The organism is Streptomyces sp. NPDC059567, assembly GCF_042735655.1.
In the GTDB taxonomy this organism is placed as follows: Bacteria; Actinomycetota; Actinomycetes; order Streptomycetales; family Streptomycetaceae; genus Streptomyces.
This window is the reverse complement of the sequence record NZ_JBHWBS010000002.1, coordinates 1-56230: the sequence shown is the minus strand read 5'-3', so window position 1 is coordinate 56230 and position 56230 is coordinate 1. Positions and strand designations below refer to the sequence as shown.

Here is a 56230-nt window from a genome sequence, read left to right as displayed (position 1 = left end):
GGGACGCCCCGGAGCGGTTTCGCGGCCGCCATGTCCACACCGGACAACGACACACCCCCCAACACTCCCGATCGGCGCATGCCCACGCCCCTCCCCCGCGCCTAGCCTGCGGAAGAAACCCACAAGTGCGTCCAGAACACCCCCAGGAGCCCCGCATGAACGCTGTCCCGCAGGAGCGGCGCGTCGTCACCGCCATCCCCGGTCCGAAGTCGCAGGAGCTGCAGGCCCGCCGCCTCGACGCCGTGGCCGGCGGCGTGGGCTCCGTGCTGCCCGTCTTCACCGCGAAGGCCGGCGGCGGCATCATCGAGGACGTCGACGGCAACCGCCTGATCGACTTCGGCTCCGGCATCGCCGTGACCTCCGTCGGCGCCTCCGCCGAGGCCGTCGTCCGCCGCGCCGCCGCGCAGCTCGCCGACTTCACGCACACCTGTTTCATGGTGACGCCGTACGAGGGTTACGTCGAGGTCTGCGAGGCGCTGTCCGAGCTGACCCCGGGCGACCACGCCAAGAAGTCCGCGCTGTTCAACTCGGGCGCCGAGGCCGTCGAGAACGCCGTCAAGATCGCCCGTTCGTACACCAAGCGCCAGGCCGTCGTCGTCTTCGACCACGGCTACCACGGCCGTACGAACCTGACGATGGCGCTGACCTCGAAGAACATGCCGTACAAGCAGGGCTTCGGCCCGTTCGCGCCCGAGGTCTACCGCGTCCCGGTCGCCTACGGCTACCGCTGGCCCACCGGCGCCGAGAACTGCGGCCCCGAGGCCGCCGCCCAGGCGATCGACCAGATCTCCAAGCAGATCGGCGCCGAGAACGTCGCCGCGATCATCATCGAGCCGGTCCTCGGCGAGGGCGGCTTCATCGAGCCGGCCAAGGGCTTCCTGCCGGCCATCGTGAAGTTCGCCAACGACAACGGCATCGTCTTCGTCGCCGACGAGATCCAGTCCGGCTTCTGCCGCACCGGCCAGTGGTTCGCCTGCGAGGACGAGGGCATCGTCCCCGACCTGATCACCACCGCCAAGGGCATCGCGGGCGGTCTGCCGCTCGCCGCCGTCACCGGCCGCGCCGAGATCATGGACTCCGTCCACGGCGGCGGCCTCGGCGGCACCTACGGCGGCAACCCGGTGGCCTGCGCCGGTGCGCTCGGCTCCATCGAGACCATGAAGGAGCTCGACCTCAACGCCGCGGCGAAGAAGATCGAGTCGGTCATGAAGGCCCGTCTGGCCGCCATGCAGGAGAAGTACGAGATCATCGGCGACATCCGCGGCCGCGGCGCCATGATCGCGATCGAGCTGGTCAAGGACCCGGCGACCAAGGAGCCGAACCCGGAGGCCGCGGGCGCGCTGGCGAAGGCCTGCCACGCCGAGGGCGTGATGGTCCTGACCTGTGGCACCTACGGCAACGTGCTGCGTTTCCTGCCGCCGCTGGTGATCGGCGAGGACCTGCTGAACGAGGGTCTCGACGTCATCGAGAGCGCGTTCGGCCAGATCTGACGCCTCTTCGGCACAGGGTGTGAAGAAGGTGTGGGGGGCCGATGGCGGGATGGAGTTCCGGCTGTCGGTCCCCCTTTCTCTGCCGTACGGTTTCTGCAGATGAGAGAAACACCTCGCTCACAGGAGACTGCGGGCGACAACAGGGCGGAGCCTCCCCAGCCCCGCCTTGATCGTGCCTTCGCGCACACCACTGGAGCCTCCGGCTCCGGAACTCCTCACCGATCGGATGGCCGCTCGCCCCACACCCCCCGGGGCGCGCGGTGGCCCGGTCAAGCCGGCCTCCCCGGAACCACCCCCCCTGTTCCGGGGAGGCCGGCTGTCTTCTCGGCGGTCGTGGCCCTCGCCCTCGTCACCTGGCAGGTCCTCGTCGGGGGCCCTCTCGCCCGGCTCGACGAACGCCTCTCGCGCGCTCTCGTCGACACCGTCCCCCGGTGGCTCTCCGAACTCGGCGCCGATCTCGGCAATCTGACGGTCGCACTCCCGGTCCTCGTGTGCGCGATGACGTACGCGATCCTCCGCGGCCGGCGCGCCCAGGCCCTGTGCGCGGGGGTCACCATGGCCCTCGTACCGGCCCTCGTCATCCCCTTGAAGGAGTGGACGGCCCGCCCGGGCCCCCTGGAGCCCTGGGCCGCGGGCTATTACCCGTCGGGCCACACGGCGACGGCGATGGTGGCGTACTTCGGCGCGGCGTTCCTGGTCTCGAACCGCCTCGTCCCGGTCGCCGCCGTCCTGACGGCGCTGACGGGCATCGGCCTGATCCTGCGCGGCTTCCACTGGCCGCTGGACGTGCTGGCCTCGCTCGCCCTGTGCGTACCCCTGCTCACCTGGCCTGTCGTAGCCGAACGGTACGGTCGCCCTTCACGTTCGTGACCGACGATCCGGAGAGCGGGATGACGATTCAACGGCCGGGACTGCCAGGAGACTTGCCGTCCCCGGAGCTGCTGTGGGCACGCTGGGCCCTGGTCGCCGTACTGGAGGCGACCACCGCGGCGGAGGAGAGCAAGAGGTACCGGACCGGCCACTGGATCGACGAGGAGGGCCTCCACCTCGACGACTGCGGCTGCACCTGGTGGACGTTCTCCCGCGTCGGCGAGGGCCGGTACGTGCTGTTCGGCGAGGACGAGTCGAGCGGCGTCAAGTGGCACGAGACGCCGATCGACATGCTGGCGGGCGGCCCCGACTGGCTCCCCTACGAGGAGCTGCGCGAGCGGCTCGCGGGGAACGAACTGGGCTGCGTCTACTGGTACGAGAACGGCGCCTGGGCCCGCGCCCCGTACCCCGACGACCTGGACGACGACGGCCTCGACTGCGGCATGAGCCGCTTCGTCGACCGGGAGGACGCCCTGCGCCTGCTGAACGATCACATCCGGCACGACGGCCCGGATCCGGAGCTCCTCATGGAGCACGCCGAAGGGTACCGGCTGACGCCTGAGCTGTTGGAGTCCTACGCCGCCCCCGAGGACGGGAGCGCCCCGGACCTGCCGGCCATGGGCCGTGCCCTGCGCCGGGCCGGGCTGGAACCGCGTACGGCCACGGCCGGCTGACGGCGTGACGCAGCCGGGGGGGGGGGGGGGGGGGCGCGGGGGGGGCGCGCGGGGCGCGGCGCCGCGCGGGGCGGCGCGGGGCGCGCCGGGCGCGCGGGGCGCCGCGTGGCCGGCCGGGCAGGTCGTCGACGGGCGCGGCATCGCCGGGCGGGTCGTCGACCGGCCGTCAGCTCCAGCCGTAGGAGTCGAAGTTCCGGCTGAACTCCCAGCCGTTGAACCGGTCCCAGTTGATCGACCAGGTCATCAGGCCGCGCAGCGCGGGCCAGGTGCCGTGGGTCTGGTACGTGCCGCAGTTCGTCTTCTTCGTCAGGCAGTCCAGGGCCTTGTTCACCTCGGACGGTGTCGTGTGGCCGTTGCCCGCCTGGGTGGAGGCCGGGAGGCCGATGGCGACCTGTTCGGGGCGGAGCGCCGGGAAGACGCGCTCGGTGTTGCCGGCGACCGGGAAGCCGGTGAGCAGCATGTCGGTCATCGCGATGTGGAAGTCCGCGCCGCCCATGGAGTGGTACTGGTTGTCGAGGCCCATGATCGAGCCCGAGTTGTAGTCCTGGACGTGGAGCAGGGTGAGGTCGTCGCGCAGGGCGTGGATGACCGGGAGGTAGGCGCCGGCGCGCGGGTCCTGGCCGCCCCACGGTCCGGAGCCGTAGTACTGGTAGCCGAGCTGGACGAAGAACGTCTCCGGCGCCATCGTCAGGACGAAGTCGGAGCCGTACTTGGCCTTCAGGGACTTCACCGCCGAGATCAGGTTGACGATGACCGGGCTTGTCGGGCTGCGGAAGTCGGTGTCACCGGTCTGGAGCGAGAGGGAGTGGCCCTCGAAGTCGATGTCCAGGCCGTCGAGTCCGTACTCGTCGATGATCTTCGACACGGAGGAGACGAAGGTGTCGCGGGCGGCCGTGGTGGAGAGCTGCACCTGGCCGTTCTGGCCGCCGATGGAGATCAGGACCTTCTTGCCGGCGGCCTGCTTGGCCTTGATCGCCGCCTTGAAGTCCGCGGCGGACTCCACGTTCGGGCATTCGGTGGCCGGGCAGAGGGAGAAGCGGATGTCGCCGGAGGTCACCGAGGTCGGCTCGCCGAAGGCGAGGTTGATGACGTCCCAGGAGTCGGGGACGTCGGCCATCCGGGTGTAGCCGGAGCCGTTGGCGAAGCTGGCGTGGAGGTAGCCGACGAGCGCGTGGGCGGGGAGGTCGCCGCCGGGGTTCCCTCCGCCGCCGGACGTCGTGGTCGCGGAGACGGCCGCGGACCTGGCCGACTCGCCCGCGCTGTTCACGGCCGAGACCTGGAAGGAGTACGAGGTGGAGGGCGCGAGGCCGGTCGCGGTGTACGAGGTGCCGGTGGCGGTCCCCGCCAGGGTTCCGCCGCGGTAGACCTTGTACGACGTGGCGCCCGCGACGGCGGGCCAGGACAGCGGCACGGAGGTCGAGGTCGGGGAGCCCGCGGTCAGACCGGTGGGGGTGGCCGGTATCTGGACGGGGTCTCCGCCGGGGCCGATCAGGGAGACGTCGTCGGCGTGATAGACGCCGGTGCCGTACCAGCCGTGGGTGTAGATCGTCACCGAGGTCGTCGAGGCCCCGGTCGTGAAGGTGGTGTTCAGCTTCTGCCAGTCGGATGCGGACTGTGTCCAGGTGGAGACGTCGCTCGTGCCGGTGCCGGACGCGCCGAGGTAGACGTAGCTGCCGCGCACCCAGCCGCTCAGCGTGTACGCGGAGTTCGGCTTCACGGTGACGGTCTGGGAGCACTTGGCGTGGTCGCTGCCTGCGGGGGTCGCCTGCAGCGCCTTCGTCCCGCTGCGCACGGGTGATGCGACGACGGCTCCGCTGCCCGCCGTACAGCTCCAGCCGTCGAGCCCGGATTCGAAGCCTCCGTTGCGTGCCAGTTCGGTGTCGGCGGCCTGGGCCACGGGGGTGAGGGAGACGAGTCCGCCGGCGGCGAGGACGCCTGCCAGCAGAAGCGTGAGAGGTCTGGTGCGGTCCACAACTGCCTCCGGGGGTGGGGGAATCGAGGTGGAGCGCGCCACAGCATGGTCCAGACCAATCAAGTGGTCAAGACCTCTGTTCCCCTTCCCTCCGGGCCAGTTGGCCCGCCGCCTCGTGCATCGCCAGTTCCAGGAGCGAGGCGTCGTTGAGCGTCCCGCTCCCGTCGGGCGGGATCAGCCAGCGCACGCCCCCGGTGGCCCGTCCGGGGTAGGGGACGACGATCCAGGTGCCGCGACCGGCGCTGCGTACCCCCGTACCGAGCCAGCGCGTGGCCGTGCCGGGCGGCACGAAGAATCCCGTACGGGCCTCGCCGAAGTCGGCGAGCACCGGCCCGGGCCGCGCCACCAGTCGGGTGAGCACGTCGAGCGTGGGGCAGCCGAGCTCGCCCGGCAGGATCAGCACGTCCCAGCGCCTGCCCGCGGGCAGCAGCGCCACCCCGTGCGGGTTGCGCTCCCATTCCCAGCGGCAGGCGTCGGGGTCCGGTGCCACCGATGCCAGCCATTCCACTGCGGTCCTGGCCCCCGAACCGGTCATTGCCTTGGCCTCCATTCCGTGTGCGGACGCGACGTCCACACGCAGAGAGCGGGGTCGGCGACGATCATTACGCGGGTTCGGGTCACGGATCGGTAGTGAACTGGGTCACATCGCGACCGACTGGTGTGCACGGGGGGCGCACACCCGGCGCGCGCCCCGCGGTCGAGGGCGGCCGGGACGCAGCCGATCGAGTGGACGGCGGCGGGCCGGGTCGACGGCTTCCGCCGCTCGCCCGCCCCCGCGTGTTCGTATGGGCCTCCGCGCCACGCTCACCACGGGAGTCCCCATGCCCTTCCCGCCGTCTTCGGGTCCCGCACCCGGCAGCCGAAGCACCGGCAAGAAGGGGCTGCTGCGACGGATGGGCGAGTGGTCGGCACGTCATTTCGTCATCGTGCTGGTCGCCTGGGTCGTGGCCCTGGCCGGCCTGACCGCCCTTCAGCATGCGTACGGCGGTGAGTACTCCGACAACTACTCGCTGCCCGGCACCCAGTCCCAGGAGGGGCTCGACGTCCTCCGGGAGCACGAGCCGGCCGCCGGCGGATACAGCGCCCAGGTGGTGCTCTACGACTCCGCGAAGCCGCTCACCGAGGTGAGCGACCAGATCTCGTCGGCGGTCACCTCCCTCGGGAAGCTGCCGCACGTCCTGAGCGCACAGAACCCGCTGCCGCCGCCCGGCACCACGCCGCCGACCCCACCCGCGGGCACCCCGAACGTCGGACCGCTGTCGACCGACGGCAAGACCGCGTACATCACGGTCCGCTTCAACGTCCAGCCCAGCACGCTCGGCGACGACTACCTGGACGGCGTGGACACCGCCGTGGAGCCGCTGCGCGCCGCCGGTGTCCAGGTCGAGTACGGCGGCACGCTGGGCGAGCTGGCACGGCCCGAGCCGAACGACATGCTCAGCGAGGCGATCGGCTTCGGTGTCGCGATCATCGTGCTCCTGATCGGCTTCGGCAGCCTGCTGGCCGCCGTGCTGCCGCTCGTCACCGCACTGGTCGCGACGGTCTGCGGGCTCGGGGTGCTCGGCCTGCTCGCCGCCGTGTGGACCTTCGCGACCGTCTCCCCCACCCTGGCCACGATGATCGGCATCGGCGTCGGCATCGACTACGCGCTCTTCCTGATCACCCGCCACCGCCAGCTGCTGATGAACGGCCTGGACCCGGTGACGGCCGCCGGGAAGGCCACCGCGACCAGCGGCCGGGCCGTCCTCGTCTCCGGATGCACCGTCATCATCGCCCTGTCCGGGCTGTGGGTCTCCGGGCTGACCTTCATCGGACTGCTCGGACTCGCCGCGACCGCCACCGTCGTCACCGCCGTGATCGGCGCGCTGACGCTCGTACCGGCGATGCTCGGGCTGATCGGGCGAAAGATCGACCGGCTGCATGTGCGCAAGCCGATCGCCGAGACCGATGTCGAGTCGGGCGTGGAGCACGGGACCTGGCACCGCTACGCCCTCAGGGTCGAGCGCCGGCCGTGGTGGTTCCTGGCCTCGGGTCTCGTGGTGCTCGTGGTGCTCGCCATTCCCATGTTCTTCATGCAGCTCGGGCACATCGGCGACGGCGCCGACCCGAAGTCCTTCACCGACCGGCGCGCCTTCGACCTGATGTCCTCGGCCTTCGGCCCCGGCTCCAACGGTCCGCTGACCCTGGTCATCGACCAGACCTCGGTACCCGCCGCCGACCGGTCCGCCCTCGCCTCGCAGGCCCAGAAGGCCCTCACCGGCGTGCCGAACGCCGTCCTGATCACCCCGCTGCAGCCGACCTCGGACGGCGACGTCCTGCTCGGCACCGCCTACTCGGTCGCCGCGCCGCAGGACGAGCGGACGACGCAGCTGGTCAACGACCTGACCGGCACCGTCCTTCCGAACGCCGTCGCCGGGACCGCGGCCACCACGTACGTCACGGGAACCACCGCCGCCCAGGTCGACTTCCTCGACATCGTCTCCAGTCGGCTGCCGCTCATCATCGCCGTGGTCGTGGCCCTCGCGTTCCTCGTCATCCTGGTCGTCTTCCGGGGGCCGCTCGTCGCGGCCAAGGCCGCCATCCTCAACCTGCTGTCGATCGGCGCCTCGTACGGAGTGGTGGTCGCCGTCTTCCAGTGGGGCTGGGGCGGCCCGGCTCTCGGGGTCTCGGGTGACGTGCCCATCGAGAGCTACGTGCCCATGATGATGTTCGCGATCGTCTTCGGTCTGAGCATGGACTACGAGATCTTCCTGCTGTCCCGCGTCCACGAGGCCTGGCTGCGCACCGGCGACGCGAAGGCGAGCGTCGCGCACGCCCTGGAGATCACGGCGCGCGTCATCACCTGCGCGGCGCTCATCATGGTGAGTGTCTTCGCCGCCTTCATCATCAGCGACAACATCGTGGTGAAGATGCTGGGTCTCGGCCTGGCCGCGAGTGTGCTGATCGACGCGACGGTCGCGCGGCTGCTGCTGGTGCCCGCCGTGATGACGCTGCTCGGGCCGAAGGCCTGGTGGACCCCGCGCTGGCTGGACCGGATCCTGCCGCACGTGGACACCGAGGGCGAGAGCGAACTGGCGGATGCGGGCGCGAACGGCGCGGCGGGGCCACGGCAGACGCCGTGACCCCGCCGGCCGGACCGCCTGACCGGGGCTAGCTGTCGAAGCCCAGGCCCAGGCGGTCCATCGCCTTCAGCCACAGATTGCGGCGGCCGCCGTTCTCGTCGGCCCGCGCCATCGACCACTTGGTGATGCCGATGCCGGCCCAGGCGATCGGCTCCGGCGGGAACGGAAGCGGCTTGGAGCGGACCATCTCCAGCTCCGTACGCTCCGTGCGCTCGCCGGCCAGCAGGTCCAGCATCACATCGCCGCCGAAGCGGGTGGCGCCGACGCCGAGGCCGGTGAAGCCCGCCGCGTAGGCGACCTTGCCCTGGTACGCCGTACCGAAGAAGGCGGAGAAGCGCGAACAGGTGTCGATCGCGCCGCCCCAGGCATGGCTGAAGCGGAGCCCCTCCAGCTGCGGGAAGCAGCGGAAGAAGTGCTCGGCGAGCTTCAGATACGTCTCGGGGCGGTTGTCCATCTCGGCGCTGACCCGGCCGCCGAAGCGGTAGATCGCGTCGTAGCCGCCCCACAGGATCCGGTTGTCGGCGGTGATCCGGAAGTAGTGGAACTGGTTGGCGCTGTCCCCGAGTCCCTGGCGGTTCTTCCAGCCGATGGCGGCGAGTTGCTCGGGGCTGAGCGGCTCGGTCATCAGGGCGTAGTCGTAGACCGGGACGGTGTAGTGCCGGACCCGCTTGACCAGCGAGGGGAAGACATTGGTGCCGAGCGCGACCCGGCGGGCGAGGACCCTGCCGTACGGGGTGCGCACGCCCATGCCCGCGCCCACGGAGACGAGGTCGAGGCCGGGGGTGTTCTCGTAGATCCGCACCCCGAGGTCGGCGCAGGCCCGCTTCAGGCCCCACGCCAGCTTGGCGGGGTTGAGCATCGCGACGCCGCGCCGGTCCCACAGGCCGCCGAGGAAGGTCGGGGAGTCGACCTCCGCGCGGACCGCGTCGCCGTCGAGCAGATCGAGGCCGTCCGCGAGACCGAGCCGCTCGATCTCCGCGTACACCTCGTGGAGTTCGTCGACCTGGTACGGCTCGGTGGCGACGTCGATCTCGCCGGTGCGCTCGAAGTCGCAGTCCAGCGCGTAGCGGGCGACCGCCGCCTCGATGGCGTCGAGGTTGCGCTCGCCGAGCTCCTCCAGCTTCGGCAGCTCGCCCGGCCAGCGGGCGAGCCCGTTGCCGAAGCCGTGCGTGAGGGAGGCGGCGCAGAAGCCTCCGTTGCGGCCCGAGGCGGCCCAGCCCACCTCGCGGCCTTCGATCAGGACGACATCCCGGGAGGGGTCGCGCTCCTTGGCGAGGAGCGCGGTCCACAGTCCGCTGTATCCGCCGCCGACGACGAGAAGGTCGCACTTCTCGGTGCCGGTGAGGGCGGGCAGGGCTCCGGGCTTGCCGGGGTCTTCCAGCCAGAAGGGGACGGGCTGGGCGTCGGAGAGAGATTGTGCAGCGAGACGCATGGCGACTGGGGCCATGGTTTCCAACTCCTTCAGGGCTTGCTCAGGTTGTCGCTGTTTTCTTGCGCCGGTTCGTGATGATCTGTCCGGCTACCACCACCAGTACGGCAATGATGAACATGGCCGTGCCGATGACGTTGATCTGGACGGGCGTGCCACGCTGTGCCGAGCCCCAGACGAACATGGGGAAGGTGACGGTCGAGCCCGCGTTGAAGTTGGTGATGATGAAGTCGTCGAACGAGAGCGCGAAGGCGAGCAGCGCTCCGGCGGCGATTCCGGGGGCGGCGATCGGCAGCGTGACCCGTACGAACGTCTGCACCGGGCCGGCGTAGAGGTCGCGCGCGGCCTCCTCCAGCCGGGGGTCCATCGACATCACCCGTGCCTTGACCGCCGTCACGACGAACGACAGGCAGAACATGATGTGGGCGATCAGGACGGTCCAGAAGCCCAGCTCGGCGCCCATGTTCAGGAAGAGCGTGAGCAGGGAGGCGGCCATGACGACCTCGGGCATGGCCATCGGCAGGAAGATCAGCGAGTTGATCGCGCCGCGCGCCCGGAAGCGGTAGCGGACCAGCGCGAAGGCGATCATCGTGCCGAGGACCGTGGCCCCGAGGGTGGCCCAGGCGGCGATCTGCAACGACAGGGTCAGCGAGCCGCACAGGTCGGCGACGCCGCAGGGGTCCTTCCAGGCGTCCAGGGAGAAGCGCTGCCAGGCGTAGTTGAAGCGCCCGTTCGGCTTGTTGAACGAGAACACCATCACGACGATGTTCGGCAGGATCATGTACGCGAGCGTCAGCAGGCCCGCGATGACGACAAGGTTCCGACGGATCCAACGCATCAGACCAGGTCCTCCGTTCCCGCGCGGCGGATGTAGACGGTGACCATGAGCAGCACGATCGCCATGAGGATGAAGGACAGCGCGGCGGCCGTCGGATAGTCGAGGACCCGCAGGAACTGCGACTGGATGACGTTGCCGACCATCTTGGTGTCGGTCGAGCCGAGGAGTTCGGCGTTGACGTAGTCGCCGCTGGCCGGGATGAACGTGAGCAGCGTGCCGGAGACGACGCCCGGCATGGAGAGCGGGAACGTCACCTTGCGGAAGGTGGTGGCCGGGGAGGCGTACAGGTCCTTGGCCGCCTCGTGCAGCCGGCCGTCGATCCGCTCCAGCGAGGTGTAGAGCGGCAGGATCATGAACGGCAGGAAGTTGTACGTCAGACCGCAGACCACCGCCATCGGGGTGGCGAGCACCCGGTCGCCCTCGGTCCAGCCGAGCCAGCTGGTCACGTCCAGGACGTGCAGCGCGTTCAGCGCGTCGACCACCAGGCTGTCGTCGGCCAGGATCGTCTTCCAGGCCAGGGTCCGGATGAGGAAGCTGGTGAAGAAGGGGGCGATGACGAGCACGAGCAGGAGGTTGCGCCACCGGCCGGCCTTGAAGGCGATCAGATACGCCAGCGGATAGCCGAGGAGCAGACACAGCAGCGTGGCCGTACCGGCGTACAGCAGGGAGCGGACGAACTGCGGCCAGTACTCCTGGAAGGCGTCCCAGTACGTCTGGAAGTGCCAGGTGACCTCGAAGCCCTTCTCCAGCGAGCCCGTCTGCACCGAGGTGGAGGCCTGGTAGACCATCGGCAGTGCGAAGAAGACGAGCAGCCAGACGATGCCGGGCAGCAGCAGCCAGTACGGGACGAGCCGCTTGCGGGTGGAGGGCTTGCGCGTCACCGGTGCTCCGGCCGGCGCGGTCTCCTCCTCCTTGGTGAGGGTGGGAGTGCTCATCCGGCGTCCTCCACCGTCTCCACGCCCGCGTCGATGTCCTGATCGGCGTCCAGGCCGAAGGTGTGGGCCGGGTTCCAGTGCAGGACGACCTCGGCGCCGGGCGCCAGACGCGCGTCCCGCTCGATGTTCTGCTCGTAGACCTGGAGCTCCGCCCCCGCCGGCGAGTTCACCACGTACTGGGTGGAGACGCCGATGAAGGAGGAGTCGGCTATGCGGCCGGTGACCTTGTTGCGGCCGTCGGCGATCTTCCCCGCGTCGTCGGCGTGCGCGAGCGAGATCTTCTCGGGGCGGACGCCGACGAGGACCTTGCCTCCGGTGCGTACGGTCGCCGAACAGCGGTCCGCGGGCAGCCGGAGCTTGCCGCCGCCGGCCGTCACGACCAGGTCGGAACCGCCGTTCTCGACGACCTCGGCCTCGATGAGGTTGGAGGTGCCCAGGAAGTTCGCCACGAACGTGGTCCGCGGGTTCTCGTACAGGTCGGCGGGGGCGCCGAGCTGCTCGACCCGGCCGCCGTTCATCACCGCGACCTGGTCGGCCATGGTCATGGCCTCCTCCTGGTCGTGGGTGACGTGGACGAACGTGATGCCGACCTCGGTCTGGATGCGCTTGAGCTCCAGCTGCATCTGGCGGCGCAGCTTGAGGTCGAGGGCGCCGAGCGGCTCGTCGAGGAGGAGGACCTGCGGGTGGTTGATGAGGGCCCGGGCCACGGCGACGCGCTGCTGCTGGCCGCCGGAGAGCTGGTGCGGCTTGTGCCGGGCCTTGTCGCCGAGCTGGACGAGCTCCAGCATGTCGTCGACCTGCTTCTTCACCGACTTGATGCCCCGTCGGCGCAGACCGAAGGCGATGTTCTCGTGTACGTCCATGTGCGGGAAGAGCGCGTAGGACTGGAAGACGGTGTTGACCGGCCGCTTGTACGGCGGGAGGTCGGTGACGTCCTTGTCGCCGAGGAACACGGTGCCGCTGGTGGGCTCCTCCAGGCCGGCGATCATGCGCAGCGTGGTGGTCTTGCCGCAGCCGGAGGCGCCGAGGAGGGCGAAGAACGAGCCCTGCGGGATGGTCAGGTCGAGCGGGTGGACGGCGGTGAAGGAGCCGTAGGTCTTGCTGATCCCGGTGAGACGGACGTCGCCGCCGGTGTTCTTGTCAGTCATGGGTTGCGATCCCAGGTTCGTAAGGGGGTGGACGACGATTGCTCAGGCACCGATGAGCTTGGCGAACTTCTCCTCGTACGCCGTCTCTTCCTCGCTGGTGAGCGAGCGGAAGGCATGCGACTTCGCGGCCATGGCCTTGTCCGGCAGGATCAGCGTGTTGTTCGCCAGCTCCGGGTCGATCTTGGCGAGCTCGTCCTTCACCCCGTCGACCGGGCAGACGTAGTTGATGTACGCGGCCAGCTGCGCGGCGACCGGGAGCTCGTAGTAGTAGTCGATGAGCTTCTCGGCGTTGGCCTTGTGGCGTGCCTTGGCCGGGACCAGCAGGTTGTCGCTGGAGGTGATGTAACCGGCGGACGGTATCGCGAACTTGATGTCCGGGTTGTCGGCCTGCAGCTGGATGACGTCACCGGCCCAGGCGAGGCAGGCCGCGAGGTCTCCCTTGTCCAGGTCGGAGGTGTAGTCGTTGCCGGTGAAGCGCCGGATCTGCTTCTTGTCGACGCCCTTCTGCAGCCGGCCGATCGCCTCGTCGTACTCGGCGTCGGTGAACTTCCCCGGGTCCTTGCCCATGTCGAGCAGGGTCATGCCGACGGAGTCGCGCATCTCGGTGAGGAAGCCGACCCGGCCCTTGAGCGAGGGGTCGTCGAGGAGCTGGGTGACGGAGTCGACCTTCTTGCCGCCGGTCGCCTTGGAGTTGTAGGCGATGACGGTGGAGATGCCGGTCCACGGGTACGAGTAGGCCCGGCCCGGGTCCCAGTCGGGGCGACGGAACTGCGCGGACAGGTTGGCGTACGCGGTGGGGAGGTTGGCCGCGTCGAGCTTCTGCGCCCAGCCGAGCCGGATCATGCGCGCCGCGAGCCAGTCGGTGACGCAGATCAGGTCGCGGCCGGTGTCCTGGCCGGCCGCGAGCTGCGGCTTGATCTTGCCGAAGAACTCGACGTTGTCGTTGATGTCCTCGGTGTACTTGACCTTGATCCCGGTGCGCTTGGTGAACGCCTCCAGGGTGGGGCGGGACTTCTCGTCCTCGCTGACGTCCATGTACTCGGTCCAGTTGGAGAAGGCGAGCTGCTTCTCCTTGGCCGAGAAGTCCGTGGACGCGGGCCCCTGGCCCTCCCGCTTGGCCGGCGGGATGCCACAGGCGCTCAGGGACGCGAGGCCCCCGATCGTGAGCGCGCCGACGCCTCCGGCGCGCAGCATCGAACGGCGGGTGAGGGCGCCCCGGCCGCTCGTCAGACTGCGCCGCATCGCGGCGAGTTGCGCGGGGGACAGGCTGTCGGGCTCGTACTGCTCCATGCGCTGTGCCTCTCGGGGGTTGGGGAGGACTACCGGTCTCCGAAGATCGTGCGGTGCCAGTCCTTCCGGGCCACCGCGGTGTTTTCGTACATCACATGCTTGACCTGCGTGTACTCCTCGAAGGAATACGCCGACATGTCCTTTCCGAACCCGGACGCCTTGTAGCCGCCGTGCGGCATCTCGCTGATGATCGGAATGTGGTCGTTGACCCAGACACAGCCCGCCTTGATCTCGCGGGTGGCGCGGTTCGCCCGGAAGACCTCGCGGGTCCAGGCGGATGCGGCGAGGCCGTAGGGGGTGTCGTTGGCGAGCCGGATGCCCTCGTCGTCGCCGTCGAAGGGCAGGGCCACCAGGACCGGTCCGAAGATCTCCGACTGCACGACCTCGCTGTCCTGCGCGGCGCCGGTGATCAGGGTCGGACGATAGTACGCACCGTTCTTCAGCTCCCCGCCCGGGGCCTCGCCGCCGGTGACGACGGTGGCGTAGCCGCGGGCACGGTCGACGAAGGCAGCGACCCGGTCGCGCTGGGCGTGGCTGATCAGGGGACCCAGGTCGGTGGACGGGTCGAAGGGGTCGCCCAGGCGGACGGTCTCCATCAGCTCGGCGACCCGGGCGACGAAGGCGTCGAAGAGCGGGCGCTGGACGTACGCGCGCGTGGCGGCGGTGCAGTCCTGGCCGGTGTTGATGAGGGAGGCGGCGACGGCGCCGTGGGCGGCGGCCTCCAGGTCGGCGTCGTCGAAGACGACGAAGGGGGCCTTGCCGCCGAGTTCGAGGTGGAGCCGCTTGACGGTGGAGGTGGCGATCTCGGCGACGCGCTTGCCGACCGCGGTGGAGCCGGTGAAGGAGGTCATGACCACGTCCGGGTGGCCGACGAGGTGTTCGCCGGCGGTGCGTCCGGCGCCGTTGACGATGTTGACGACACCGTCGGGGATGCCGGCGTCGGTGGCCGCCTGGGCGAACATCAGCGAGGTGAGCGGGGTGAGTTCGGCCGGCTTCAGGACGATCGTGTTGCCGGCCGCGATCGCCGGGAGGATCTTCCAGGCGGCCATCTGGAGCGGGTAGTTCCAGGGGGCGATGGAGCCGACGACACCGATCGGCTCGCGCCGTACGTACGAGGTGTGGTCGCCGCTGTACTCGCCGGCCGACTGGCCCTGGAGGTGGCGGGCCGCTCCGGCGAAGAAGGCGGTGTTGTCGACCGTGCCCGGTACGTCGAACTCGGTGGACAGCTTGATGGGCTTGCCGCACTGGAGGGACTCGGCGCGGGCGAAGTCCTCGGCCCGCTCGGCGAGCACCCCGGCGAACCGGTGCAGTGCGTCCGAGCGCTCGCCGGGGGTGGCACCGGCCCAGCCCGGGAACGCGTCCTTCGCGGCGGCGACGGCGGCGTCCACGTCCGCGGTGCTCGCGAGTTCGTAGGTGTACACGCGCTCGCCCGTGGCCGGGTCGACGACGCTGTGCTCCTCACCCGAGGTCCCGGGCCGCAGACGCCCGCCGATGTACTGTGCGCCGTCCGCGAAGCGGTCCGTCACCTGGAAGCGGTTGCCCATGACGCTCTCCGTTGTTCCAGCTCGAATTGAGTGCCGATCCTGACAGAGCTATACCAGGCCAACAAGTGATTCCGTTGTTGCCTTTTGGTTACGCGACGGAATCGGTCGACCATGTGTCGAGGGGTCGGGTAAATGACCGTACGGAATGTCCGTGGCGGCTGCCAGAATCGCGTGCATGGGGAAGATCGACGAGTTGACGGAGCAGGTCAGCAGGGGCAAGAGGGTGAAGTGGCTGCATTTCTGGGGTCACCGCCCCAGGCCGGACGGGCAGCTCTCGGCGAGCTGTCTCAGCCAATGGTGGACGTCACCCTTCGAGGTCGACGGGGTGCGGTACGCGACGGCCGAGCACTGGATGATGGCGGCGAAGGCCCGGCTCTTCGGCGACCCGGAGGCCGAGCGGGCCGCGCTGTCGTCCCGTACGCCCGCGGAGGCGAAGAAGGCCGGGCGGCTGGTGCGGGGCTTCGACGAGACGGTGTGGGAGCGGGAGCGCTTCGGGATCGTCGTGGAGGGCAGCGTCCACAAGTTCGCGTCGGACGACGCGCTGCGGGCGTTCCTGCTCGGCACGGGCGGCCGCGTCCTGGTGGAGGCGAGCCCGCTGGACCGTGTGTGGGGCATCGGTCTCGCCGCCGACGACCCCCGCGCGATGGACCCCGCCCGCTGGCGGGGGCTGAACCTGCTGGGCTTCGCGCTTATGGAGGCGCGGGAGCGCCTGCGCGGCGCGTAGCGGCGGCGCGCACGAGAAGGGGCCCCGGCGGCCGGTAGGCGCGGGGCCCCTTCTGCTGTGCGGGCGTTCTAGCGGTTCTGGACCACCAGGCTCGTCGCCCACGGGTCGTCCGTGTCACTGCCGTAGGTCTCGTCCTGGGCGATGGCCCAGATGATGAAGCCCAGGAAGACCGAGCTGATCAGGATGCCGATCGCGCCGAGGACGATGCCCGCGGTGGCCATCCCGCCGTTGGTCGCCTCGCCCCGCTGCACCTTCTTGCGGCCGATGACGCCGAAGACCAGGGCCAGGATGCCCAGGACGACGCCGAGGCCGTACATGCAGAAGCCGACGGTCGCGATGATGCCGAGCACCATCGCCGCCGTGCCCATCCCGTTGGACGGGGCCGCCTGCCAGCCGGTCTGGCCGTAGCCGCCGCTGTATCCCGGGTAGCCGGGGTAGCCGTACGCCGTCGGCGCGGACGCGGCCGGCGTCGCGGCCGGGTAGCCGTACGCGCCGGGCGTGGTCGCGGGCCCCCCGGGGGCGACCGGCGGCGGCGGCACGTCCCCGGCCGCCGGCATCGACGTCATCGTCGGCTGCTCGTGCACCGGCGGACGGTCCTGCGGCGCCGGCGTCGCCGGCTTGCTCAGTTCCACCCCGTCGCGGTTCGGCGGAGCCCACGGGTCCGCCGGGTCGTACCCGCCCCGAGGCTGGTCGCTGTTGTCAGACATGGGCCTCCCCCATCGTGGTCACGCCATGCTACGACCTCGCCCCGACGGCGGACCTGCCCGGCCTACGATGATCCGATGACCGATCTCCACTCCTTCATCGCGGGCCTCCCCAAGGCCGAGCTGCACGTCCACCACGTCGGTTCGGCCTCTCCGCGGATCGTCTCCGAGCTGGCCGCCCGTCACCCCGACTCGAAGGTCCCCACGGACCCCGAGGCGCTCGCCGACTACTTCACCTTCACCGACTTCGCGCACTTCATCGAGGTCTACCTCTCGGTCGTCGACCTCGTCCGCACCCCGGAGGACGTCCGGCTGCTGACGTTCGAGGTCGCCCGGGACATGGCGCGGCAGAACATCCGGTACGCCGAGCTGACCATCACCCCGTACAGCTCCACCCGCCGCGGGATCGACGAGCGCGCCTTCATGGCGGCCATCGAGGACGCCCGCAAGGCCGCCGAGGCCGAGCTGGGCATCGTGCTGCGCTGGTGCTTCGACATCCCCGGCGAGGCCGGCCTGGAGGCCGCGGAGGAGACCGCCCGGCTCGCGGTCGACCTGCGCCCCGAGGGCCTCGTCTCGTTCGGGCTCGGCGGCCCGGAGATCGGCGTACCGCGCCCGCAGTTCAAGCCGTACTTCGACCGGGCGATCGCGGCCGGCCTGCGCTCCGTCCCGCACGCGGGCGAGACGACGGGCCCCGAGACGATCTGGGACGCCCTGAACGAGCTGGGCGCCCAGCGCATCGGCCACGGCACCAGCGCCGTTCGGGACCCGGCGCTCCTGGCCCACCTGGCGGAGCACCGGATCGCCCTGGAGGTCTGCCCGACCTCGAACATCGCGACCCGCGCCGTCGCCGATCTGGACCAGCACCCCATCAAGGAGATGGTGGCGGCCGGCGTCCTGGTGACGATCAACAGCGACGACCCGCCGATGTTCGGTACGGACCTGAACAACGAGTACGCGGTCGCCGCCCGTCTCCTGGAGCTCGACGAGCGCGGTCTGGCCGCCCTCGCCAAGAACGCGGTCGAGGCGTCCTTCCTGGACGAGGCCGGGAAGGCCCGCATCGCCGGCGAGATCGACGACTACACGGAGACGTGGCTCGCGCGCTGAGCGGCGTCCCAGCCGCAACAATGGCCCCATGGACCACGTCACCCTGGACCACGTCACTGTCGTAGGCCACCGCGGCGACCCGTACCGCGTGCGGGAGAACACGGTCCCCTCGATCGTCTCGGCGATCGAGGGGGGCGCGGACGCCGTCGAGATCGATGTACGGCTCACCCATGACGGCGTCCCCGTCCTGCTCCACGACGACACGCTCGAACGGCTGTGGGGCCACGACCGGCCGCTGTCCGCGCTCACCCACGCGCAGCTGCGGGAGCTGACCTACGGCGGGGTGCCGACGCTGCGCGAGGCGCTGATCGCGGCCGGGCCGCACCGGCTGATGCTCGACCTGCCCGGCGGCAACGAGGAGTCGGTCCGCACGATCGTCGGCACGGTCCGCGAGTGCGGGGCCGCCGAGCGCGTCTACTACTGCGCGGGCGGGGTGGCGATGCTCCAGGTCCGGGCCGCCGACCCGGCCGCGGAGATCGCCCTGACGTGGACGACACTGGCGCCGCCGCGTGCGGTACTCCTCGACGCGGTGAAGCCGCGCTGGCTCAACTACCGCTTCGGCCTGGTGAGTCGGGAGCTGGTGGAGCGGGTGCACCGGGACGGGTACCTGCTGTCGGCCTGGACCGCCGACACCCGGCGCTCCATGCGTAAGCTCCTGTCCCACGGGGTGGATGCGATCACCACCAACCGGGTGGACGCGCTCGCCGCCGAACTGCGAGCCGCCGAACTGCGAAGGGGGGACCACCGGTGACAGGGGCCGAGCGGATCCGGACCGACATCGCGCACAACGCCCGGGTGTGGAACTACTGGTTGGGCGGCAAGGACAACTACCCCGTCGACCGGGCGGTCGGCGACCAGGTCACCGGTCTCTACCCGAGCATCGGTGAAGTGGCCCGCGCGGACCGGGCGTTCCTCGGCCGGGCGGTGACACATCTGGCGGCCGACGCCGGGGTGCGCCAGTTCCTGGACATCGGCACGGGCCTGCCGACGGCCGACAACACCCACGAGGTCGCCCAGCGGGTCGCGCCGGACGCCAGGATCGTCTACGTCGACAACGACCCGATCGTACTCACGCACGCCCGCGCGCTGCTGACCAGCGCCCCGGAGGGGATCACCGAGTACATCGACGCGGACGCGCGGAATCCGGAGCTCATCCTGGAGGCGGCGGCGCGGACGCTCGACCTGTCGCGTCCGGTCGCGGTGATGATGCTCGGCATCCTCAACTTCGTCCTCGACACCGACGAGGCCCGGTCCGTCGTCCGCACGCTGATGGACGCGGTCCCCTCCGGCTCGTACCTCGTGCTGACCCACCCGACGCTGGAGCCGGAGCTCGGCGGCGAGGGGAACGTGGCCGCGATGGCGTTCTGGAACGAGAACGCGACGCCGCCGATCACGGCCCGCACCCGCGCCGAGTTCACCTCCTTCCTGGACGGTCTCGACGTCCTGGAGCCGGGGATCGTCTCGTGCGCGAGCTGGCGGTTCGCCCCGGCGAGCGAGGTGGCGCAGTTCGGCGCGGTGGGCCGGAAGCCGTAATGGGCATACGGGGGGACGTACGGGGGTGGTGGGAGCGGGCGCGGGAGTTCGGGGCCTCCCGTCCGCAGGCCGTGGACGTCGGGACGGGCGGCTGACCGACGCCCGGCAGAGGGCCCATCGCGTCGAGGCCGAGCAGGCGGCGGCGCGTGAACGGGCCCGGATCGCCCGGGAGATGCACGACATCCTCTCCCATGCGGTGAGCCTGATGGTCGTGCAGGCGGAGGCCGGTCCGGTGGCGGTGCGGGCGGCTCCGGAGCGGGCGGAGGCCGCGTTCGACGCGATCTCCGCGACGGGCCGGGACGCCATGGTTCAGCTGCGCCGGATGCTGGGGGTGCTGCGCGACGGGGCGGAGGGCGACGCGCCCCGGGAGCCGCAGCCGGATCTCGGCGGGCTGCCGGAGCTGATGGAGCGGGTCCGGGCCAGTGGGCTGGACGTCTCGTACGCGACGGCGGGCGGGGTGCGGGCCCTGCCGCCCGCCGTCGGGGCGACCGTCCACCGCATCGTCCAGGAGGCGCTGACGAACGTGGTGAAGCACGCCGGGGCGCGCACCGCCTCCGTCCGGCTGGCCCATGCGGACGGCGTCCTGGAGATCGTGGTGACGGACGACGGGCGCGGTCCGCGGCGCGGTTCCCCGGCGGGCTCCGGCGGGCACGGTCTCGTCGGGATCCGCGAGCGGGCGGCGGCGCACGGCGGCACCGCGGTGTGTGGACCGGGGCCGGACGGCCGGGGCTTCGAGGTGCGGGTCGCGTTCCCCGTGACGTCTCCCGCGGAGGTGGGGCGTTGACGATCCGCGTGGTGGTGGCCGACGACCAGGAGCTGGTCCGCAGCGGCTTCTCGATGATCCTGGAGGGGCAGTCGGACATCGAGGTGGTCGCGGAGGCGGGCGACGGGGCCGAGGCGGTCGAGGTCGTGCGCCGGCACGACCCCGATGTGGCGCTGCTCGACATCCGGATGCCGCGCATGGACGGCATCGAGGCCTGCCGGACGATCAGCGCCGAGTCGGCCTGCCGGACGGTGATGCTGACGACCTTCGACTCCGACGAGTACGTGTACGAGGCGCTGCATTCGGGCGCGAGCGGCTTCCTGCTGAAGGACGTGCGCCGGGACGACCTGGTGCACGCGGTACGGGTGGTGGCGCGGGGCGACTCGCTGCTCGCCCCGTCCGTGGCCCGGCGCCTGGTGGCGGAGTACACCCGCCCGACCCGGCGCGCGCCCCGGCCCGATCCGCGCCTCGACGCGCTGACGGCCCGCGAGCGGGAGACGCTGCTGCTGCTCGCACGGGGTCTTTCCAACGCGGAGATCGCGGCGGAGCTGGTGGTGAGCGACCACACGGTGAAGACGCACGTGGGGAACGTGCTCGCCAAGCTGGGTCTTCGGGACCGGATCCAGGCGGTGATCTGCGCGTACGAGAGCGGGCTGATCACCGCCGGCTCTCCCCCGCCCGGGGGATGAACGGGGCGGGCGAAGATCCCCCGCTCCGGCGATCCGTGGATCGCCGCAGGTCAGCAGGATGAGAGTCATCGAGAACACCGGCTCACATCCACGGAGTTGACCATGAGGAACACCATGCGCACGCTGCTGGCCGCCGCCCTCGTCCTGGGGGTCGCGGCGGGCCCCGCGGTGCTGCCGGCCGCCGCCACGGGCCCGTCGGCTCCCGCGTCCGCGGCGGCGCCGGCCTCGAACACGGCGCTCGAAGCGGCGATCGCCGGACTGCCGAAGACCTCTGCCACGGCCGCGCTGGTACGGGTCGGGGGCACCGAGGGCGTCTGGCGCGGCACCTCGGGCGTGCACGATCTGGCGTCGATGCGCCCGGCCGACGCGGACGCCCGCTTCCGGGCCGGTTCGGTGACCAAGGTGTTCACGGCCGCGGTCGTGCTCCAGTTGGCCGCCGAGGGGCGGCTGGACCTGGACCGCCCGGCCCGCTCCTACCTGCCGGAGCTGATCCCGGCCCGGTACGGGAAGGTGACGGTCCGCCAGCTGATCAACCACACGCACGGCATTCCCGCCCCGGAGTTCGCCGGCACGACGGTCGAGGAGTGGTACGCGAACCGCTTCGAGATCCACGACCCGCGGGAGATGGTCCGCTCGGCGACGGCGAAGGAGCGGGAGTTCGCCGCCGGCACCCGCCAGCACTACCTCAACATCGGCTACACGATCGCGGGTCTGCTGATCGAGCGGGTCACCGGCGACACCTACGAGGACCAGGTCGCGGCGCGCGTCCTGCGGCCGCTGGGGCTGCGCGACACGTACTTCCCCGGGACCGACCCCCGTATCAGGGGTCCGCACAACCACGGTTACCAGACGATGAGGCTGGACGACGGCACGACCGGGCTGCGCGATGTGTCGGTGTGGGGGACGACGGACGGCTGGGCGGCCGGCGACATCATCTCGACGACGGCCGATCTGGAGCGTTTCACGACGGCCCTGTTCCAGGGTCGGGTGGTGCACGGCCCGCTCCTGGAGGAGATGTTCACGCTGCCGAAGGTCACGGACTTCACGAGCGGCGACCCGGCCGCGTACGCGGCCGGGCTGGCGATGAAGAAGCTCGGCGGGCGTGAGGTGTGGGGAAAGACGGGCGGCCGCTGGGGCTACAACGCGGCGATCGCCTCGACCCGCGGCGGCTCGCGCACGCTGGTCTACAGCGTCAACTCCACGGACGCGAAGGGCGAGGGCATGAACGAGGTCGCGCAGAACATCATGGTGGCGACCTACGGCGCGCCGACGGCCTGAGGCGCCTCGGCCACGGCCCCCACCGCTTCGAGACGCTTGATCATCCGGCGTACGACGAGCAGCGGGATCACTCCGAAGACGCCGAACGACATGTCGATGACGGACCACCAGAAGGGGATGCCCCGGATCGGGCCGCAGATCAGGGCGAGCGGGATGATCCCGGCACAGGCGATCATCCCGAACTCGATCACCCAGATGTTCCGGACGGGGTCGCGGTAGGGGCCGTAGAACGCGACGGCGATGACGAGGTGGGCGAAGGCCAGCCAGTCGGTGCCGTAGAGCAGGAAGGGGTACTGCGCGTCGGCGGTGTCGAGTCCGTCCCGTACCCGCTCGATCCACTCCAGGAGGCCGGGGAAGAGCTCGGCGACGGGCGACGCCCAGGACGTCAACGCGTCCTCGATCAGGTGCAGTTCGGTGACGAGCGGGAAGGCGGTGACCCCGCTCAGCACCAGACAGACGATGAAGACGACCAGCCACACACGGATACGCCTGAGAAGGGCCTGCGGCCCCTTCGCCTCGTTCATGACAGCACCCTACGCCCGTCATGAACGCGTTCAAAAACCGGGGTGGCCGGTCACCTTCCGCGCGAGGGCGTGCGCGGCGACGGTCACGCCGGCGGCCAGCGCGAGCCCGGTCACCACGTCCCGGGCCCGCGTCGGCCGCAGCACACCGGCCCGCCGCAGCCGCCCGCGCGCCCAGAGCGTGAAGGGCACGACGATCAGCGGCGAGGTCGCCGATCCTGGCGTGTACCCGCGGACGGCGGCGGCCTGCGCCAGATGGACGAGGCCGTGCAGGCCGAAGCCGTTCAGCGCGGACTGGTAGAAGGCGGACCGGCCGCCGGAACGCTGTCCGGCGACGGCCGCGGCGGCGACGACGGCCCCCACCGCCGTCACGGCGACGGTGAACTCCCGCTCGTCGACGCTCTCCACGACCTTCCACACCGCCTCCGGGGCCTGCGGGAAGCGCTCGCGCAGCTCCGGCAGATGCTCCCGGAGCCAGCGGGGTCCGAGGAGGAGCTCCTCGGTGTCGTGCAGGGCCCAGGCGGCCAACAGCCCGTACGTCACGGCCGAGTTCACGTTCGAGTTCACATTCGAGGTCACCCCCGGTGAACTCACAGGCCGACGATCGAGTTCCACCTCTTCGCGAACGCGGTCCGCTCCTCCGAGGTGATGTCCCGGGCGATCGCGAGCCGCCCCCGCATCTCGTCGTCGGGGAAGATCAGCGGGTCCTCGGCGAGGGCCGCCAGCTCCTCGTCGTCGGAGTCGGCCAGGACGTCGCGGGCGGCGGGGACCGGGCAGACGTAGTTGACCCAGGCGGCGAGCTCGGCGGCGACCTCGGGCTCGTAGTAGTAGTCGATCAGCTTCTCGGCGTTGGTCTTGTGCCGCGCCAGGTTGGGGATCATCAGCGACTCGGCCCACAGCTCGGCGCCCTCCTCGGGGACGACGAACTCGATGTCGGGGTTGTCGGCCTGGAGCTGGATCACGTCGCCCGAGTACGCCTGGCAGGCCAGCACGTCGCCGGTCGACAGGTCCTTGATGTAGTCGTTGCCGGTGAAGCGGCGGATGTGCCGGTTCCGTACGAGCCCCTCGATCTGCTCGCAGACCGCGTGGAAGTCGTCGGCGGTCCACTTGGTCACATCGACGCCGTTGCCCTGCATGAGCAGGGCGAAGGACTCGTCGAGCCCGGAGAGCAGGGTGACCTTCCCGCGCAGTTCGGCGTCCCACAGCTCCTTGACCGACCGGATCTCCCGGCCCAGCTTCTTGCGGTTGTACGCGATGCCGGTGATCCCGGACTGCCAGGGGACGGAGTGCAGCCGGCCCTCGTCGAAGGAGGGTGAGCGCAGCTGCGGGTCCAGGTACCGGGTGACGTTCGGCTGCTTCGCCCGGTCCATCTCCTGCACCCAGCCCAGCCGTACGAACCGGGCCGCCATCCAGTCGCTGACGACGATGAGGTCGCGGCCGGTCTCCTGGTGGTTCATCAGCGCCGGGCTGATCTTGCCGAAGAACTCGTCGTTGTCGTTGATCTCCTCGGTGTAGCGCACGGAGATCCCGGTGCGGGCGCCGAAGGCGTCCAGCGTGGGCCGCTTCGAGGTGTCGTCGTCATCGGTGTCGATGTAGAGGGGCCAGTTCGCGAAGTCGAGCGTCCGGTCCCGAGCTGACAGGTCCCGCCCGGCCCGCTCCCCCGGCTCGACATAGGCGGCGGGCACTCCGCACCCGGCGAGCACGGTCGCGGCCCCCACACCACCGATCCCGCGCAGCAGGGACCGGCGGGACATGTTGTTCCTGGCTGTCGCTCTCACCCGTGCAGCATCCCGGGCCCGCCGCGAAGGAACAATGGACGGTACGTCGACCGAACGGCCGCGGCCCCGACACCCTGTCGATCAAGAGTGTCGGGGCCGCGGACGGAACAGCCGGCGATCTAGCCAAGAGACGTCATCACGTGCTTGATGCGCGTGTAGTCCTCGAAGCCGTACGCCGAGAGGTCCTTGCCGTAGCCGGACTTCTTGTAGCCGCCGTGCGGCATCTCCGCCACCAGCGGGATGTGGGTGTTGATCCACACGCAGCCGAAGTCCAGCGCGCGCGACATCCGCATCGCGCGGGCGTGGTCCTTCGTCCAGACCGAGGAGGCGAGGGCGAACTCGACGCCGTTGGCGAACTCCAGGGCCTGGCCCTCGTCACGGAAGGACTGCACCGTGATGACCGGGCCGAAGACCTCGTTCTGGACGATCTCGTCGTCCTGCTTGAGGCCGGAGACGACGGTCGGGGCGTAGAAGTAGCCCTTCTCGCCGACCTGGTGGCCACCGGCCTCGACCTTGGCGTGGGCCGGGAGGCGCTCGATGAAGCCGGAGACCTGCTTCAGCTGGTTGGCGTTGTTCAGCGGGCCGTACAGCACGTCCTCGTCGTCCGGCTGCCCGGTCTTCGTGTCCGTGGCCGCCTTGGCGAGCTGCGCCACGAACTCGTCGTGGATGGACTCGTGCACGAGGACACGGGTCGCGGCCGTACAGTCCTGGCCCGCGTTGAAGAAGCCCGCCACCGAGATGTCCTCGACGGCCTTGGCGATGTCGGTGTCCTCGAAGACGACGACCGGGGCCTTGCCGCCCAGCTCCAGGTGGACGCGCTTGACGTCCTTGGACGCCGACTCGGCGACCTGCATGCCGGCGCGTACCGAACCGGTGATGGAGGCCATCGCCGGGGTCGGGTGCTCGACCATCGCCTTGCCGGTCTCGCGGTCGCCGCAGATCACGTTGAAGACGCCCTTGGGCACGATCTGCCCGATGATCTCGGCGATCAGGACGGTCGACGCGGGGGTCGTGTCGGACGGCTTGAGGACGACCGTGTTGCCCGCGGCGAGCGCCGGGGCGAACTTCCACACGGCCATCATCATCGGGTAGTTCCACGGCGCGACCTGGGCGCAGACGCCCACGGGCTCGCGGCGGACGATGGAGGTCATGCCCTCCATGTACTCGCCGGCCGAACGGCCCTCGAGCATCCGGGCGGCACCCGCGAAGAAGCGGATCTGGTCCACCATGGGGGGAATCTCTTCGCTCGCCGTGAGGGCGACGGGCTTGCCGGTGTTCTCGACCTCGGCGGCGATCAGGTCCTCGGCGCGCTCCTCGAAGGCGTCCGCGATCTTCAGCAGGACCTTCTGGCGCTCGGCCGGCGTCGTGTCCCGCCAGGCCGGGAACGCGGCCGCGGCCGCGTCCATGGCGGCGTCGACGTCCGCCTGTCCGGAGAGCGGAGACGTGGCGAAGACCTCGCCCGTGGCCGGGTTGACCACATCGATGGTCCGTCCGTCGGCGGCGTCCCGGAACTCCCCGTTGATGTAGTTACGCAGCCGGCGCAGCTCGGTGGTCACTTTGCCACCCCTCCTGTCACGTTCATGGTCGCACTTCATCGTGCGGCGTCCCGTTTGCTGAGACACCTCAGCCTAATCGCTTACCTGACGCTTTCGACAGGCCCGACATCCGCCAACTTCGGATTCAGTGAGATCCGACGCCTGAAACAACGAATTACATCGCTCTGGGCTTGCCAGACCGACGAGTCTCGGTGCAGAGTGAAGCCGTGGCCAGTCAAAGCACGAACTCCAGAACCGGTTCCGGTTCGTCCCCGACGATCGATGCCGTCTCCCTGGCGATCATCGAGCAGCTCCAGGAGGACGGTCGCCGTCCGTACGCCGCCATCGGCAAGGCCGTGGGCCTGTCCGAGGCGGCCGTTCGACAGCGCGTCCAGAAGCTGCTCGACCAGGGCGTCATGCAGATCGTCGCCGTCACCGACCCTCTCACCGTGGGCCTCCGGCGGCAGGCGATGGTCGGCATCAACGTCGAGGGTGACCTCGATCCGGTCGCGGACGCGCTGACTGCCATGTCTGAATGTGAGTACGTGGTGATGACCGCGGGCTCGTTCGACCTGATGGTGGAGGTCGTCTGCGAGGACGACGACCACCTGCTGGATGTGATCAACAAGCGCATCCGGACCCTCCCCGGCGTGCGCTCCACGGAGAGCTTCGTCTACCTCAAGCTCAAGAAGCAGACCTATATGTGGGGAACTCGATAACCGTGACCCAGGACCTGTCCAAGACCGCGTACGACCACCTGTGGATGCACTTCACCCGCATGTCGTCGTACGAGAACAACCCCGTCCCCACCATCGTGCGTGGTGAGGGCACCTACATCTTCGACGACAAGGGCAAGCGCTACCTCGACGGTCTCGCGGGTCTCTTCGTGGTCAACGCCGGTCACGGCCGCAAGGAGCTGGCCGAGGTCGCGTACAAGCAGGCCCAGGAGCTCGCGTTCTTCCCCGTGTGGTCGTACGCGCACCCCAAGGCCGTCGAGCTCGCCGAGCGGCTGGCCGACTACGCCCCGGGCGACCTGAACAAGGTCTTCTTCACCACCGGCGGCGGCGAGGCCGTCGAGACCGCCTGGAAGCTGGCCAAGCAGTACTTCAAGCTGCAGGGCAAGCACACCAAGTACAAGGTCATCTCGCGTGCGGTCGCCTACCACGGCACCCCGCAGGGCGCCCTGTCGATCACCGGCCTGCCGGCCCTGAAGGCCCCCTTCGAGCCGCTGGTCCCCGGCGCGCACAAGGTGCCGAACACCAACATCTACCGCGCCCCGATCCACGGCGACGACCCCGAGGCCTTCGGCCGCTGGGCCGCCGACCAGATCGAGCAGCAGATCCTCTTCGAGGGCCCCGAGACCGTCGCGGCCGTCTTCCTGGAGCCGGTGCAGAACGCCGGCGGCTGCTTCCCGCCGCCGCCCGGGTACTTCCAGCGCGTACGCGAGATCTGCGACCAGTACGACGTGCTGCTCGTCTCCGACGAGACCATCTGCGCCTTCGGCCGCCTCGGCACGATGTTCGCCTGTGACAAGTTCGGCTACGTGCCGGACATGATCACCTGCGCCAAGGGCATGACCTCGGGCTACTCCCCGATCGGCGCCTGCATCGTCTCGGACCGCATCGCGGAGCCGTTCTACAAGGGCGACAACACCTTCCTGCACGGCTACACCTTCGGTGGCCACCCGGTGTCGTCGGCGGTCGCGATCGCCAACCTCGACATCTTCGACAAGGAAGGCCTGAACCAGCACGTGCTGGACCAGGAGGGCAACTTCTTCGAGACCCTGAAGAAGCTGCACGACCTGCCGATCGTCGGCGACGTCCGCGGCAACGGCTTCTTCTACGGCATCGAGCTCGTGAAGGACAAGGTCACCAAGGAGTCCTTCACGGACGAGGAGACCGAGCGCGTCCTGTACGGATTCCTCTCCAAGGCGCTGTTCGAGAACGGTCTGTACTGCCGTGCCGACGACCGTGGCGACCCGGTCATCCAGCTGGCCCCGCCGCTGATCGCCGACCAGGGCACCTTCGACGAGATCGAAGGCATCCTGCGCTCGGTGCTCACCGAGGCGTGGACCAAGCTCTGACCGTCCCCGCCCTTCGAGGCACAGGACCTCACGCCGCCCTCACGGCGTGACCCCGGCCCGGGTATGCCGCCATCCGAGTGGATGGCGGCGGCCCGGGCCGCGTGCTGTCCGTACAAACGGATCCGAATACTTACGGTGCCCAGTGACCGACAGGCCCGTCCCTTCGTTCCCCCGGACGGGGGAACGCAAGAATCGGATCCGACATCGAGGTGTACGCGATGGCCCCACCGGACAACGACGTGCTCTGGGCGCGTTCCCTGCACTGCACCCTGGAGGGCTCGGACGTTCTCACCGGCGTCTCCCTGGGCGTGCGCGAGGGCGAGATCCTCGCCCTGATCGGCCCGCGCGGAAGCGGGAAGACCACGCTGATGCGCTGTCTGTCGGGACAGACGGTCGCCCAGCAGGGCGAGGTCTGGTTCAACAGCAGCCCCGTCCACACCATGAGCCAGTCCCAGCGCGAACGGCTGCGCCGGGACCGCTTCGGCTGGATCGACCCCGAGCCCGGGCTCGTCCCCGAACTGACCGCCTGGGAGAACGCGGCCCTGCCGCTCCTGCTGCGCGGTGTCTCCCACAAGGCGGCCAAGACCTCCGCACTGGAGTGGCTGGAGCGGCTCGACATCGGCATGCACGGCCGTAAGCGCCCGCACGCCCTGACCCAGTCGCAACGCCAGCGGATCGCCATCGCCCGGGCCCTGGTCACCACCCCGTCGGTCCTCTTCGCCGACGAGCCGACCGCCTCCCTGCACCGCGCCGACGGGTCCCAGGTACTGCGGACGCTCACCGCCGCGGCCCGCTCGCACGGCATCACCGTGCTGCTCGCCACCCACGACAGCGAGGTCGCCACCCTCGCCGACCGCTCGGTCGCCCTGCTCGACGGGCGCCGCGTCGGCACCGCGGCGCCGACCACCGGGGCGGAGGGCGTCGCCGCGTGCTCGCTCTCCGTCTAGTCCGCGGGACCCACCCCCTCGTCCTGCTGCGGCGCCTCCTGGTCGCCGCGGCGGCCGCGGGGGTCGGCTTTCTGCTGCTGTGCACGCTGGGGTACGCCGTGGGCCACCCGGACCGGTCGGCGGCGGCGACCCTGCGGCTGCTGTGGTGCCTGGTCCCCCTGGCGGCGACCACGCACTTCGCGGTCGCCGTGGCCCGCACGGACCCCAGCACGCGGCCGAGGCCCGGGCTCTCCGCGATCGGCCTCGGCCCTGCCCGGCTCACGGCGATCGCCGCCGCCTCGACGGCGGTCTCCTGCACGCTCGGCTCGATGGTCGCGCTGCTGTTCTACCTGCACCTGCGCGGGGACATCACCGGGCTGCCGTTCGACGGAGCCGCCGCCGAGCTGCTCGCCTCGCACCAGCCGATCCCGCTCGCGGCCGCACTCACCCTGCTCGCGATCCTGCCGGTGGTCGCCTCGACGGCCGCTGCGCTCGCGCTGCGCCCCCGCAGGACTCCCCCGGCCCCCGAGGGCATCGAGAAGACCGCCCCCTCCGGGCTCCCCTGGGGCGTGGCGCTCCTCGCGATGGGCCTCGCGGTCGAGACGTACGCGGGCGAGGGCGGCGGGGACGGCGCCTTCCCGCTGCCGGGCCGCTTCGACGGCAACCCCGGCGGCGTGCTGGCCGGCTGGATCCTCACCGCGCTCGGCCTCGCGATGGCGGGCCCGGGGATCACCCACTGGTGCGGCCGCCTGCTCCAGGCGGTCCGCCCCGGCGCGATCCGGCTCCTCGCCGGCCGGGTGCTGATGGACGAGTCCCGGCGCATCGGCCGCCCGCTCGGCGTGGTGTGCGCGGTGGCCTCGGGCGCCCTCGCGGCGGCGACGCTGTACGGCTCCCAGGCGGGCGGCTTCGGCCCGCTGACGGGCCTGGGGGCGGCGCTGGTGATGGCCTGCACGACGGCGACGCTGCTGACGGCGGCCCTGGAGTCCAAGCAGTGCCGCGCCCACACGACGGAAGCCCTGGTCCGCCTGGGCGCCCCACCCACAGCCCTCCGCAACGCGGCCCTGATGCGGGCGGGGGCCCTGCTGGCGGTGTTCCTCCCCCTGACGATCCTGGTGGGCCAACTGGCAGCGGTCCCGTTGAAGGGCTGAGCTCGGCGTGGGGCGTTCACCCCGCGCGGGCCGCCACTTCCCCACCCACGTGGGCTGTCGCCCGCTTCCCTCGATCCCGCCCCGCCACTGGGGTCCCCCGGACGGAGTCCGGGGGAGGGCGGGCGCACGGGACGGCCCCCCGCCGCCCCGCACCGCGCGGCGCCTCGACGGGGCCCCGCACCACGAGGGCCTATCGTGGGCGACATGACCCGCCCGCACGCGCGCGAGATCCACACCCCCGCCGAGTTCGACGCGGCCGTCACCCAAGGGTCCCTCCTCGGTTACCGCATCCAGTCCGTCGACCTCACCGACCACACCTTCGCGCTGCTCTCCGCCTCCACCGCCGGCGCCGTCTTCCTCGGCTGCGCCATGCAGCCGGAGGCCGCCGCCAAGGTCCGTGCCGACGGGGCCCTGGTCTTCCCGCCCGTGCCGGATCTGCCGTTCGACCCGTACCGCGCCCGGCTCTACTCCCCCGACGAACTGTTCGAAGGCGTCCGGGACGAGGGCTACGAGGCGACCCCCGACGCCCTCGCGTACGACTGGTTCCAGCGGACGAAGGCCGACGGCGACGTCTTCGCGTCGATGCTCCGCTCCATCCACGACGACGCGATCTCCGACGCCCTCGACGAGCTCCTCGCCGGCACCGGGGTCGTCGGTGTGATGGGCGGGCACGCGATGGGCCGTGGCACCGACGCGTACGCCGGTGCGGCCCGGCTCGGGCGGTCCCTGGCACGTACGGGCCTCACCGTGGCGACGGGCGGCGGGCCCGGCGCGATGGAGGCCGCGAACCTGGGCGCGTACACCGCGCCGCTCGCCGACGCCGTCCTCGACGAGGCGCTCGAACTCCTCGCCAAGGCGCCGTCGTTCACCCCGTCCGTCACCGAGTGGGCCCGCGCCGCCTTCGAGGTCCGGGCCCGCTGGCCGAAGGGCGGCGACTCGATCGGCATCCCCACCTGGTTCTACGGCCACGAGCCGCCGAACCCGTTCGCCGGCCACATCGCGAAGTACTTCGCCAACGCCACCCGCGAGGACGGTCTGCTGGCGCGCTGCAGCGCCGGGGTGGTCTTCCTGCCCGGCGCGGCCGGCACGGTCCAGGAGATCTTCGACAACACGACGCCGAACTACTACGAGTCGCGGGGAGAGCCCACCCCGATGGTCCTGGTGAACCGCGCCCACTGGACGCGACGGCTGCCCGCCTGGCCCCTGCTCCAGGCGCTCGCCGCGGACCGCCCGATGGCGGCCAGGATCGCCCTGGTGGACTCGATCGACGAGGCCCCGGAGGCCCTGCGACGCCTCTGACCGCGGGCGCGACGGCGGTGACGGACGAGATGGTGCCGCCCCGGCTCCCCACGGCGAGCCTGATCGGTCATGAAAGCCGACGACCTGCGGAAGGGCCTGGCCGCCCTCCAGAAGCAGAACGACCCGCCAGGGCCGCCGTACCGCCGTCGGTCGAACGGTCGGTGGCCGCGCGAGGCAACTTCGACGCCCGATCCCACGTCTGGCAGTCCGTACCGCCATCTTTCGGGAACGGAGCCACTCGGTGCTCATAGGACTGCTGACCGCCATCGCCGCCTCGATCTGTTACGGCACGGGCTCCGTCCTGCAGGCCGTCGGGTCGCGCAAGTCCGCCCGGCGCGAGGCGGCCGCCGCGGGCCGGCTCACGGAGCGCGGCGGGCCGAGTCTGTCCTCCACCGCGAAGGCGGCGACGACGTGGGAGTTCGTCGTCGGCACGATCCTGGACTTCATCGGCTTCGGTCTCGGCGCTCTCGCGGCCCGGCTGCTCCCGCTGTTCCTGTCCCAGACCGTGATCAGCGCGAACCTGGTCGTCACGGCGGTCCTGAGCGTCCGGATGCTCGGCATCCGGCTCACCCGGGCGGAGTGGACGTCGATCGGCGTGGTCTGCTCGGCGCTGGTGCTCCTCGCGAGCGCGGCGGGCCCCGAGGGCAGCGGGCACACCCCGATCGCCACGCACTGGTGGCTGCTCGCGATCTCGCTGCTCCTGATGGTGGGCGGCACGGTGCTCGTACGGCTCCTGGGCGCCCGGGCGGCCATCCTGGCCGGTCTGCTCTCCGGGCTGGGCTTCGGCGCACTGGGCGTCGGGGTGCGGATCCTGAACGGCATCGACCCCTTCGACCTCGGCGCGCTCCTCACCGACCCGGCGCTGTACGCGATCCTCGTCGCCGGGGTCGGCGGCATGTATCTGCACACCGTCGCGCTCCAGATCGGCTCGGTGAACGGGGCGACGGCGGCGCTGGTGGTCGGCGAGACGGTGCTCCCCGGCATGATCGGCGTGTGGTGGCTGGGCGACGCCTCCCGCCCGGGCTTCGCCTGGCTCGCGGTCCTCGGCTTCGTCCTCGCGGTCGTCGGCGCGGTGGCGGTGGCCTGGTTCGGCGCCCCGGAGGGCCACGGGGCGGAGGACACGGGCGTGCCGGACGAACACGGTGCCGTGCCCGAGGCCCGGCCCGATCCCGTACGCGTTTCCTAGGATGCGGCCATGGGGACGTTCATCGACGGGTTGATCGAGGCCCGCACCGCGGGCGGACCGTGGGAGATGGAGGCCGATCTGCTCGACTTCGACCTCTGGAAGCAGCGGGACGAGCGCGAAGCCATGTTCGGCTACGGCGGGAGCCTCGGGGTGGACCGGCCGCTCTTCGACGCGCGTGGTTGGCCGGAGGACTCCTGCGAGGAAGTGCCGAAGCGGGACGACGAACCGAACCACAGCCACTCGTACGCGACGTGGGCCGAGATCGCGGCGGTCGACTGGGACGCGCCGATCTGCGACCGCCCCGACGGGAACCGTGTGGGCGAGTGGCGGCCGGGGCCGGACGGCGAACTCGTCCTGCACGACGTGCTCTGGGCGCCGGTCGAGGTGCTCGACGCGGCCGAGGAGGTCTTCGGCGAGGATCTTTTCCTGAACGAATGGCCGCCGGGCGGCGAGGTCCGTCTGAACGGCGCCGTGTACCGTCCGGTGGTCTACACGGCGGGGATGATCGTTCCGCCGGACGGCCGTTGGGGCCCTGTCTGGGCGTCGATGCGCGCGCTGGCGGCCCAGTACGGCGAGGAGAACGTCCGCCTGGTGGTCTGGTTCGGCTGAGCCGGGACTCCCGGGCTCACTCCCCCGCCAGGACCACGACCTCCTCGGCCGCGAACGTCACGCCCACCCGCGCGCCGTCCTCGGGTGCGTCCCTGAGGGGGCACTCCGCCTCCAAGGCGGGACCTTCGTCCGGGCGCAGCAGGACGGCGACGTGCGTGCCGCGGAAGGTACGGGCCTCGACCGTGCAGGTCAGGCCCTCCTTCGCGGCACCGAGGCGGACGCCGCCCGGGCGCACGAGGAGCTTCGCCCGGCCCTGCGGGGATCCGCCGGGCACCGGGACCTTCCCCCACACGGTGTCGGCCCCGTCCCCGCTCACCGTCCCCGCCACCACGTTGTCGAATCCGAGGAAGCGCGCCACGAACTCGGAGGCGGGCCGCTGCCACACCTCCAGCGGAGTGCCGGACTGGGCGATCCTGCCGTCCCGCATCACCACGACCCGGTCGGCGAGCGCGAACGCCTCCCCCTGGTCGTGGGTGACGGCGAGCACCGTCGTGCCCAACCGGCCGAAGAGCCGACGCAGTTCGACCACGAGCCGCTCCCGCAGCCCTCGGTCCAACTGGCCGAGCGGCTCGTCCAGCATGAGGAGCCGGGGGTGTGGGGCGAGTGCGCGGGCGAGCGCCACGCGCTGCTGTTCGCCGCCGGACAGCGAGGCGACGGCCCGCCGTCCCGCCCCGGGCAGACCGACCAGTTCCAGCAACTCCCGGACCCGCTGGTCCTGTTCTGCCTTCCCGACGCGGCGCATCCGCAGCCCGAAGGCGACGTTGCCGCCGACGTCCCGCTGCGGGAAGAGCTGGTGGTCCTGGAACATGAGCCCGACGCCGCGCCGGTGCGCCGGCACCCCGGCCTGGTCGCTGCCGCCGAGCAGCACCCGGCCCTCGTCGAGGGCCTGGAGTCCGGCGACGGCCCGCAGCAGCGTGGACTTTCCGCTGCCGCTCGGCCCGAGCACGCACACGATCTCGTGCTCGGCCACCTGCAGGTCCACCGAATCGAGCACGGCCCGCTGCCCGAACCGTACGGTCGCGTCCTTGAGCGTCAGCATCAGAACTCCCCGGAGGTCCGGTCGGTGCGGAGCCGTTCGAGCAGCAGCAGGGCCACCGCGCACACCACCATCAGAATCGTCGAAAGGGCCATGGCCTGGCCGTAGTTGAGCTCCCCGGGCCGGCCGAGTAGCCGGGCCACCGCGACCGGCAGCGTCGGGCTGTCGGGCCGGGCGATGAAGACCGTCGCGCCGAACTCTCCGAGGGACACCGCGAAGGCGAATCCGGCCGCGATCAGCAGCGCGCGCCGTACCAGCGGCAGATCGACCTCGCGCCAGGCACGCAGCGGCGACGCCCCGAGCACGGCCGCAGCCTCCCGCAGCCGCTCGTCGACCGCACGGAGCACCGGCAGCATCGTCCGTACGACGAAGGGGACACCGACCAGGGCCTGCGCGAGCGGCACGAGGATCCAGCTCGCCCGCAGGTCGAACGGCGGCTCGTCCAGGGTGATCAGGAAGCCGAAGCCGACGGTGACGGCGGAGACCCCGAGCGGCAGCATCAGCAGCGCGTCGAAGCCGCGCACGAGCCGCCCCGCCCGCCGGGTGAGGGCCGCCGCCGCGAGTCCGCCGATGACGAGGGCGATCAGGGTGGCGACGACGGCGTACCGGAGCGAGTTCCCGATCGTGTCCAGCAGCGGCACGAGGAAGGTGCCGGAGGGGTCCGGCGTCTGCAGCGCCCGGTAGTAGTCGAACCCGTATCCGTCGGAGGTGGCGAAGGACCGCTCGACGAGGACGCCGAGCGGCAGCACGATCAGCAGGGCGACGGAGAGCAGGACGCCCGCGAACAGCGCCCACTGGCCGACTCCCCGGGGCCGGCGCGCGGTCTGCTCGGGTGCGACCAGCTTCAGCGCGGCCTCCCGCCGGCGGACGGTGCGGGCGTGCACGGCGAGGACCACGCCGACGGCGACGAACTGCACCATCGTGAGGACGGCCGCCGTCGTCAGATCGAAGCGGACGACGGTCTGCCGGTAGATCTCCGTCTCCAGGGTGGAGTACGTGGATCCGCCGAGGATCTGCACGACGGCGAAGGAGCTCGCGGTGAAGAGGAACACCATCAGCGCGGCCGCGGCGACGGACGGCGCGAGCGCCGGCAGGGTCACGGTCCGCCAGGCGGTCCAGCGGGACGCGCCGAGGACCCGGGCGGCCTCCTCCTGGCGCGGGTCGAGCTGCGCCCACAGGCCGCCGACGGTCCGTACGACGACGGCGTAGTTGAAGAACACATGGGCGATCAGGATCGCCCACACGGTGGTGTCGAGCCGCATGCCCCACAGTTCGTCGAGGAGCCCGCCTCGCCCGACAAGCGCCAGGAAGGCCGTACCGACCATGACGGTCGGCATCACGAAGGGCACGGTGACGACGGCGCGCAGCAGCCCCTTGCCGGGAAAGTCGAAGCGGGCGAAGACATACGCGCCGGGCAGCGCGATCAGCAGGGTCAGCCCGGTGGAGGCGAGCGCCTGCCAGAGCGTGAACCAGAGTACGTCGAGGATCTCGGGCCGGCTCAGCGTCTCGCCGAACCGGCCGAACTGCCACGCCCCGTCGACCCGCAGCCCGCGCTCGACGATCGAGACGACGGGCCAGGCGAAGAAGAGCGCGAAGAAGGCGGCGGGCACGACCATCAGGCCGAGCCGCGCCGCGCTTCCCCTGCGGTCGGGAACTACTTCAGAACGAGCGACGACCACTGCTGGATCCACTGGTCACGGTTCTCGGCGATCTTCGCGGGCGCCATCGTCTGCGGCTTGTCGATCACCACACCATGCTTCGTGAAGAGCTCCGGCAGGGTGGCGTCCTCGGCCACCGGGTTGACGAACATCTGCAGCGGCATGTCGTCCTGGAACTTCTTGGAGATCAGGAAGTCGATCAGCGCCTTGCCGCCCTCGGGGTTCTTCGCCCCGTTCAGCAGCCCGGCGAACTCGGTCTGCCGGAAGCAGGTGCCGGTGGAGACCCCGGTGGGGGCTTCCTTGGGCTGCGGCTCGGAGTAGAGGACCTCGACCGGCGGGCTGGAGGCGTACGAGACGACCAGCGGCCGGTCCCCCTTGGCCTTCTTGCCGCCGGCGGAGCCGGAGAACTCCTGGTTGTAGGCGAGCTCCCAGCTGTCGACGGTCTTCACGCCGTTGGCCTTGAGCTTCTTCCAGTAGTCCTGCCAGCCGTCGTCGCCGTACTGGGCGGCGGTGCCGAGCAGGAAGCCGAGGCCCGGGGAGGAACGCTCGGGGTTCTCCACGACCAGCAGGTCCTTGTACGCGGGCTTCGCCAGGTCGTCGAAGGTCTGCGGGGGTGCGAGCTTCTTGTCCGCGAAGTACTTCTTGTCGTAGTTGACGCAGATGTCACCGGAGTCGATCGGGGTGACCCGGTGCTCCTTGTCGAGCTGGACCTCGGTCGGGATCCGGTCCAGGCCCTTCGCCTCGTACGGGACGAAGATCCCGTTGTCGAGCGCGCGGGACAGCAGGGTGTTGTCGACGCCGAAGAAGACGTCGCCCTGCGGGGATCCCTTGGTCAGGATCTCCTTGTTGACGGCCTCGCCGGCGTCGCCGCTCTTGAGGACCTTGACCGTGAAGCCGGTCTGCTTGGTGAACTCCGCCAGCACCTCCTTGGAGGCGTTGAAGGAGTCGTGGCTCACGAGGGTCACGGTCTTCGGGGTGGGCGCGCCGGACTTGCCCGCCGCGTCCCGGACGTCCTCGGTGCCGCACGCGGCGAGCGTGGTGACGCCGAGCGCGGCGACGATCGCCGCGGCGGCCATCTTCTTGGTGCTCACTGGAATTCCTCCTGGGTGTGACCAGGAAGAGACGCGGCCCTGCCGACCGTGAGGCGGGCAGGGCGCAACAGCTCGAGTTACGACCGAACTTCCTACCCAGAATGACCTGGGCGAGGTTCAGAGGGTCTGCGGTCCTGACCGCACTCTCAGCGCTGTGGCGCTCCCCTGTCGGAATATGGAGATGTGTTCGAGCACAGAGTACAAGGTCAGCGCTCGGACGCCGCCAGCTGTCCACAGGCACCGTCGATCTCCTGACCGCGGGTGTCACGGACGGTGACCGGGACGCCATGGGCGGCGATGGCCTCGACGAACGCCTTCTCGTCCTCGGGACGGGAGGCGGTCCACTTCGACCCGGGCGTCGGGTTCAGCGGAATCAGGTTGACGTGCACCCGCTTGCCCTTGAGCAGCCGCCCGAGGAGGTCGCCGCGCCACGCCTGGTCGTTGATGTCGCGGATCAGGGCGTACTCGATGGAGATCCGGCGGCCGGACTTCTCCGCGTACTCCCACGCGGCGTCGAGGACCTCGCGGACCTTCCAGCGCGTGTTGACGGGCACGAGGGTGTCGCGCAGCTCGTCGTCGGGGGCGTGCAGGGAGACGGCGAGCCGGCACTTGAAGCCCTCGTCGGCGAAGCGCAGCATCGCGGGCACCAGACCGACGGTGGAGACGGTGATCCCGCGCTGGGACAGGCCGAGGCCGTCCGGCTCGGGGTCGGTCAGCCGGCGGATGGCGCCGACGACCCGCTTGTAGTTGGCGAGCGGCTCACCCATGCCCATGAAGACGATGTTGCTGAGCCGCGCGGGCCCGCCGGGCACCTCGCCGTCGCGCAGGGCGCGCATCCCGTCGACGATCTGGTGCACGATCTCGGCGGTCGACAGGTTCCGGTCGAGACCGGCCTGTCCGGTGGCGCAGAACGGGCAGTTCATCCCGCAGCCGGCCTGCGAGGAGATGCACATGGTGACCCGGTCCGGGTACCGCATCAGCACGGACTCGACGAGCGTGCCGTCGTGCAGCTTCCACAAGGTCTTACGGGTGGTGTCGTCGTCGCACGAGATGTGCCGGACCACGGACATCAGGTCGGGCAGCAGCTCGCCCTGCAGCTTCTCGCGCGAGGACGCGGGGATGTCGGTCCACTCGGCGGGGTCGTGGGCGTACCGCGCGAAGTAGTGCGTGGACAGCTGCTTGGCGCGGAACGGCTTCTCGCCGATCGCGGCGACGGCCTCCTTGCGCTCGGCGGGCGTGAGGTCGGCGAGGTGCCGCGGCGGCTTCTTGGCTCCGCGGGGGGCGACGAAAGTGAGTTCTCCGGGCTTGGGCATGGTGGTACCAGTGTCGCAGACGCGCACGCATGACTCGGGGCGGTCGCGGCGGGCCCCGCACCGCGTGCCGCCGGGGCCGTCGGCGGCGGGCCCGCACGGCGGAAACCCTCGCGGCCGGAGCCGCACGGAGGGCGCCTTCGCCCCGCCCGTCGCATGCGACCGGGCCGTCGGCGGCGGGCCCGTACGGCGGAGGCCACTCCGCCGGTCCCGCACCGCGGGCGCCCTTGCACTGCCCGTCCCACGCGGCCGGAGCCGCACGGCCCGTCCCGGCACGGCCGGGCCGTCGTCGGCGGGCCCCCACGGCCGAGGCCTCGTGGCCCGTCCCGCACCGCGTGCCGCCGGGGCGGGGCCGTCGGCGGCGGGCCCCGCGGCCGTCAGACGGCCTGGACCGTGTGTTCGGCGTGCTCCTGCACCGCGATCCTCGCCAGCTTCGTCAGCATCATGCCGTTGCGGACGGCGACGAGGTAGTCCACGGGAAGCCCGTGCATACGGATGCCCGGGCCCCGGAGGGGATGCCAGTCGAGGGTGAAGAGCGTGTGCTCGCCCCAGGGGAGCAAGGTCATGGCGATACGGGCCGCACCGAAGGGCTCCGCCTTCGCCTCCAGCTCCAGGCGCCGCTCCCGCTCGCAGATGCGGACGACGACCGTGTCGTCGAGGGTGAAGGGGCCGCCGCCGACCCGGACCTTCAGTCGGGCGCCCACGTCCGGCCAGTGCGGGTCCGCCGCCAGGACCTGCTGGGTTCCCGTGACCCACTCCCCGTAACGGTGGCCGTTGGACAGCAGCCGCCAGACCTCCGACGGCGTGCTCAGGATCAGACGGCGGTTCCGGGCCATGCCGATCACGCTCCTTCCGGACGGTACGGCCGCCACGGGCTCGCCGTCCGGCGCCCTGGGCCTCACCCCCAGCCTCACGCCGACCGCTCGCCCCCGCCCTCCGGCAGGTCCGAACGGCTTCCTCGCCGGTCGCCGCGCACAGCGACGACACGTGCCCGTCAGGGCCGCGGCGAGCCGGGCTGCGTGGAAGGGATGCGCGGGGTGAAGAACAGCGCCACGGCCGAGGAGAGGGCGAGGATCGCCAGCGCGGCCCGCAGGCCGTCCAGGCGCGCGGCGGCGTTCGCGTCCAGGGCGGCCTGCGTCACCTCCGGGCTGGTACCCGCCTCGTCGAGAGCCGTCTTGAGCTGGGCGTCCGAGAGGAACGGAACGCCGCTCTGGAGCTCGACGGCGGCCTGGTTCTTGACCTCGGCCGGAATCGCCGCGTTCTGCTCGACGCTGGTCAGGAACGAGGACGTGAGCGCGGCGATCAGCAGCGACCCGGCCAGCGCCGTACCGATCGAGGCACCGAGGTTGGTGACGGCGTTCTGGATACCGCCGACCTCCGCGCTCTTGCTGTCCGGTACGGCGGACACGGTGACCGAACCGAGCTGCGAGGCCAGCGCGCCCATGCCGAGCCCGATCAGCAGGAGGGGGACCGTGACGATCTCCGCGCCGGCGTCGGCGTCCAGCGCGGCCATCAGGGCGACCGCGCCCGCGAGCAGCGCGAGCACCCCGAGCCGTACCACCCGCCGCGGCGAGACGTCCGGGAAGAAACGCGGAATCAGGACCGCCGCTGCCAGCAGGGTCACCGACAGCGGCAGGATGCGCGCCCCGGTCATGAGCGCGGACAGGCCCAGCGCGACGGACAGATAGAGGGGTACGACGAAGAAGACACCCATCTGGACGAGGTACTGGAAGAAGAACATCGTCAGACCGCCGGTGAGCTGCTTGTTCCGCAACACGGTCGGGTCGACGAGCGGCTCCCGGTCGCGGCGCACGAGCCGCGCCTCCCAGCGGAGGAAGAGCCACACCAGCAGCAGGCCCGCCAGCATCATCCACACGACCATCGACACACCGAGCCACGAGGGTGCGTCGGGCTTCGGCCGGAACCAGCCCCACTCGTCCGAGCGGAGCACTCCGTAGACGAAGACCCCCAGCCCCAGCGCGGACAGCGCGGCGCCGACAAGGTCGATCCGACGGCGCTCCTCGCCCACGGTGTCCGCGATTCGGCGGGCGAACACCAGGATGACGAGCACCACCAGGACCTCGCCGGCGAAGACCCAGCGCCAGGAGAAGTACGTCGTGGCGACGCCTCCGATGAGCGGTCCCAGAGCGATGGCCACCGCCCCGGCGGCCGCCACGATGCCGTACGCCGCCGCGCGCCGCTCCGTGGCGAAGTTGCCGGCCACCAGGGCCACGATCGCCGGCATGATGAGCGCCGCCCCGATGCCCTCCAGGAACGACCAGCCGAACAGCAGCACGGGAAGGTTCGGTGCCAGCGCCGTGGTGAGGGACCCGCAGCCGTAGACGACACAACCGATCATGAACGCGCGCTTACGGCCGATCAGCGCCCCGACCTTGCCCCCGGGGATCATGAACATCGCCATCACCAGCGTGTACGCCGTGATGGCGCCCTGGATCCCGGTGACCGTGGTCCCGACGTCGTCGGCCACCGTCGCGATCGAGACGTTCATGACGGAGCTGTCGAGCGCCATCAGGAACTGACCGGCGGCGAGCGTCAACAGGACGAGTCGCGCCCCCGCCGCCGGACCTTCCGCGCTGCCTCCCCTGCGTGCCATGGGCGCATCGTGCCAACGCCCCCGACGTCGCGGCCCCGACCCGCCGTGGACGTCCACCGCATGGCGGCACCAAGAACGGGAAGGGCCCGCCGTCCCCGAGGGGACGACGGGCCCTTCACCACGATCGCGTCTGTCAGGCCGTGCCGACGAACAGCACGAACAGCAGCCACACCACCGGAGCGGTCGGCAGCAAGGAGTCCAGCCGGTCCATGATGCCGCCATGCCCCGGCAGCAGCGTGCCCATGTCCTTGATGCCCAGATCACGCTTGATCATCGACTCGCCGAGGTCGCCGAGCGTCGCACTCGCCGCCACCGCGAGGCCCAGCAGCAGACCCTGCCACCACGAGCCATCGTCGATCAGGAACTCCATGCACAGCGCGCCCGCCGCCATCGCGAACGCCACCGCACCGAGCAGACCCTCACGGGTCTTCCCGGGACTGATCCGCGGAGCCAGCTTGTGCTTGCCGAAACGCCAGCCGATCGCATACGCACCGGTGTCACTGACCACCGTCAGCACCAGGAACGTGAGCACCCGCTCCGGCCCGTCGTCGGCCGTGAGCATCAACGACACGAACGTCGCCAGGAACGGCACGTAGAACGCGGCGAACACACCCGCCGTGACGTCCTTCAGATAGCCCTCGGGCGGCTCCGTCATACGCCACACCAGCACCGCGAGCGCGGTCAGGGCCATGGCGACCCAGGCCCCCTCCGCACCCCGGACGTACCCGGCCACCACCATCGCCGCACCGCCGACGGCGAGCGGGACGAGCGGAGCCTTGATGCCCTTGCGCTCCTGCAGACGGGAGGTGAGCTCCCACAGACCGACCACGACGGCGACCGCTATCACGCCGACGAACGCGGCCTTCCAGATGAACAACGACGCGATGATCACGGCGCCGAGCCCGACGCCGACCCCTATGGCCGCGCCCAGGTCGCGCCCCGCGCTCTTCTTCTGCGGAGCCGCGGGAGCGGGCTGCGACGGGCTGGACATGGGCTCCTGCGGGTGCTCGTTCGGCGTCTCGTCACGGAACAGGGGACCACTCGGCTGAGCGGCCCCCCGGTCGTGGTCGTCCTGGTGATCGCCGGCGGGGACGTCGGGCACGATGGGCATGGGCCGAGTCTGCGCCGCCTGCAGCCCATCGTATGCGGGACCCGCCGGGGCAGGCCCCTGGTCGGGCCCCCAGTAGCCGGAACCGGCCGGGGCCCCCCAGGAAGAGTCGTTCATCAGACCTCGAGCAGCTCGGCTTCCTTGTGCTTGAGCAGCTCGTCCACCTGCGCCACGTACTTCGCGGTGGTGTCGTCGAGCTCCTTCTCGCCGCGACGGCCCTCGTCCTCGCCGACCTCGCCGTCCTTGACCAGCTTGTCGATGGTCTCCTTCGCCTTGCGGCGCACGGAACGGATGGAGATCTTCGAGTCCTCGGCCTTGCCCTTGGCGACCTTGATGTACTCGCGGCGGCGCTCCTCGGTGAGCTCCGGGAACACCACACGGATGATGTTGCCGTCGTTGCTCGGGTTGACGCCGAGGTCCGAGTCCCGGATCGCCTGCTCGATGTTGCGCAGCGCGCTCTTGTCGAACGGGGTCACCACGGCCATGCGCGGCTCGGGCACCGAGAACGACGCCAGCTGATTGATCGGCGTGATGGCACCGTAGTAGTCGGCCACGATCTTGTTGAACATCGCCGGGTGCGCACGGCCGGTGCGGATCGCGGCGAAGTCCTCCTTGGCGACCACGACGGCCTTCTCCATCTTCTCCTCGGCCTCGAGGAGGGTCTCTTCGATCACCACTTGCTCCTGCGTGTCGTCGCGTCTTGTCCTGCACGGTGTACGACCGGCAGGGCTCTGTCCATCCCCTCGCGGGGAGGTACCCGGATTCGAGCCGAGGCTCAGGCCCGGGTGCCCTGGTCGCTCACGAGAGTGCCGATCTTCTCACCCTTCACCGCGCGCGCGATATTGCCCTCCGCGAGCAGTTCGAAGACGAGGATCGGGAGATTGTTGTCGCGGCACAGCGTGATGGCGGTGGCGTCCGCGACCTTCAGGTCGCGGGAGAGCACCTCGCCGTACTCCAGCGCGTCGAACTTGACCGCGTCGGGGTTGGACTTCGGGTCGGAGTCGTAGACCCCGTCCACGCCGTTCTTGCCCATCAGCAGGGCCTCGGCGTCGATCTCCAGGGCACGCTGGGCGGCCGTGGTGTCGGTGGAGAAGTACGGCATTCCCATACCGGCACCGAAGATGACCACACGGCCCTTCTCCAGGTGGCGCACGGCACGCAGCGGGATGTACGGCTCCGCGACCTGGCCCATGGTGATGGCCGTCTGGACACGGGAGTCGATGCCTTCCTTCTCCAGGAAGTCCTGGAGGGCAAGGCAGTTCATGACGGTGCCGAGCATTCCCATGTAGTCGGAGCGCGCCCGGTCCATGCCGCGCACCTGCAGCTCTGCGCCGCGGAAGAAGTTTCCGCCGCCGATCACGACCGCGATCTCCGCTCCGTCGCGGACGACCGCGGCGATCTCGCGCGCGATTTTGTGCACGACGTCGGGGTCGACGCCGAGCGCGCCGCCGCCGGCGAACGCCTCGCCGGACAGCTTCAGCATGAAGCGGCCGGCCTTTTTGCCGTGGATGTCGTCGCCCTGTGCGGCGGACTGGTTCATGGAGATCTCCTCGTGCACATACGACGAAGGCCATTGCCGGTGGGTCCTTGCGGTTTCCCGTACGGCAATGGCCTCCTCGTCAGATCTGCGGTCGTCCTACGCGAGCGTGGACGACTGCTTCAGACCCTACCGGGGTCCGGTGTCCGTTGCGTACGGACTCAGATGCCGACCTTGATGCGCGTGAAGCGCTTCAGGGTGACACCGGCCTCGTCCAGGATCTGCTGGACGGACTTCTTGTTGTCCAGCGCGTACGGCTGGCCGAGCAGCGTGGCGTCCTTGAAGAAGCCGTTCACGCGACCCTCGACGATCTTCGGGAGCGCGGCCTCGGGCTTGCCCTCGGCGCGGGTGGTCTCCTCGGCGACGCGACGCTCGGTCTCGACGACCTCGGCCGGAACGTCCTCACGGGTGAGGTACTTCGGCGCGAAGGCGGCGATGTGCTGCGCGACACCCTTGGCGACCTCGGCGTTCTCCTTGTCGAACTCGACGAGAACACCGATCTGCGGGGGCAGGTCGGGCATGGTGCGGTGCATGTAGGCCGAGACGAAGCCGTCGGCGTACTGCGCGAAGCGGTCGAGAACGATCTTCTCGCCCAGGTTGGCGTTGGCCTCGTCGACGTACGCCTGAACCGTCTTGCCGGGCTCGATCTCGGAGGCGAGCAGCGCCTCCAGGTCGGCCGGGGCGGAGGCGGCGACGTGCGCGGCGAGCGCGGCGGCGACGGCCTGGAACTTGTCACCCTTGGCGACGAAGTCCGTCTCGCACTTCAGCTCGACGAGGACACCGGAGGTGTTGTCGTCGGCGATGAGGGAGACGACGGCGCCGTTCTCGGCAGAGCGGCCCTCGCGCTTGGCGACGCCCTTCTGGCCCTTGATGCGCAGGGCCTCGACGGCCTTGTCGACGTTGCCGTCGGCCTCGTCCAGAGCCTTCTTGCAGTCCATCATGCCGGCGCCGGTGAGCTCACGGAGCTTCTTGACGTCAGCGGCGGTGTAGTTCGCCATGAGTCTGAGTTTCTCTCTCGAAGTCTGAAAGATCTACGGGTGGACGGCGGGGGCTTCGTGGGCCCCCGCCGTCTACATCCGAAACAACCGGACCTGTGAAGGTCGGGCCGTGGGTCAGGCCTGCTCGGCCTCGGCGGCCGGAGCCTCCGCAGCCTCGACGACCTCGGCAGCCGTGGCAGCCTCGGCGTCGGCGACCTTCTCGGTCTCGGCAGAGGTCTGGACCTCGGCCTCGTCAGCCTTCTTCTCACCCTCGAGCAGGTCGCGCTCCCACTCGGCGAGCGGCTCGCCCGCGGCCTTCTCGCCCGGCTTCGAGTCACCGGTCGCAGCGCCGGAGCGGGCGATGAGGCCCTCGGCGACGGCGTCGGCGATCACGCGGGTGAGCAGGGTGACGGAGCGGATCGCGTCGTCGTTGCCCGGGATCTTGTAGTCGACCTCGTCGGGGTCACAGTTGGTGTCGAGGATCGCGACGACCGGGATGTGGAGCTTGCGCGCCTCACCGACGGCGATGTGCTCCTTCTTGGTGTCGACGATCCAGACGGCGCTCGGCACCTTCTGCATCTCGCGGATACCACCGAGGGTCTTCTCCAGCTTGGCCTTCTCGCGGGAGAGGACCAGGAGCTCCTTCTTGGTGAGACCCGAGGCGGCGACGTCCTCGAAGTCGATCTGCTCGAGCTCCTTGAGGCGCTGCAGACGCTTGTAGACGGTGGAGAAGTTGGTGAGCATGCCACCGAGCCAACGCTGGTTGACGTACGGCATGCCGACACGCGTCGCCTGCTCGGCGATGGCCTCCTGGGCCTGCTTCTTCGTACCGACGAACATGATGGAGCCGCCGTGGGCGACGGTCTCCTTGACGAACTCGTAGGCGCGGTCGATGTACGACAGCGACTGGAGCAGGTCGATGATGTAGATGCCGTTGCGCTCGGTGAAGATGAAGCGCTTCATCTTCGGGTTCCAGCGACGGGTCTGGTGACCGAAGTGGACGCCGCTCTCCAGCAGCTCCCGCATCGTGACGACGGCCATGGCCGTATCTCCTTGAGTTTCTCGGTTATGTCCTGACGCCCCGACGCGCCGTGCCACAAGGGACCGAAAAGGCGCTGCCACGACCGGTGAGGGTTGGGTGGCGGGGCGTGCGAAGTCGACCCGGTGACCCGGATCGCCATAGGAAGTGTACGGGACCCGGGGCGTGCCGGGTGACGGCGCTGTCCACAACCGGCCGGTATTCCACAGATAACGACCATGATCCCCACGAACCGGGCGCCCACGGGAGTGTGATCCCCATGCACCTCACGACACTGCTCCTGATGGCCACCCTGATCTGGCCCGTGGGCCCACCCCGCCCCGAGATCATCCGCGGCTGGGACCCACCGGCCGGCCCCTACGGCCCCGGCCACCGCGGCCTCGACCTGGCCGCCCCACCGGGCACCCCGGTGAAAGCGGCGGCCTCCGGCGTCGTCACCTTCGCGGGCCGGGTGGCAGGCCGCGGAGTCCTCACGATCACCCTGCCGGACACCGGAAACCCACCCCTGCGCACCACCTACGAACCGGTGACCCCCACAGTCACCACCGGCACCACGGTCACCCGCGGCCAACCGGTCGCCACCCTCACCACGCCGCCCGAGGAAACCCCCCACTGCCCGGAGTCCTGCCTCCACTGGGGCCTCCTACGCGGCGACACCTACCTGAACCCACTGCTCCTCCTCCGCCATGGCCCCTCAAGGCTGCTGCCGGTGACAGGGGTGCCGTGACGCAGGAACCACTACGGAGGGGGCCGGGGGGGGAGGGGAGGGGGCGGGGGGGGAGGCCCCCAGCGGGATCAGCCGCTGACGCCTCGGAGGGCCATGGAGACCGCCGCGTCGGCGATCCGGTCCGGCTCCTCCGCCGCTCCCAGCTCGATTCGGCGTACGGCCGCGTCCACGACGCCCTGGAGGAGCATCGCGCCGAGGCGCGGCTGGGCCTGGCCGAGGTCCGCGAGGGCTTCGACGATCATGGCGACGAGACCGCCGTGGGCGGCGCGGATCTTCTCGCGGGCGCCGTCGTCGAGCTCGCTCGCGGAGATGGCGACGACCGCCCGGTGGCGCCGGTCCCCCACCAGCTCCAGCTGCTGGCGTACGTACGCCTCGACCTTGCCCTCGGCCGTGTCGGCCTGGGCCATCGCCGCCTCGACCTCGGCCGCCCAGACGGGGAAGTCGACGGCGCACAGCTCCTCGACGACGGCCGCGCGGGAGCGGAAGTACTCGTACACCGAGGAGCGGGCGAGGCCCGTGCGCTCGGCGAGGGCGGGGAAGGTCAGCGCTTCCGTACCGCCCTCGGACAGCAGGGATCGCGCGGCGTCCAGCAGGGCGCCGCGCTGCATCGTCCGGTGCTCGGCCACACTGGCCGCTCGAATCCTGGGCACGGCTCCACTGTACGACCGGCCTCGCGGCGTCAGCGCCCTACATCGGCCAGCTTGGCGCGCAGCTGCAGGACCGACTTGGTGTGGATCTGGCTGACCCTGCTCTCGGTGACGCCGAGGACATTGCCGATCTCGGCGAGGGTGAGGCCCTCGTAGTAGTACAGCGTGACGACGGTCTTCTCGCGCTCGGGGAGCGTGTTGATCGCCCGGGCGAGCAGCCTTCTGAGCTCGCGGTCCTCGGCGACCTCGACGGGGTTGTCGGCGGCCGTGTCCTCGAGGGTGTCCATGAGGGACAGCCGGTCGCCGCCCTCGCCTCCGACGTGCAGCAGCTCTTCGAGTGCCACGACGTTCGCCAGGGACAACTGGCTGAAAACGGCGTGCAGTTCCTCCAGGGCGATGCCCATCTCGGCGGCGACCTCGCTTTCGGAGGGGGTCCGCCGCAGTTGGGCCTCGAGGGTGGCGTAGGCGCGCTCGACGTTGCGTGCCTTCTGGCGTACGGAGCGGGGGATCCAGTCCAGGGCGCGGAGTTCGTCGATCATGGCGCCGCGGATGCGGGTGATGGCGTAGGTCTCGAACTTGATCGACCGCTCGACGTCGAACTTCTCGATGGCGTCGATCAGTCCGAAGACTCCGGAGGAGACGAAGTCGGCCTGTTCCACATTGGACGGCAGTCCGACGCTGACGCGGCCGGCGACGTACTTCACGAGCGGGGAGTAGTGCAGGATCAGCTGCTCCCGCAGCCGCTCGTCGCCCGTGTCCTTGTACGAGCGCCACAGTTCGTCGAGCGATGTCGGTGCGGGCGGTCGCACGGTGCCTCCCCGGGCTGCTGGGGGCACCGCAGCGCGGTCAGGCCCGGAGGTGTGCTGGGGCATGCGTTGCCTTGAGCCGTTCTGCTGTGGAGTGGGTCGGTGGGTGTGTCCGGTAGGGAATCCTGGTGAGCGTAGCGTGACTGGACTGTCGCGGTGAGCGAACCTCTGCGGATCGCGCCGGTCGGGGTGGGCGCCCTCGTCCACATCTTCGAACGCGGGGCCGTGGCGCGTGTCGGCCCCTCGGATGCGGCCGAGAGAACTCGATTGTTCATCGGCATTACCTTTTCACCCGAATGCTCCAGGTCAAGTACCGCCTCGCCGCGCGTTCCTCCCTTCTGGGGGGCTGTTCGTCAACCGCCAGTCGTCGCCTTGTCGTTCGACGAAGCCGAGGGCGTGGAGTTCGTACAGCCGGGCGAGGGTGTCGTCGGGGGTGGTGCCGGCTCGGTCGGCGATCACCGGTGCGGGTGTGGGGTGGCCGGCGGGGAGGGCTTCGAGGATGTGGGCGGTGTGCGGGTCGAGGAGGTCTCGGGGTAGTACGGGTCCGCGGCGGGCGGGGGCGAGTTGGCCCATGTCGCCGACGAGTTCGATCACTTCGGCGGCGTCGGTGACGAGGGTGGCCTCGCCTCGCAGGAGTTCGTGGACTCCGGCGGAGAGGCCGCTGGTGGCGGCGCCGGGGATGCCCATGGTGTGGCGGCCGAGGCGGTGGGCGCTGCGGGCGGTGACGAGGGAGCCGCTGCGGTACTGGGCCTCGACGACGACGGTGCCGCGGGTGAGGGCGGCGATGACGCGGTTGCGGAGGATGAATCTGCTGGGTGTGGGGTGGCTGCCGGGTGGTAACTCTCCGACGACGAGGCCTTGTTCGGCGATGCGTCCGATGAGTCCGGCGTGGCCGCGGGGGTAGGGGGTGTCGACGCCGCAGGCGAGGACGGCGACGGTGGCGCCTTGGGCGGCGAGGGCGCCTCGGTGGGCGGCGCCGTCGATACCGAAGGCGGCGCCGGAGACGACGACCCAGCCGTGTTCGGCGAGTCCGGAGGCGAGGGTGGTGGCCATGTGTGCGCCGTAGGGGGTGCAGGCGCGGGCGCCGACGACGGCGACGGAGCGCAGGGCCCAGGTTCGCAGGTCGGCCGGGCCGCGGATCCAGAGTCCGATCGGGCGGGTGTCGCCGAGGTCGTCGAGTTGCCGGGGCCATTCGGTGTCGCCGGGGATGACGAGCCGGGCGCCGTGTCGGGTGGCGGCGTCGAGGTCTCGTCGTGGTTCGACGGTTGCGGCTCGGCGTCGCCATCCGTCGATGCGTTTCTCTCCGGTGCCGGGGAGGGCGCCGGTGTCGGGGGTGGGGGTGGAGCCCTGTGTGGCTGAGGGGCTCGGGTGGGGCGGGAGGGTGGTGTCGGTGTGTGCGGCGTGATCGGCTGCGGCGGGTTCGCGGAGGAGTCGGAGGAAGCCCGTGGCGCCGTAGCGGCGGAGCCAGCGGCCGGCGTGTTCGTCGCCGGGTTCGACGATGCGGGTGAGGGCGGCGCGGGCGAGGCGTTCGTCGTCGGGGGTGGCGTGGGGTGTTTCTTCTGTGGCGTGTTGTTCGCCGGGGGTGGTGCGGCGTGGTGTTGGTGTGCTGCGTGTTTCGTCGGGGGTCATGAGAAGTCCCCTGCTCCGACGGGTACGCCTCGGGTGATGCCGGTGCGCAGTTGGAGGGCGAGTTCGACGTCGTGGGTGTCGGGCCGGTCGTGTCCGGCGAGGTCGGCGACGGTCCAGGCGACGCGGAGGACGCGGTCGAGGCCGCGTGCGGTGAGGAGTCCGCGTTCGATGTCGCGTTCCGCGGCGGCGAGGGCTCCGGGGTGGACGAGGTAGCGGGTACGCAGTTCGTGTCCGGGGACTTCGCTGTTGACGTTCCAGGGGGTGTCGGCGAGGCGGGCTGCTGCGCGGGCGCGGGCTTCGCGGACGCGGTCGGCGACGGCGGCGGTGGTTTCGCCCCGGCCGCCTTGTCCGAGGAGGTCGGATCGGGTGACGGGCTCGGCTTCGACGCGGAGGTCGATGCGGTCGAGGAGGGGGCCGGAGAGGCGTGCCTGGTAGCGGCGGATGAGGGAGGCGGGGCATTCGCATCCGGCGCCGTGCAGGGCGTGCCGTCCGCAGGGGCAGGGGTTGGCCGCGAGGGCGAGGAGGAAGCGGGCGGGGAGTCGGACGACTCCGGCGGCGCGGGCGACGACGACGTGGCCGGATTCGAGGGGTTGTCGCAGGGCGTCGAGGGCTTTGCCGGAGAACTCGGGGGCTTCGTCGAGGAAGAGGACGCCTCGGTGGGCGAGGGATACCGCGCCGGGGCGTGGGAGGCCGTTGCCGCCGCCGACGAGGGATTGCATGGTCGCGGAGTGGTGGGGGGCGCAGTAGGGGGCGCGGCGGACGAGGGGTTCGCCGGGCGGGAGGATGCCGGCGACGGAGTGGACGGCGGTGACTTCGAGGGACTCCTGTCGGGTGAGTGGGGGCAGGATGCCGGGGAGTCGTTCGGCGAGCATGGTTTTCCCGGCGCCGGGTGGTCCGGAGAGCAGGAGGTGGTGGCTGCCTGCGGCGGCGACTTCGAGGGCTCGGCGGGCGCTGTGCTGTCCGGCGACGTCGGCGAGGTCGGGTCCGTCGGCGGGGTCGGCGGCGAGGCCGGTGCCGACCCCGGCGCCGGGGACGAGGAGTCCGGCGAGCATGGCGTCGGGTCGGCCTTCCTCGGGGGCTTCTTCTTCGGGGAGGGGTTCGTCGGAGAGGACGGCGATGAGTTGGCGGAGGCTGCGGACGCCGAGGACGGAGACTCCGGGGACGAGGGCGGCTTCGCTCGCTGTCTGTTCGGGGACGACGACATGTCGGTAGCCGGCTTCGGCGGCGGCGAGGACGGCGGGCAGGACGCCGCGGACGGGCCGGACGCGGCCGTCGAGGCCGAGTTCGCCGATGAGGACGAGGTCGGCGATGACTCGGGGGTCGATGCGCTCGGCGGCGCCGAGGACGGCTGCGGCGACGGCGAGGTCGAAGCCGGATCCGCCTTTGGGGACGGAGGCGGGGCTGAGTCCGACGGTGAGTTTCTTCTGGGGCCATTCGGCGTCGGAGTTGACGATGGCGGCGCGGACCCGGTCGCGGCTCTCGCTGAGGCTCTTGTCCGGGAGTCCGACGAGGGTGAAGGCGGCGACTCCGGCTTCGAGGTCGGCCTGGACCTCGACGACGACGCCTTCGACGCCGACGAGGGCGACGGAGCAGGTGCGGGCGAATCCCATCTCAGGCCACCCCTCGGGCGTGGGTGAGGACGGGGGCGCCGCGGCGGGGCAGGACGATGCCGATCAGGTCGATGCGGACGCCGCCGTCTGGTGGGGGTCCTCCGTGGCGGTCGAGCCAGCAGGCGGCGAGTCGTTTGAGCCGGTCGGCCTTGGTGGGTGTGACGGCGGCCATGGGGTGTTCGAAGGCGCCTTCGCGGCGGGTCTTCACTTCGCAGATGACGAGGGTGTCGCCGTCGCGGGCGACGATGTCGATCTCGCCGGTGCGGCCGCAGCGCCAGTTCCGTGCGAGGACGGCCATTCCGGCCTGGGTGAGCCGCCGGACGGCCAGCTCTTCCCCGTACCGCCCGAGTGCGTTCGTCGGGCGCGTTGTGTTCGCGCGGCTCGGTGCCTTCGCCGGGCCGGCCGGGCTGGTCGTGCTCGTGCGGCTCGTTGACTTCGCCGGGCCGGCAGAGTTCGTCGTGCTCGCGCGGCTCGTCGTCTTCGCGCGGCTCGTTGCCTTCGTCGGCTCGGTGGTGCGTGTCGGGCGGGCTGCGTTCGTCGCGTGGGTCGTGTTCATTCGGTACCACCTCCGGTACCGAATGTGACGCTCCGCGATGTCGCGTGTGGATCTTGGTGGACGGTTGCCCGTCTGTGGACAACCGCCTCACCCTTGGGGGTGGTTTCGGCCCGCGCCTCAGCTGCCGGGGAGCTCCAGGTCGCTCTTGTTGAGCTCCTCGATGTTCACGTCCTTGAAGGTGAGCACTCGGACCTGCTTGACGAACCTGGCCGGCCGATACATGTCCCAGACCCAGGCGTCGGCCATGGACACCTCGAAGAACACTTCGCCCTGGACCGAGTGCACCTGCATCTCGTAGTCGTTCGTGAGGTAGAAGCGCCGCTCGGTCTCGATCACGTATTTGAACAGCCCGACGACATCGCGGTACTCCCGGTAGAGCTTCAGCTCCATCTCGGTCTCGTACTTCTCGAGGTCCTCGGCGCTCATGGCATGTTCCCCTTCAGCCGTGCGTCCACCTATTGTGCGCCAGCCACTCGCACCCCTAGACGATTTCCGGGGCGAGCACCACCGGCGCGCTCGGCGGTCCCTCGTCGAGCAGCCTGTGCAGCAGCTCGGCGAGTCTGGTCGGGTACACCGTCTCACGCGCCGCCGACAGTTCGGCGGAGGTCCACCACCTCAGCCCCGCGGTACTGCGCGCCTCCAGTTCGGTCAGGCCGCCGGGGGCCGTCGCGGTCTGGGTGGTTCGTGCCAGGTAGTACCACTCGTCCTGGTCCCAGCGCCGCCCGTCGAAGGGGAAGGAGCAGATCCGCTGCCAGATGACCGGCCCGAGATCGACGTCGGTGATCCCGGTCTCCTCCGCCAGCTCGCGAAGTGCCGCCTCCTCGCGGGTCTCGTCGCCCTCCAGGCCGCCGCCGGGGGTGAACCACCACGTCTGACCCGGGTCGTCGGGCTCGTACCCGTGCATGAGCAGGATGCGGTCGTCGGGGTCGAGCAGCACGATCCGCGCGACCCGCCGCAGCTCCCGCCCGGGCGTGGCCGCCCCGGCGGAACCCGCCCCGGCGGAACCCGCGCCGGCCGAACCCGTCGCCCCTGCCGGTCCCTCGGTACCCGTCACGTGCTCACCGTCTCCCTGCCGGACCGTCCGCCGGTCCCCTCTCCCCGCCCACCGGACGCACCACCGGACGCACCGCCGGATCCGCCACCCGGGGCGCTGCCCGAACGTCCGCCCGAGGTGCCCCCGGTCCTCCCGCCGAGCCGTGCCGCCAGCGGCCCGTACGCGGCTCCGGCAAGGATCAGTACACACCCGGCGGCGATCGCGTAGAAGAGCGGCATCACGGGCCCGGGCTGCGAGATCCCGCCCGGCAGTGCCGTGAAGCCCTCGGGTCGCGCGAGGACGCCGTCCATGGGCCAGACGACGGCATCGACCCGGCCGGTTACCGCGGAGCGCGGCACGGAGCCCTGGCCGGCCTCCTCGAGGTGGACCCGGGAGTCGAGGGAGTTGTGCCGTTCGTCGCCGAGGAGGAAGAGGCTTCCGTCCGGCACGGTCGCGGAGAACCGTTGCCCGGAGGCGGGGGCGCCGGGGCTCAGATACGTCTCCTCGACCGCCTTGCCGTTCACGGTGAGGCGGCCGTCCGCGCCGCAGCAGGCGACCGTGTCGCCGCCGACGCCGACGACCCGCTTGACCATGGGCACGCCGCCCCAGAGCTTGTCCTCGAAGATGACGATGTCGCCTCGCCGCACCTCGTCGCCGTCGATGCGCTGCGCGAGGACCTTGGACCCGACGGCCAGGGTCGGGGTCATGGAGTCGCTGGGCACGCTGTAGGGCTGGTAGAGGACGGCTCCCCAGACGAAGCCGCCGAGGAAGAGCACACAGCCGACGGCCACGGCCAGCCCCGACAGCACGCTGCCGAGGCGGCCGCGGCCGCCGTCCGTTCGTATCGTTCCGCTCATCCCAGCGCTCCCCACCCTCAAGGTCGGTTCGTCGATCTGGGACGGCACCCTACCCGCGCGTTCCTACTCGGCGGTATGCCGAGACGCAAGCCTCTTCCTGTTCCACAGCACGAGCGGTACCGCGCCGGCGAGTCCGGCCGCGCCCGGGGCCACGGCCAGCGCCTGGCTCAGTCCGGGCTGGTCGAAGGTGCTCGGCACGGGCAGCGTCGCCCAGCGGGTGACCGGCCAGGCCACGACGACCGCGCGTCCGACGACCTCGTCGTTCGGGACCGCGCCGCCGCCCGGGAGGTTCTGGTGGTAGCGGGAGTCCAGGGAGTTCTGGCGGTTGTCGCCCATCACCCAGATGCTGCCCTCGGGGATGGTGATCGGCCCGAAAGGCTTGTCACCGCACGGCGAGGAGCCGGGGTAGATGTACGAGGTCTCGTCCAGGGGCTTTCCGTTGAGGATGACCTTGCCGCCCTCCTTGCAGGAGACCGTGTCGCCGCCGACCGCGATGACGCGCTTGATCAGGTCCTTCTCCTCGGCGGAGGGCATCAGCCCGATGAAGCTCAGGAACTTCTGCAGCGCGTTCGGGTCGGGGGTGGGCTCGCCCTCCAACCAGCCGCCCGGGTCGTGGAAGACGACGACCTCTCCGCGCTCCGGCTCGGAGCCGAACCACGGGGTCAGCTTGTCCACGAGGACTCGGTCACCGCGCTGGAGCGTGTTCATCATCGAGTCCGAGGGAATCGAGAACGCCTGCACCAGGAAGGTCTTGATCAGCAGCGCGAGGAGCAGCGCGATACCGATCAGCAGGGGCAGTTCCTTCCAGAAGGAACGCGGCTTCTTCCCGCCTTGACCGGGTCCGTCCTGCTGGTCCTGTCCGGTCTCGCCCTCGCCGTCCGCGGGGTCGGCGTCGTGCCGGCCGGAGGAGTCATCCCTCATGGCCACCGCCGATTCGGCGAGCCGCTCGGGCCTCTCCTCCGGCTCGTCGTGTCCGGATCGTGCGCCGACGGCCACATCCCCCACATCCACTCCTCAGTCCGTGCATATGCCTGCCCCAGAACAGGGACAGGCCCACCACTCCCATAACGAGCGGGAGTTCCGCAGGGGTCGGGAGCCAGGGCAATCCGTTCAGATTCCGCGAGGACACACTATGCGACGCACCGTGTGCGGACACAGAAGCCGAACGACCGTCCGGTACGGCCGCGAACGTGTCCGGCTCCTCCAGCCGCCGCCAGTGGCTCACCGGCCAGGCGATGACGACGGCCCGGCCCACCACGTCCTCCTCGGAGATCGTTCCCTGATCCTTCTCGTCGAGGTGGAAGCGGGAGTCGGCGGAGTCCGACCGGTGGTCGCCCAGCACGAAGATCCGTCCGGCGGGCACCGTCACCTTGAACTTGATCTTCGAGGGCTCGTTCCCCGGGTGCAGATACGGTTCGTCCAGCGGTACGCCGTTGACCTTGACCCGGCCGTCCGCTCCGCAGCACTCGACCGTGTCGCCGCCGACCGCGACGACCCGTTTGATCAGGTCCTGCTCGTCGGCCGAGGGCAGCAGTCCGATGAAGGTCAGGACCTGCTTGATCTGCTTGACGCCGATCGGGTCCTCGGTGACGGGCGCGGTGTCGTCCTGGAGCCAGTTGCCGGGGTCCTTGAAGACGACGACGTCGCCGCGTTGCGGCTTGGAGCCGAACCAGGGCGTGAGCTTGTCGACCAGGACCCGGTCGTCGATCCGGATCGTCTGCTCCATGGAGCCGGACGGGATGACGAAGGCCTGGACGAGGAAGGTCTTCAGGACGAGCGCGATCAGCAGGGCGACGGTGATCAGGAGCGGGATCTCCTTGACCGCGGAGCGCTGCCGCCTGCGCTTGACCTTGCGGGCGAGCCTGCGCCGTTCCGCCCGGCCGGGCAGCGGACGGCCGCCGGCCTCCGTCGGCCGTGTGCCGGTGGGAAGGCGGGTGTCGCCGCGGTGCCCGGCTGGCCTGCCCCGGTTACCCATGGCCGCCCGCCGGGGGTGTGGGTACGGAGGCGAAGGCCTCGGTCTCCTGCACCTCGGACCAGCGGCCGAAGGGCCAGCCGATCCAGTCCGCGCGCCCGATCACGCGCTCCACGGGCACCATGCCGCCGCCCGGCTGACCGAGGTGGTCGCGGGAGTCGCTGGACTGGCTGCGGTGGTCGCCCATGACCCACAGGGTGCCCTGAGGGACGACGATGTCGAAGGGAACCTTCGACGGCGCGTCGCCCAGCATGACGTACCACTCCTCGACGGGAACGCCGTTGACGGTCAGCCGGCCGTCGGCGTCGCAGCAGACGACCCGGTCGCCGCCGACGCCCACCACCCGCTTCACGAAGTCGGTCTCTGCGGGCTCGGCGAGGCCGAGGGCGGCGGCCGCGCCGTGCAGCAGACCGGTGACCGGGTTCTGCTCGGGGGCCTCCTGGAGGAAGGAGCCGGTGCCGTCGAAGACGACGACGTCACCGCGGCGCGGCAGGTCGCCGAAACGGTACGCCAGCTTGTTCACGAGGATCCGGTCCCCGACCTGGAGGGTGGGCTCCATCGAGCGGCTGGGGATCAGGAAGGGCTGCATCACGAAGTGGCTCAGGAGCAGCAGGAAGACCACGCAGAGGGCTCCGATGCCGCTCGAGCGGCGCCAGGTCCACCCGGCGACGACGTCCCGCTCCGTGGCCGCGGAGTCCGGCCCATCGGGCCCTGGGTCCGGCCGTCCATCGGGCCCGGAGTCCGGGGCGGCCGCCCGCTCGTCCGTCCCGGGATCCCGAGCGTCGTGCCCGGGCTCCCGCACCTCGAACCCGGAGTCCGGCTCGTCTGTCC

Annotated in this window: 54 protein-coding genes, 1 pseudogene and 1 riboswitch; of the genes and pseudogenes, 20 read left to right on the top strand and 35 right to left on the bottom strand. The window is 70.8% G+C overall.

Annotated features, from left to right (window positions below; genetic code table 11):
- Window positions 1-155 precede the first annotated feature (155 nt).
- The 3 genes from gabT (at window position 156) to ACFVZW_RS01670 (ending at window position 3034) form a co-directional block, all read left to right on the top strand.
- Complete coding sequence (gabT, locus tag ACFVZW_RS01680; RefSeq protein ID WP_384515155.1) at window positions 156-1490, top strand: 4-aminobutyrate--2-oxoglutarate transaminase; 1335 nt, start codon at window positions 156-158, stop codon at window positions 1488-1490.
- A gap of 333 nt (window positions 1491-1823) precedes the next feature.
- Complete coding sequence (locus ACFVZW_RS01675) at window positions 1824-2360, top strand: phosphatase PAP2 family protein (protein WP_384515153.1); 537 nt, start codon at window positions 1824-1826, stop codon at window positions 2358-2360.
- A 53-nt stretch (window positions 2361-2413) separates the two neighbouring features.
- On the top strand, window positions 2414-3034 hold the full coding sequence (locus ACFVZW_RS01670; protein ID WP_384515150.1) for a hypothetical protein: 621 nt from the start codon (window positions 2414-2416) through the stop codon (window positions 3032-3034).
- Window positions 3035-3200: 166 nt separating this feature from the next.
- On the opposite strand, the gene ACFVZW_RS01665 is transcribed toward ACFVZW_RS01670, so the two are convergent.
- Together ACFVZW_RS01665 and ACFVZW_RS01660 are read right to left on the bottom strand one after the other, a co-directional pair.
- Window positions 3201-5006 (bottom strand): chitinase, encoded by a 1806-nt coding sequence (locus ACFVZW_RS01665; RefSeq protein WP_384515148.1) that lies wholly within the window; start codon window positions 5004-5006, stop codon window positions 3201-3203.
- Window positions 5007-5073: 67 nt separating this feature from the next.
- Window positions 5074-5541 carry a hypothetical protein gene (locus ACFVZW_RS01660; RefSeq protein ID WP_384515145.1) on the bottom strand — a complete coding sequence of 156 codons (468 nt, stop codon included), beginning with the start codon at window positions 5539-5541 and terminating at the stop codon, window positions 5074-5076.
- A gap of 286 nt (window positions 5542-5827) precedes the next feature.
- Between ACFVZW_RS01660 and ACFVZW_RS01655 the strand changes: the two genes are divergently transcribed.
- Window positions 5828-8128: an MMPL family transporter gene (locus ACFVZW_RS01655; protein ID WP_384515142.1), complete on the top strand. Its 2301-nt coding sequence runs from the start codon at window positions 5828-5830 to the stop codon at window positions 8126-8128.
- Window positions 8129-8156: 28 nt separating this feature from the next.
- Here the strand turns inward: ACFVZW_RS01655 and ACFVZW_RS01650 are convergent, their stop codons facing one another.
- Genes ACFVZW_RS01650 through ACFVZW_RS01625 form a run of 6 tightly spaced genes read right to left on the bottom strand, consistent with a single transcriptional unit; the run spans window position 8157 to window position 15312 of the window.
- Window positions 8157-9575, bottom strand: a complete 1419-nt coding sequence (locus ACFVZW_RS01650; RefSeq protein ID WP_384515139.1) for an NAD(P)/FAD-dependent oxidoreductase — start codon at window positions 9573-9575, stop codon at window positions 8157-8159.
- Between the two features lie 25 nt (window positions 9576-9600).
- The gene (locus tag ACFVZW_RS01645) at window positions 9601-10395 is read right to left on the bottom strand and encodes an ABC transporter permease (protein ID WP_384515137.1); all 795 of its coding nucleotides are present in this window, start codon (window positions 10393-10395) and stop codon (window positions 9601-9603) included.
- Window positions 10395-11330, bottom strand: coding sequence for an ABC transporter permease (locus ACFVZW_RS01640; protein ID WP_384515134.1), 936 nt, complete (start codon window positions 11328-11330; stop codon window positions 10395-10397). The genes ACFVZW_RS01645 and ACFVZW_RS01640 overlap by 1 nt, the downstream gene beginning before the upstream one ends.
- Complete coding sequence (locus ACFVZW_RS01635) at window positions 11327-12478, bottom strand: ABC transporter ATP-binding protein (RefSeq protein WP_384515132.1); 1152 nt, start codon at window positions 12476-12478, stop codon at window positions 11327-11329. Before ACFVZW_RS01635 ends, ACFVZW_RS01640 begins: the two co-directional genes overlap by 4 nt.
- A gap of 42 nt (window positions 12479-12520) precedes the next feature.
- Entirely contained in the window at window positions 12521-13768 is a 1248-nt protein-coding gene (locus ACFVZW_RS01630; RefSeq protein WP_384515129.1) for a PotD/PotF family extracellular solute-binding protein, read from the bottom strand.
- Between the two features lie 29 nt (window positions 13769-13797).
- Window positions 13798-15312 (bottom strand): gamma-aminobutyraldehyde dehydrogenase, encoded by a 1515-nt coding sequence (locus ACFVZW_RS01625; protein ID WP_384515127.1) that lies wholly within the window; start codon window positions 15310-15312, stop codon window positions 13798-13800.
- Window positions 15313-15487: 175 nt separating this feature from the next.
- Here ACFVZW_RS01625 and ACFVZW_RS01620 point away from each other — a divergent pair, with 175 nt between their 5' ends.
- On the top strand, window positions 15488-16036 hold the full coding sequence (locus ACFVZW_RS01620) for an NADAR family protein (RefSeq protein WP_384515125.1): 549 nt from the start codon (window positions 15488-15490) through the stop codon (window positions 16034-16036).
- Between the two features lie 68 nt (window positions 16037-16104).
- Here ACFVZW_RS01620 and ACFVZW_RS01615 read toward each other — a convergent pair whose 3' ends face one another.
- Entirely contained in the window at window positions 16105-16743 is a 639-nt protein-coding gene (locus tag ACFVZW_RS01615; protein ID WP_384515122.1) for a DUF4190 domain-containing protein, read from the bottom strand.
- Between the two features lie 75 nt (window positions 16744-16818).
- On the opposite strand from ACFVZW_RS01615, the gene ACFVZW_RS01610 reads away from it, so the two are divergent.
- From ACFVZW_RS01610 to ACFVZW_RS01585, 6 genes and pseudogenes are all read left to right on the top strand, one after another.
- Window positions 16819-17844 carry an adenosine deaminase gene (locus ACFVZW_RS01610; RefSeq protein ID WP_384515119.1) on the top strand — a complete coding sequence of 342 codons (1026 nt, stop codon included), beginning with the start codon at window positions 16819-16821 and terminating at the stop codon, window positions 17842-17844.
- A gap of 28 nt (window positions 17845-17872) precedes the next feature.
- Window positions 17873-18595 carry a glycerophosphodiester phosphodiesterase gene (locus ACFVZW_RS01605; protein WP_384515116.1) on the top strand — a complete coding sequence of 241 codons (723 nt, stop codon included), beginning with the start codon at window positions 17873-17875 and terminating at the stop codon, window positions 18593-18595.
- Window positions 18592-19377, top strand: coding sequence for an SAM-dependent methyltransferase (locus ACFVZW_RS01600; protein ID WP_384515113.1), 786 nt, complete (start codon window positions 18592-18594; stop codon window positions 19375-19377). The genes ACFVZW_RS01605 and ACFVZW_RS01600 overlap by 4 nt, the downstream gene beginning before the upstream one ends.
- Before the next feature lie 85 nt (window positions 19378-19462).
- Window positions 19463-20161 (top strand): annotated as a pseudogene (locus tag ACFVZW_RS01595) (sensor histidine kinase); the annotation flags it as partial.
- Window positions 20158-20829, top strand: a complete 672-nt coding sequence (locus ACFVZW_RS01590) for a response regulator (RefSeq protein ID WP_384515110.1) — start codon at window positions 20158-20160, stop codon at window positions 20827-20829. The pseudogene ACFVZW_RS01595 and the gene ACFVZW_RS01590, both read left to right, overlap by 4 nt.
- A 102-nt stretch (window positions 20830-20931) precedes the next feature.
- On the top strand, window positions 20932-22107 hold the full coding sequence (locus ACFVZW_RS01585; RefSeq protein WP_384515107.1) for a serine hydrolase domain-containing protein: 1176 nt from the start codon (window positions 20932-20934) through the stop codon (window positions 22105-22107).
- On the opposite strand, the gene ACFVZW_RS01580 is transcribed toward ACFVZW_RS01585, so the two are convergent.
- The 4 genes from ACFVZW_RS01580 to ACFVZW_RS01565 all read right to left on the bottom strand — a co-directional run bounded on the left by ACFVZW_RS01580 (window position 22086) and on the right by ACFVZW_RS01565 (window position 25962).
- A complete protein-coding gene (locus ACFVZW_RS01580) occupies window positions 22086-22631 on the bottom strand; it encodes a hypothetical protein (RefSeq protein WP_384515105.1) in 546 nt (181 codons plus the stop codon). The two genes, ACFVZW_RS01585 and ACFVZW_RS01580, sit on opposite strands and share 22 nt — an antisense overlap.
- Before the next feature lie 30 nt (window positions 22632-22661).
- Entirely contained in the window at window positions 22662-23195 is a 534-nt protein-coding gene (locus ACFVZW_RS01575) for an HXXEE domain-containing protein (RefSeq protein ID WP_384515102.1), read from the bottom strand.
- Between the two features lie 23 nt (window positions 23196-23218).
- On the bottom strand, window positions 23219-24382 hold the full coding sequence (locus ACFVZW_RS01570; protein WP_384515099.1) for a PotD/PotF family extracellular solute-binding protein: 1164 nt from the start codon (window positions 24380-24382) through the stop codon (window positions 23219-23221).
- Window positions 24383-24525: 143 nt separating this feature from the next.
- Complete coding sequence (locus ACFVZW_RS01565) at window positions 24526-25962, bottom strand: gamma-aminobutyraldehyde dehydrogenase (protein ID WP_384515096.1); 1437 nt, start codon at window positions 25960-25962, stop codon at window positions 24526-24528.
- A 206-nt stretch (window positions 25963-26168) separates the two neighbouring features.
- On the opposite strand from ACFVZW_RS01565, the gene ACFVZW_RS01560 reads away from it, so the two are divergent.
- The 7 genes from ACFVZW_RS01560 (at window position 26169) to ACFVZW_RS01530 (ending at window position 33192) form a co-directional block, all read left to right on the top strand.
- Entirely contained in the window at window positions 26169-26660 is a 492-nt protein-coding gene (locus ACFVZW_RS01560; RefSeq protein WP_362368194.1) for an Lrp/AsnC family transcriptional regulator, read from the top strand.
- Window positions 26645-28024, top strand: coding sequence for an aspartate aminotransferase family protein (locus ACFVZW_RS01555; protein WP_376439517.1), 1380 nt, complete (start codon window positions 26645-26647; stop codon window positions 28022-28024). Before ACFVZW_RS01560 ends, ACFVZW_RS01555 begins: the two co-directional genes overlap by 16 nt.
- Before the next feature lie 218 nt (window positions 28025-28242).
- Entirely contained in the window at window positions 28243-28971 is a 729-nt protein-coding gene (locus ACFVZW_RS01550) for an ABC transporter ATP-binding protein (protein WP_384515093.1), read from the top strand.
- Complete coding sequence (locus ACFVZW_RS01545) at window positions 28953-30098, top strand: hypothetical protein (protein WP_384515090.1); 1146 nt, start codon at window positions 28953-28955, stop codon at window positions 30096-30098. Before ACFVZW_RS01550 ends, ACFVZW_RS01545 begins: the two co-directional genes overlap by 19 nt.
- 204 nt (window positions 30099-30302) lie before the next feature.
- Window positions 30303-31397, top strand: a complete 1095-nt coding sequence (locus ACFVZW_RS01540; RefSeq protein WP_384515088.1) for an LOG family protein — start codon at window positions 30303-30305, stop codon at window positions 31395-31397.
- Window positions 31398-31638: 241 nt separating this feature from the next.
- Window positions 31639-32583: a hypothetical protein gene (locus ACFVZW_RS01535; RefSeq protein ID WP_384515085.1), complete on the top strand. Its 945-nt coding sequence runs from the start codon at window positions 31639-31641 to the stop codon at window positions 32581-32583.
- Between the two features lie 9 nt (window positions 32584-32592).
- A complete protein-coding gene (locus ACFVZW_RS01530) occupies window positions 32593-33192 on the top strand; it encodes a hypothetical protein (protein ID WP_384515082.1) in 600 nt (199 codons plus the stop codon).
- 16 nt (window positions 33193-33208) lie between these two features.
- Here ACFVZW_RS01530 and ACFVZW_RS01525 read toward each other — a convergent pair whose 3' ends face one another.
- From ACFVZW_RS01525 to rpsB, 11 genes are all read right to left on the bottom strand, one after another.
- Window positions 33209-34231: an ABC transporter ATP-binding protein gene (locus ACFVZW_RS01525; protein ID WP_384515079.1), complete on the bottom strand. Its 1023-nt coding sequence runs from the start codon at window positions 34229-34231 to the stop codon at window positions 33209-33211.
- Entirely contained in the window at window positions 34231-35844 is a 1614-nt protein-coding gene (locus ACFVZW_RS01520; protein ID WP_384515564.1) for an ABC transporter permease, read from the bottom strand. Before ACFVZW_RS01520 ends, ACFVZW_RS01525 begins: the two co-directional genes overlap by 1 nt.
- A gap of 38 nt (window positions 35845-35882) precedes the next feature.
- Complete coding sequence (locus ACFVZW_RS01515; RefSeq protein ID WP_384515562.1) at window positions 35883-36962, bottom strand: thiamine ABC transporter substrate binding subunit; 1080 nt, start codon at window positions 36960-36962, stop codon at window positions 35883-35885.
- Between the two features lie 86 nt (window positions 36963-37048).
- Window positions 37049-37154: riboswitch (TPP riboswitch) on the bottom strand.
- 29 nt (window positions 37155-37183) lie between these two features.
- Window positions 37184-38290, bottom strand: coding sequence for a 23S rRNA (adenine(2503)-C(2))-methyltransferase RlmN (gene rlmN / locus ACFVZW_RS01510; protein WP_361850956.1), 1107 nt, complete (start codon window positions 38288-38290; stop codon window positions 37184-37186).
- A gap of 374 nt (window positions 38291-38664) precedes the next feature.
- A complete protein-coding gene (locus tag ACFVZW_RS01505) occupies window positions 38665-39123 on the bottom strand; it encodes an SRPBCC family protein (RefSeq protein WP_384515076.1) in 459 nt (152 codons plus the stop codon).
- A gap of 158 nt (window positions 39124-39281) precedes the next feature.
- On the bottom strand, window positions 39282-40901 hold the full coding sequence (locus ACFVZW_RS01500; protein ID WP_384515073.1) for an MFS transporter: 1620 nt from the start codon (window positions 40899-40901) through the stop codon (window positions 39282-39284).
- A gap of 133 nt (window positions 40902-41034) precedes the next feature.
- The gene (locus ACFVZW_RS01495) at window positions 41035-42126 is read right to left on the bottom strand and encodes a phosphatidate cytidylyltransferase (RefSeq protein ID WP_384515070.1); all 1092 of its coding nucleotides are present in this window, start codon (window positions 42124-42126) and stop codon (window positions 41035-41037) included.
- Window positions 42126-42683 (bottom strand): ribosome recycling factor, encoded by a 558-nt coding sequence (frr, locus tag ACFVZW_RS01490; RefSeq protein ID WP_158990977.1) that lies wholly within the window; start codon window positions 42681-42683, stop codon window positions 42126-42128. The genes ACFVZW_RS01495 and frr overlap by 1 nt, the downstream gene beginning before the upstream one ends.
- A gap of 101 nt (window positions 42684-42784) precedes the next feature.
- Complete coding sequence (pyrH, locus tag ACFVZW_RS01485) at window positions 42785-43549, bottom strand: UMP kinase (protein ID WP_384515067.1); 765 nt, start codon at window positions 43547-43549, stop codon at window positions 42785-42787.
- A 158-nt stretch (window positions 43550-43707) separates the two neighbouring features.
- Complete coding sequence (gene tsf, locus ACFVZW_RS01480) at window positions 43708-44544, bottom strand: translation elongation factor Ts (protein WP_376439556.1); 837 nt, start codon at window positions 44542-44544, stop codon at window positions 43708-43710.
- A 114-nt stretch (window positions 44545-44658) separates the two neighbouring features.
- Window positions 44659-45564, bottom strand: coding sequence for a 30S ribosomal protein S2 (gene rpsB, locus ACFVZW_RS01475; protein WP_376439559.1), 906 nt, complete (start codon window positions 45562-45564; stop codon window positions 44659-44661).
- Between the two features lie 257 nt (window positions 45565-45821).
- Here rpsB and ACFVZW_RS01470 point away from each other — a divergent pair, with 257 nt between their 5' ends.
- On the top strand, window positions 45822-46289 hold the full coding sequence (locus ACFVZW_RS01470; RefSeq protein WP_384515063.1) for a M23 family metallopeptidase: 468 nt from the start codon (window positions 45822-45824) through the stop codon (window positions 46287-46289).
- A 68-nt stretch (window positions 46290-46357) separates the two neighbouring features.
- Here the strand turns inward: ACFVZW_RS01470 and ACFVZW_RS01465 are convergent, their stop codons facing one another.
- The 5 genes from ACFVZW_RS01465 to ACFVZW_RS01445 form a co-directional block, all read right to left on the bottom strand.
- Window positions 46358-46915, bottom strand: coding sequence for a TetR/AcrR family transcriptional regulator (locus tag ACFVZW_RS01465; protein WP_384515559.1), 558 nt, complete (start codon window positions 46913-46915; stop codon window positions 46358-46360).
- A gap of 53 nt (window positions 46916-46968) precedes the next feature.
- On the bottom strand, window positions 46969-47808 hold the full coding sequence (whiG, locus tag ACFVZW_RS01460; protein WP_384515060.1) for an RNA polymerase sigma factor WhiG: 840 nt from the start codon (window positions 47806-47808) through the stop codon (window positions 46969-46971).
- A 240-nt stretch (window positions 47809-48048) separates the two neighbouring features.
- Entirely contained in the window at window positions 48049-49371 is a 1323-nt protein-coding gene (gene dprA, locus ACFVZW_RS01455; protein WP_384515057.1) for a DNA-processing protein DprA, read from the bottom strand.
- On the bottom strand, window positions 49368-50981 hold the full coding sequence (locus tag ACFVZW_RS01450; protein ID WP_384515054.1) for a YifB family Mg chelatase-like AAA ATPase: 1614 nt from the start codon (window positions 50979-50981) through the stop codon (window positions 49368-49370). Before ACFVZW_RS01450 ends, dprA begins: the two co-directional genes overlap by 4 nt.
- A gap of 1 nt (window position 50982) precedes the next feature.
- Window positions 50983-51309 (bottom strand): YraN family protein, encoded by a 327-nt coding sequence (locus tag ACFVZW_RS01445; protein ID WP_384515557.1) that lies wholly within the window; start codon window positions 51307-51309, stop codon window positions 50983-50985.
- Here ACFVZW_RS01445 and ACFVZW_RS01440 point away from each other — a divergent pair.
- A complete protein-coding gene (locus ACFVZW_RS01440; protein WP_384515594.1) occupies window positions 51290-51565 on the top strand; it encodes a hypothetical protein in 276 nt (91 codons plus the stop codon). The two genes, ACFVZW_RS01445 and ACFVZW_RS01440, sit on opposite strands and share 20 nt — an antisense overlap.
- Before the next feature lie 89 nt (window positions 51566-51654).
- On the opposite strand, the gene ACFVZW_RS01435 is transcribed toward ACFVZW_RS01440, so the two are convergent.
- The 6 genes from ACFVZW_RS01435 to lepB (ACFVZW_RS01410) form a co-directional block, all read right to left on the bottom strand.
- Window positions 51655-51963: a DUF2469 domain-containing protein gene (locus ACFVZW_RS01435; protein ID WP_005311352.1), complete on the bottom strand. Its 309-nt coding sequence runs from the start codon at window positions 51961-51963 to the stop codon at window positions 51655-51657.
- 55 nt (window positions 51964-52018) lie between these two features.
- Entirely contained in the window at window positions 52019-52495 is a 477-nt protein-coding gene (locus ACFVZW_RS01430; protein WP_384515554.1) for an NUDIX hydrolase, read from the bottom strand.
- Window positions 52496-52587: 92 nt separating this feature from the next.
- Window positions 52588-53427 carry a signal peptidase I gene (lepB, locus tag ACFVZW_RS01425; protein ID WP_384515051.1) on the bottom strand — a complete coding sequence of 280 codons (840 nt, stop codon included), beginning with the start codon at window positions 53425-53427 and terminating at the stop codon, window positions 52588-52590.
- Between the two features lie 63 nt (window positions 53428-53490).
- Window positions 53491-54423 (bottom strand): signal peptidase I, encoded by a 933-nt coding sequence (gene lepB, locus ACFVZW_RS01420; RefSeq protein ID WP_384515551.1) that lies wholly within the window; start codon window positions 54421-54423, stop codon window positions 53491-53493.
- On the bottom strand, window positions 54338-55402 hold the full coding sequence (gene lepB / locus ACFVZW_RS01415) for a signal peptidase I (RefSeq protein ID WP_384515048.1): 1065 nt from the start codon (window positions 55400-55402) through the stop codon (window positions 54338-54340). Before lepB (ACFVZW_RS01415) ends, lepB (ACFVZW_RS01420) begins: the two co-directional genes overlap by 86 nt.
- Window positions 55395-56201, bottom strand: a complete 807-nt coding sequence (gene lepB / locus ACFVZW_RS01410; RefSeq protein WP_384515548.1) for a signal peptidase I — start codon at window positions 56199-56201, stop codon at window positions 55395-55397. The genes lepB (ACFVZW_RS01415) and lepB (ACFVZW_RS01410) overlap by 8 nt, the downstream gene beginning before the upstream one ends.
- Window positions 56202-56230: the final 29 nt, after the last annotated feature.

Bases quoted from the DNA above. Each gene is read 5' to 3' on its own strand.
- gabT (WP_384515155.1), top strand. From the start codon at position 156: ATGAACGCTGTCCCGCAGGAGCGGCGCGTCGTCACCGCCATCCCCGGT.
- ACFVZW_RS01660 (WP_384515145.1), bottom strand. From the start codon at position 5,541: ATGACCGGTTCGGGGGCCAGGACCGCAGTGGAATGGCTGGCATCGGTG.
- ACFVZW_RS01655 (WP_384515142.1), top strand. From the start codon at position 5,828: ATGCCCTTCCCGCCGTCTTCGGGTCCCGCACCCGGCAGCCGAAGCACC.
- ACFVZW_RS01650 (WP_384515139.1), bottom strand. From the start codon at position 9,575: ATGGCCCCAGTCGCCATGCGTCTCGCTGCACAATCTCTCTCCGACGCC.
- ACFVZW_RS01645 (WP_384515137.1), bottom strand. From the start codon at position 10,395: ATGCGTTGGATCCGTCGGAACCTTGTCGTCATCGCGGGCCTGCTGACG.
- ACFVZW_RS01640 (WP_384515134.1), bottom strand. From the start codon at position 11,330: ATGAGCACTCCCACCCTCACCAAGGAGGAGGAGACCGCGCCGGCCGGA.
- ACFVZW_RS01635 (WP_384515132.1), bottom strand. From the start codon at position 12,478: ATGACTGACAAGAACACCGGCGGCGACGTCCGTCTCACCGGGATCAGC.
- ACFVZW_RS01630 (WP_384515129.1), bottom strand. From the start codon at position 13,768: ATGGAGCAGTACGAGCCCGACAGCCTGTCCCCCGCGCAACTCGCCGCG.
- ACFVZW_RS01625 (WP_384515127.1), bottom strand. From the start codon at position 15,312: ATGGGCAACCGCTTCCAGGTGACGGACCGCTTCGCGGACGGCGCACAG.
- ACFVZW_RS01620 (WP_384515125.1), top strand. From the start codon at position 15,488: ATGGGGAAGATCGACGAGTTGACGGAGCAGGTCAGCAGGGGCAAGAGG.
- ACFVZW_RS01615 (WP_384515122.1), bottom strand. From the start codon at position 16,743: ATGTCTGACAACAGCGACCAGCCTCGGGGCGGGTACGACCCGGCGGAC.
- ACFVZW_RS01610 (WP_384515119.1), top strand. From the start codon at position 16,819: ATGACCGATCTCCACTCCTTCATCGCGGGCCTCCCCAAGGCCGAGCTG.
- ACFVZW_RS01605 (WP_384515116.1), top strand. From the start codon at position 17,873: ATGGACCACGTCACCCTGGACCACGTCACTGTCGTAGGCCACCGCGGC.
- ACFVZW_RS01585 (WP_384515107.1), top strand. From the start codon at position 20,932: ATGAGGAACACCATGCGCACGCTGCTGGCCGCCGCCCTCGTCCTGGGG.
- ACFVZW_RS01580 (WP_384515105.1), bottom strand. From the start codon at position 22,631: ATGAACGAGGCGAAGGGGCCGCAGGCCCTTCTCAGGCGTATCCGTGTG.
- ACFVZW_RS01570 (WP_384515099.1), bottom strand. From the start codon at position 24,382: ATGTCCCGCCGGTCCCTGCTGCGCGGGATCGGTGGTGTGGGGGCCGCG.
- ACFVZW_RS01550 (WP_384515093.1), top strand. From the start codon at position 28,243: ATGGCCCCACCGGACAACGACGTGCTCTGGGCGCGTTCCCTGCACTGC.
- ACFVZW_RS01540 (WP_384515088.1), top strand. From the start codon at position 30,303: ATGACCCGCCCGCACGCGCGCGAGATCCACACCCCCGCCGAGTTCGAC.
- ACFVZW_RS01530 (WP_384515082.1), top strand. From the start codon at position 32,593: ATGGGGACGTTCATCGACGGGTTGATCGAGGCCCGCACCGCGGGCGGA.
- ACFVZW_RS01525 (WP_384515079.1), bottom strand. From the start codon at position 34,231: ATGCTGACGCTCAAGGACGCGACCGTACGGTTCGGGCAGCGGGCCGTG.
- ACFVZW_RS01520 (WP_384515564.1), bottom strand. From the start codon at position 35,844: ATGGTCGTGCCCGCCGCCTTCTTCGCGCTCTTCTTCGCCTGGCCCGTC.
- ACFVZW_RS01515 (WP_384515562.1), bottom strand. From the start codon at position 36,962: ATGGCCGCCGCGGCGATCGTCGCCGCGCTCGGCGTCACCACGCTCGCC.
- rlmN (WP_361850956.1), bottom strand. From the start codon at position 38,290: ATGCCCAAGCCCGGAGAACTCACTTTCGTCGCCCCCCGCGGAGCCAAG.
- ACFVZW_RS01505 (WP_384515076.1), bottom strand. From the start codon at position 39,123: ATGGCCCGGAACCGCCGTCTGATCCTGAGCACGCCGTCGGAGGTCTGG.
- ACFVZW_RS01500 (WP_384515073.1), bottom strand. From the start codon at position 40,901: ATGGCACGCAGGGGAGGCAGCGCGGAAGGTCCGGCGGCGGGGGCGCGA.
- ACFVZW_RS01495 (WP_384515070.1), bottom strand. From the start codon at position 42,126: ATGAACGACTCTTCCTGGGGGGCCCCGGCCGGTTCCGGCTACTGGGGG.
- pyrH (WP_384515067.1), bottom strand. From the start codon at position 43,549: ATGAACCAGTCCGCCGCACAGGGCGACGACATCCACGGCAAAAAGGCC.
- tsf (WP_376439556.1), bottom strand. From the start codon at position 44,544: ATGGCGAACTACACCGCCGCTGACGTCAAGAAGCTCCGTGAGCTCACC.
- rpsB (WP_376439559.1), bottom strand. From the start codon at position 45,564: ATGGCCGTCGTCACGATGCGGGAGCTGCTGGAGAGCGGCGTCCACTTC.
- ACFVZW_RS01470 (WP_384515063.1), top strand. From the start codon at position 45,822: ATGCACCTCACGACACTGCTCCTGATGGCCACCCTGATCTGGCCCGTG.
- whiG (WP_384515060.1), bottom strand. From the start codon at position 47,808: ATGCCCCAGCACACCTCCGGGCCTGACCGCGCTGCGGTGCCCCCAGCA.
- dprA (WP_384515057.1), bottom strand. From the start codon at position 49,371: ATGACCCCCGACGAAACACGCAGCACACCAACACCACGCCGCACCACC.
- ACFVZW_RS01450 (WP_384515054.1), bottom strand. From the start codon at position 50,981: ATGGGATTCGCCCGCACCTGCTCCGTCGCCCTCGTCGGCGTCGAAGGC.
- ACFVZW_RS01435 (WP_005311352.1), bottom strand. From the start codon at position 51,963: ATGAGCGCCGAGGACCTCGAGAAGTACGAGACCGAGATGGAGCTGAAG.
- lepB (WP_384515051.1), bottom strand. From the start codon at position 53,427: ATGAGCGGAACGATACGAACGGACGGCGGCCGCGGCCGCCTCGGCAGC.
- lepB (WP_384515048.1), bottom strand. From the start codon at position 55,402: ATGGGTAACCGGGGCAGGCCAGCCGGGCACCGCGGCGACACCCGCCTT.